The following is a 57,671-nucleotide window of genomic DNA, read 5'->3' on the forward strand; positions in this document are numbered from 1 at the left end:
AGTAAACGTCTTTGACATGGACGTTAAGGGTGTCATGAAGAGCCGTATGCCTTAATTGGGCACGTACGGATCTGTGAGGGGTAAGGGGCACAATCCCAAAGGAGAGGCCCCGCCTACTCGACTAAATGCAGAAAATCAGCCAAATTTGAGGCAAAAATGACAAATAGCGGAATGAGGATTCATCCCCATGCTTAAAATAAGGGTTTTCAAGGAAATAACGGAACGAGGATCCGCCGAACCAGGAAACTGGATTCTTTACCAACGGGGCTATATGCTAATCCTTAATTAAGTTAGCAATGATTACAAATGAATCCTAATTACTTAAGGATCTCATAAAATCTTCAACACGAATTAACATATCTTCTATCTTATGGTCTTCATTTAAATTGGCTTGGCCATTTATCGTTTCGACTTCTGCTGATTCACTGCCTTCTTTTTGGTACTGTAATTCAATGGAGAAATTATAAATTATCTCTTTTGAGTCTGATTTTTCATATTCAATGTTTTTTACCTCTAATTTGTAATCATTTCTTATCGGTACAATCCATAATACCGAACCGTAGCTTGAAATGTATTCTTGGTAGGATGTATCATCTGCAAAATATTCTTTATATAGTTTTCTTTCATATTGCCCTAAGGCTTCAAGTTCTCCTTCGCCTTCCAATATTTGTTCCAATTCATCATCTGGACCTGTGAGGTTATTCTTTAACACAGCTTCTATTGTCTGTATATTTTTATCCTGAGTATCACTAGGCGTTGGTTCCGAATTAAAAGGGAATCCACTTAATCCAAGTGCAACCAAGACCATTAAACACGCAAGCGTAGCTATATATGGAAGAACAGCCTTTCTCTTCTTACGTACAGGCTTAACCTGTGTCCACATTTCTTCTTTTAATCCTTTTGGCACTTTAATTGAATTCATTTCCTTTGTTAAGTGTTTCTTTAAACTTTCTTCTCCCTGATTATTCTCCAACACTATTTTCACCTCCTAGTTGATACTGTTCATATAATTTTTGTTTGGCACGGAATATTTTTGATTTAACGGTTCCTAATTTAATAGAAAGTCGTTTTGCAATTTCTTTCTCCGTTAAATCTTCCACATATTTTAAAATAAGTACTTGTTTTTGATCAGGTGGAATGTTATCTAAATGATTTTCTAACTCATCTTTCGTATAGTTGAATTCGTCTGAGTTTGAAGCATAGATTTCTTCTTTAAACTCATATGTTAGTTGCTTTTTGTTTTTATTATAAATATCAATGGCTGTACGTGTTGCAATAGTAGTTATCCAAGCATTAATTTTTGACTGCTGGTTAATTTTATTGAAATTTTTAAATGCTTTTATGAATGTATCGTGTGTAGCATCTTTTGCTAATTCCTCGTTTTTTAAAATGTAAAAAGTTGTTTTATATACCTTTTCAAAGTAGCCTTCATATATTTCCTTTTCATTTGGCCGACTGATTTCAAGCACCTCCCTTTATAAATACAGACCGAACAACATTCTAAAAAGTTCCTCTGTTTATAAAAAAAATAAAATTTACAATGTCATTATTAGATGATATTAGAATAAAACAAGCGATACCTTTTGAAGTATCGCTTTATATGGTGGTATGACATATTAATATTCATAATCGCATCAACTAACAGTTATAAACACCCATCATGGACATCACAAATGATGGGTGCTCATTTTACTAATTAGATCTATCTTTAACCGAATCAACTGGTTTATATTTTTCAAACAAAACAAGTAATCCTGGCATTAATATACCTCTTATCAAGAAAGTATCGAGTAGAATTCCTACGGCCACGATGAACCCGAACACGAATAATAATTGGATCGGCTGTGTCATCAGCACGGCAAAAGTGGCTGCTAAGATTAGCCCGGCAGATGAAATAACGCCACCTGTATTGGCAACAGCAATTTCCACCGCTTTTTTAACAGGATGGTGTTTTCTTTCTTCCATAAACCGCGACACGAGAATAATATTATAATCAATTCCCAATGCGACCAGGAATACAAAGGAATAGAGTGGAACCCTGTTACTGATGGTACCTATATCAAAGAATAAACTGCTTAGAAAGACGCCTAACCCTAACGCTGCAACAAACGACACTAAAATAGTTCCCATCATGTAAATAGGCATCTTAATTGATTTCGTTAAAAAGATTAACATGATAAAGATCAGAAGTGTCTCTAACAGAACAATCACGATCAGATCTCGATTGTTGATGGAACGATCATCTACAGACGAAGCAGTTTCACCTGCAAAATATAACTCGCCGCTAAGATTGCTTTCATCCAGGATTTGCTCGGAATCATTTCGGATTTCTTCTAATGCATCCATTGTTTCTACTGAATATGGATTTTTTTCAAAGGTCATGCTGTAGGAAATAACTGACTCATTATCAGCGGTACCATTGATTCGTACATTGTTCACGAGTGGCTGATCTGTCAGGTTTTCTGCTAATTCTCGCCTGCTGTCCTCGGAAATAGGGTTCTTTGTTTCAAATAAAACAGTTGTTGGTGCCAAGTCACCTGCCTGAAACTTTTCTTCGAGGATTTCATAACCTTCTCTGGAAGGCATATCCTCAGGGAAAGACTTTAATGTATTAAACTCATATTCTATATTAAAAATATTACTTGCTGAAACAAGCAGAATGATACTAATAGTTGCGACTGAAATAATTGGCTTTTTTGTAACAAACCGACCAACCTTGCTCCAAAGGGAACTTGATTTAACTTGTGAATCTCCTACTCGTGGAATTACTGGCCAGAAAGACTTTCTTCCAAAAATAGCAAATAGGGCTGGAACGAGTGTGACCGAAGCAAGCATGACAATAAAGATTGTTGTTCCAAAGGTTGGTGCAAAGTTTTTATAATCACCAAACTCAGCGAAGAAAAGGATTAGCATGGCTGCTAAAACGGTAGCCCCAGAGTAAAACACAGGTATACCAGTTCCTCGCATTGCTAGTTTCATTGCTTCCTGTTTATTCTCATGACTCTTTAGTTCCTCTCGGTATCGCGAGAAAACAAATAACGAATAATCGATAACCGCTGCAAATAAGAGAATTGTCATGATTGACAGGGACTGGGAAGTCATAATTAATCCTGCTTTACCCATTAGACCTAACGTTTGCATGACGACTTCATAGACAAAGGCTGTTGCTAATAATGGAATTAATGCAAGCAATGGTGAACGATAGATTACAACCAATAATACTAAAATAATTCCAACAGTTGATAAAATAAGAACAATATCTGCCCTGGAAAATAAGTCATTTGTATCTGTTGCAATTCCTGCCGGCCCTGTTACATATAAGTTCATCTCCGTATTCTGCTCTGTCAACGTATAGATCGTATCTAATGATGATTTAATTTCCGTAGTTTCCAAAGAGCCATCAAAAGTCAGCGGTATTAATGCAGTAGTTCCGTCATCAGAAAAAAAGCTTTCAGCTGCTTGAGGTGGTAATTCAGATAGAGGAACGATTTCCTTTACGCCTTTAATGTCTTCTTCTTTGATAGTTGATAAGAACTCTCCAAGCTCAGATTGTTCCACTTCACCTTCACTTGCCTGAAAAACCAGTAAGGCAGGGGTGCCATCACTGTTTTTAAAGTATTTATCAACTTTTTCCTGAGCAATAATAGACTGAGCATCATCGGGAAGGGTTTGAATACTAGATACTTCATAATCCTTTGCGCTAGGAGCAAACACTGCTAATAACATAGCTATAATGAGCCAAACTCCAGCAGTGATCCACATTCCCTTTTTAGTACTAACGCGGTCTGTAACATAGTGTATAAATGTTTTCATGCCTAATACTCCCTTTTAAAAAGAATAAAGTAACGCTTGTGTCACTTTTGGTTATAAAAAAAACGATAATTAAGTACTCTTATTATTAATCAACAAGACATGAACGTCAATTACTTGTCTGTGAACATTCCATGACTTATTAATTCTTTAACAGATCTAACCCATTCCGTTTGAGGAATTTCGGAATGATTGGGGATATCGACCGATTGAAAAATAAAACCTAAAATTAATTCATCTTTTATGGATGGATTTAATAATTGTTCTTTTCGACCTTGCTGGATAAAGCTCTGAAGAATGGAGTACATTTCCTGATGAAGTTTTTCTAAATGTACTTTCTTTACTCTTATGTTTTCACTGATGGTTGCAGTGATCTGGTATGAAAACCCAAGTACCTGATGTATTTTATTGTGTTTAAACATAAGTTTAATCAGAAAATCAAATTGTGAATCGAACTGATCATAATTGTTGATCTCTTTCAACTCAGCTAAAAATCGGTTCATTTCAAATATCATGTAATCCATTATTAGCTCTTCTTTATTTTCATAATACTTGTATAATGCACCTCTGGATACCTTTAACTCATCAGCTAACAGACTAAAGGTGAACCCTTCATAGCCATTATTCAAAAGTATATGTTTTGCGGCATTATATAATGTCTTGTCGGAAAATTTACGTTCGCGCGCCATATGATCACCTCAGGTTTAATTATACCTAAAAACGATAAAGGAATAAATTTATTATTTTAAAGAAAAATAGCATCTATAGGTATTACTAAGTTAAGGGAGGAGGAAAGGCGGATGGGAATTCCACGTGAAAAAGGCTTGGATAATAGCTTGGCCCTTTTTATGGAAGGGTATAACTATATTCCAAAAAGACGCACCTGTTTCCAATCGGATATTTTTGAGACACGTTTGATGGGCGGCCAAAAAGTAATTTGTATAGGTGGAAAAGAGGCTGCGGAGGTGTTCTATGATAATGAAAAATTCCGCAGGCAAGGAGCAGCACCAAAGCGTATCCAAAAAACATTATTGGGTGAAAATGGTGTGCAAACATTGGATGGAGTTGGACATAAACATCGGAAAAAATTATTTATGTCGTTAATGACTCCAGAGCGCATAGATGACCTTACCGAAATAACCAGTAGACAGTGGCAAACCGCTATTGAAAACTGGGAGCAAAAAAAAGAAGTTGTGCTGTTCGATGCAGCCAGGGAAATTATGTGTCGCATCGCTTGTGAATGGGCTGGCGTACCATTGTGGGCCAAAGAATTACAACAGCGGACGACTGATCTTTCAGCAATGATTGATGCATTTGGAGCCGTTGGACCCAGACATTGGAGGGGAAGACAAGCACGTAAAAGATCTGAACAGTGGATTCAGGGGATTATTCAACAGGTTCGGCAAGGTCAGTTAATGCCCCATGAGGATACAGCCTTATATGCAATGGCATGGCATAGCAATTTGGACGGAAAACTGATGAACATACAAATGGCAGCAGTAGAATTACTCAACATATTGAGGCCAATAGTGGCGATAGCTCGTTATGTCACTTTTGGTACATTAGCATTATATAATTATCCCGAGTCAAAAGCCAAATTGCAAACAGATAAAAAGGAATACAGTCAGATGTTTGTACAAGAGGTTCGCCGTTTTTATCCATTTGGTCCATTTTTAGGCGCGAGAGTACGCAGTGATTTTAATTGGAAAGGATATAACTTCACGAATGGAACCCTTGTGCTACTTGATATTTATGGAACGAATCATGACCCGGACTTATGGGAGGAACCTGAAGAATTCATGCCAGAACGATTCAGGGGCTGGCAAGGCAGTCCGTTTAGCTTTATTCCGCAAGGTGGAGGTGAATATGATATTGGACATCGCTGTGCCGGTGAGTGGGTGACGATAGAAGTTATGAAAGTAAGCTTAAATTTTTTAGCAAACCGAATTAATTATCAAGTTCCGAAGCAAAATTTAAACTATAGTTTGGTAAGAATGCCGCCAATACCTAAGAGCAGGTTTTTGATACGAAAGGTTAAACAAAAGTAATCACTATTTTAATCATGATTATTTTCTCTCCAGTTTGTTATTAGGACAATCATCCGATGAATACGATGGTATGTAGCAGCACAAACAAATAGGGGGAGAAAAATGCAGATTCATGTGGTTGAACGTGGTGATTCACTATGGCAGATAGCCCGCAGCTATGGTTCGAAAATAAATCAGATTGAATTACTTAATCAATTGGATGATCCTAATACACTTGTAGTGGGGCAGGCACTTGTTATTCCTGACCCGAACCGTGAGTATGTAATTAATGCCGGTGATAATTTATGGGCGATTGCAGATATGTTTGATGTGTCCGTTCAGGAATTGGCGGAGGTGAATAATATCACGAATCCTTCACTAATTTATGTTGGCCAGATGCTGGAGATTCCTTATTTCCCTCACATCGTAAAAGCTGGTGAATATATCTGGTCGATTGCCGAACGCTATGGCGTAACTGCTGAGCAAATCATTCAAACAAATAATATGGAAGATCCGGGGTTAATTTTTCCTGGTCAAACGTTACGTATTCCGGTCGCTGATAAGCCGGTAACTGAAGTGAATGCTTATACTACCCAGTTGAATGAGCGGGGTGGACAGGAAGTTCTAGCCTTAGGAAGATACTTCACCTATCTTTCACCATTCACCTATAGTATTACGGCTGATGGAACACTCACAGAATTACAGGATCAAATAGTTTTGGAGGCGGCAAGAGCGACTAATGTGGCTCCACTTTTAGTGCTGACAAACATAACAGGTGATGGATTTGATTCAGATGTGGTAGCTAATATCCTTCGTAATCCAGGTTTACAAGATACATTGATTACTAATCTGTTAGAAAAAATGAATGCCAAAGGTTATCGAGGAGTGAACTTTGATTTCGAATACGTTTATCCAGAAGACCGGGAGAATTATAATAACTTTTTACGGCGTGTAGTGGCCCGTTTACATTCAGAAGGGTACCTGGTCTCGACAGCCTTGGCTCCAAAGGATACATCTGATCAAGTGGGATTGCTTTATGAAGCTCATGATTATGCTGCCCATGGGGAAATTGTCGATTTTGTCATCGCAATGACCTATGAATGGGGATGGGCCGGCGGCAGACCGTTGGCAATTGCCCCAATTAATGAAGTGCGTGAGGTGCTGGATTATGCGGTAACGGTAATTCCTCGTGAAAAAATTCTAATGGGAGTTCCCTTATATGGTCGTGATTGGGAAATTCCGTGGGTGGAAGGAACGATTGCCACAACGGTAAGTCCAAAAGAAGCAGTTCAGTTAGCAGAAAAGTATGGTGCAGCCATTCAATATGATGAAATATATCAATCTCCTTTTTTTACCTATGTTGACGAGACTGGACAAAAACACGAAGTATGGTTTGAGGATGCACGTAGTGTTCAGGCTAAATACGATACGATTAAGGAATATGGCCTTAGAGGACCCAGTTATTGGGTGCTTGGAAGCGAATTCCCGCAAAATTGGGCAGTTCTGCAGGATAATTTTGCTGTTAGGAAGTTGTAGATATATAGTTTTAAGTAAAACCTTTGAATGGGAGCATCAGTTTTCAAAGGTTTATTTGCCAGTTAACAAGATTCCTAAATAATTTTATAGAAGGAATTTGCAAAAATTTGTTGAATAGATAATAGGAATATTAACTTATTTATTAGGAGGAATGTGAATGAGTGGGAGTTTAATAAGAGTCGGGACATCATATATTCCAGTACAGGATATTGAATTGTCAGCCGAATGGTATGTAAACATTGGTGCAGTACTTAATTATCAAGATAAGGAGAAGGCGATACTAGATTTTGCTAATCAAAGTATCTTCCTAGTTAAGTCTCACGAAAAACAAAGTGCTAACTTTTACGATATTGGTGGCAAGGAACATTTCTCGCTTACATTTGAGGTGAATGGAATGAATGCACTAACATCATTACATAGGGAATTTAAGGAAAAAGGAATAACAGTAGGCGAAATAGAAGATAGAGGTCATGCTGGGAAGAACTTTGTTTTTCAAGATTTGGACGGAAATATGTTTGATGTATGGAGTGAATTAAGTCCCATATTTAAAGAAAAGTATGGGATAAATTAGAAAACTTGGCATTCGTAAAGGGAGGAATTCCTATGAAAGCGTACTTTGCCTTTTGTAGAACCCGTTATACTCTGGAGATCAAGCCTTTAGGCGAATTGCCTTAGTTGCACTTATGCAGTAAGAAAGAATTTATAATTTCTTAACTGCCTAAAAAGGAGGAGCTTTAATGAAAAGTCCAATAAAAAACAAGATTAATCTAGTATTTATACCAGTGAGGGATATTGAAAAAGCGAAGGAATGGTATTCAAAAATGTTAGGAATTGAAGATGGTGATGTGATGTTTGAGCATCTATTCGTTGCCAAAATGGATGGAGCCGGGATGATTCTGGATACGATGCCAATGTGGCGGGATGAAAATGGTGAGATTGCTACTTTAAATGTCCCTGTTATTCAGTTTGGTACAGATGACATACATGCATCTTATCAATTTATGAAAGATAATGGTGTCGAGCTAGTCACGGAAATTGAACATGATCATTTCTTTGTGTTTAAGGACCCTGATGGAAATAAATTAATGGTATGTCAGGATTAAGCAGTTAATATCGGCCAGAATTAAATCGATTCTGGTCGAATATGCCTCTTCGCCTTTACCCCCTCCGTATGATAATTTACCAGTGGAACCGACAAATTTAGATATGAACGATAGGAATGGACAGAAATCTTATGCTAAACTGGAAAACAAGAAATAAATCAGATAACAATCAAGAAGGGACAAGCATAGTATGGATATTATGAAGAAAGAGGATTGGGAACAAGTTCGGGACATTTTTATAGAGGGTATTAACACGGGTAACGCGACATTTGAAACGAAGGCACCAACGTGGGAAGAATGGGATAGTGGCCATTTTTCAGTATCCAGACTTGTCGCCCGGGAAGGAAAAGATGTAATCGGGTGGGCTGCATTAAGTCCAATTTCTACAAGAGAAGCACATTCAGGTGTTGGTGAAGTTAGTATTTATATTAGTGAGCGCAGCATAGGCAAAGGGATTGGAACTAAGCTCATGGAAGAATTAATTGTCTCGAGTGAAGGGAACGGTTTTTGGACATTACAAACAAATATCTTTCCTGAAAATGAAACAAGCATTAAGTTACATAAAAAGTTTGGATTTATCGAAGTAGGAGTCCGAAAACGTCTTGGAAAATTAAATGGAGTATGGCGGGATGTAATGCTCCTTGAACGACGCAGCAGTGTGGTAGGGAACGACTGACATAACAGGTGACGACCAAAAATTTTTTGAAAAAAGTGCCGAAAATCGGGTGAGATTCAATCCACCCTATTTAAGCTTATTCCGGAGTAGCTGGCTGAATTTATTTTCGTCTTCGGTGGTGAATGCTTTTGGGCCTTTTGTTCGCTTACCACTTTTGCGGGCCATTGCACTTGCATAACGTGTTTGCAATAGCTGGTCGATATTGTCATTTGAATATTCAAATCCTTTGTGATGAAGGACAGTACATCCTTTTGCAAGGCCAAGCGATGCTAAGCCATAATCTTGTGTGATAATCATATCATTATTTTGTGCTAGCTTCATAATTCTGTAATCTGCAGCTTCTGCGCCAGTATCAACATAAATTGTTTTAACGCCTGGTTGTTCATCGTTATGTGAAAAATGAGCAAAGCTTTTCACAAGGATCACTTCTATATTATGATTTGCCGCAATTGATATAATCGTTTCTTTAACCGGACAAGCATCGGCATCAACGTATATTTTCATCAAATTCTCTCCTAAACGTTTTATGTTCGCAGTTACGAATAAGTACAACTATAAGACTTGGACTCAAGAGCATAAGGGGCTCTAAGAAATCATAAGAATCTTTTGACGATTGCCAAGTTTTTTTATGATTGATAGTGATGATAATAACAGCATAGCAGTTTGTCAAATTATTAACCACCTTGTGTGGGTAACGGGCTCCGTTTCTTATCAACTAAATCGAATGATGTGAATCATACTAACTAGTGGAGTGAATTGTGGTTCCGCTAAATGGAAAAAAGCCGTCCTATAAGATTGAATCGTTTCCTGGTTCCGTTATTTACTGTTAATTCTACAAAATGGATTACCAATAAATTGGAGGGTTGCATATGAAGAAGGTTAACCAAGAAACCCAAGATTTGTACATTAAATCCTTGGAATCAACTTTAAACAAACTTACAAATGCTTATAATAGTATGACAGAAAAAGGTTCAAATACAACCCTTGTTAACAAGAGACGAAGTTCCGTAAAAATTGGGTTGGAGAGCCTTAAAAACGCTTGGGGTAAGGGATATTTCTTCTATGATGAAGAAAAGATTTTGACTTGTAAAGATATATTACAAGGTATTATACCATCTATAGAAAAACAGATAGCAAAAGCAAGAGAAGGCAGTTCCCAAAAAACACTAAATGAGCGCCGTTTAAATGCAATTAAGCTGGCAATCAAATCCTTGGATAACCGACTAAAATAATTCAACGAAGTGAAGGTCCGAAAACGGTAGAATGATGCAAAAATCCTCTATAAATGAATAGAGGATTTTTTGGTGCAACAAGGAAGCAAAATATGCTTCGATAAAATTTATTTAACATATCCAAGTTTTCTTATATTGCTTTATTTTGAATAATGTAATATACTGCATTACACGACTAATGCACTAATTCACATAAGGGAGGCAAGCTTGATGATCAATACGGATGGTTCTAAACCAATATATATTCAGATTTCCGAGTGGATTGAGGCTGAAATATTAAACGGTAATTTTGAAAAGGACAAGAAAGTACATTCCCAATACAAGCTTGCTGAAATGTTCAATATAAACCCAGCTACTGCAGCAAAAGGATTAAATTTACTATTTGAGCAAGAAATCCTATATAACAAACGAGGATTAGGTAAATTTGTTTCAACGAATGCAAGAAAAATCATCCTGGACAAACGAAAAAATCAGACATTAAAAGGCCTCATACAAGAGGTTGTGCTTGAGTCTGAACGATTGGATGTAAGCGAAGAAGAAGTGATAGAGATGATCAAATCGGTTACGAAAGAACGTAAGGGGGATGCGAAGTGAAAATTGTTGAATGTATTGAATTGACTAAAAAGCACGGGCAGCGAAAAGCTTTAAACAATTTATCTGTGACAATTGAAGAAAACAGGATTACAGGCTTGATAGGCAGGAACGGTGCCGGAAAGACAACTCTTCTAAAAATTTTGGCAGGGTTCTGGGCTGAATCGTCAGGGCAAGTGAATGTTTTTTCAAACAGGCCTTTTAATAGTCTCTTCGTTTCAGCTAACACCGTTTTTGTTGATGACCAAATGAACTTTCCTACAGCATTAACGTTAAAAGAAGTTCTCGAGCAAGCTGGCGAGTTCTATGAAAAATGGGATATGGATCTGGCACTTCGGCTTTTTGATTACTTTGCATTTGATTCCAAGCAGATTCATAATAACTTGTCAAAAGGTAAACGGAGCACTTTCAATGTGATTATCGGATTAGCATCCAGATGTTCACTAACCATTTTTGATGAACCAACAACTGGAATGGATGCAGCGGTTCGAAAAGATTTTTATCGTGCATTATTGAAGGATTATCTGGCACACCCTCGTTCCATTATTATTTCAAGTCATTATCTTGATGAACTTGAAGTCGTTTTGGAGGATGTTTTACTTATGGAGGAGGGTTCGAATCTTCTTCATATGCCGATTGAGGAACTGAAGGAATATGCAATTGGATTAAGCGGTGGCTCTGAACAGGTTGATGGATGGATATCCGACAAAGATGTCCTTTATACAAATACGGTTGGGTTGGACAGTAAATTTTCAGTAGTGAAGAACGATTTTTCGAGCGATACTCTGGGGCAAATCAAACGGAGCGGTGTGGAAGTGTCATCCGTATCCCCTAGTGATTTGTGTGTATATCTGACCCAAAAAACGACAGGAGGAATAGATGATGTCTTTAACAGATCCTAGTATGGCAGCAGTAGTGGGAAAACAAATCCAGTTTAAAATGAAGTCCTGTATTGGGATGTTCAGTACATTGGTGATCCTTCAATTGTTAGCACTATTTTTCGCATTAGGTGGATCAGGAATGTTAGGTGGGTCCGGATCGATGCTGTCTTACCAAATAAACTACTATTCTATTGATATAATTGTGGTTTTCACAATTCTATGGGCATTCATCAATGCTATTCTAATCAAGACAAAAGCCTATCGGGAAGATGACTTTGCATTTGTAACAAATAGGTTGAGCAGCAATTTATCCAATATCGTATTTTTATTTATTGGAAGTATAGTTGGCGGGATTACCGCATCCTTATCTGGTTACTTATTAAGAATCGCTATATACTTTCTGTTTGATGATAACCAGCAAATGATTTATTCGAGTACTGGGTATAATTTAATGGACTTGCTTGTGGGAACGATTGCAATGATAGTGCTGATTTTCCTATTCAGCAGTTTTGGCTATATCATTGGTACTCTGGTTCATCTTCATAAGGCATTTGCATATATAGTTCCTGTTGCCATTTTGGGTTTTATATTTTTATTTGAAGTAAGTACAGAAATCCATGTCTTAATGGAAATCGGTAGTTTTTATTTTGGTGAAGATTCATTTTGGCTATTTGGCGGCAAGGCAATCATTACGTTGGTATTATTTTTGGCTGGTTCAATGCTGATTTCTAATCGATTGGAGGTTAGACAATGAGTATATTTGGGTTGACCCCTATCATATTACTCGTATTTATAGTAGGTATAGTTGTACTGGTTGTAGTTAGGACCAAACGGATTAGATTGAAAAGTAGTAAGTTCAGTTATGTTAAAAGAGTAAAATGGATGTTCACAGCTTATATGACTCTGTTACTTGTTTCTGCGGGTGCATTTTATGTCCTTCCAAATGATACCAGTTTAATGGCTGAAGAAACAGCTCCGGATATTTCTTTATATGAATTGGCAGACAAGGGAAAGATTGGTAGCGTTGATCGTTCATATATCAAAGAAACTTGGGAATATAACAGTGATGGAAGTGAGCTAAATCTTAAAACTTCCTCTCCAAACGAGATGCCTATATTTGTAGAGGTAAAAGATGTGTTGCAACAAACTGTTGAGGTGGCATACTATCAAACTCCAATTATTATTGAAGGTATTAATTTTTCAAACCGTGTGCACCTGCCGCATATAGATTTTTCAAATAATAACATGACAGTAACGGAACCGGAACCTGTTGAGGTGAATCTTGGAACGTATAAGGAATCATTTATTGCGAGCCAATTTAATGAGAAAGGTTGGATGGATGGGGCATTTTCATCAAGTGATGCCACTAGATCAAATCAACATTTACTATACATTCAAATTCCGGAAGACATTGATATAAACTATGATCAGAATGTTTTTGTTGAGTTTGTTGGTGAAGGAGATGGTTAATAAAAGGTAATTTATCATAACCTCAAAACCTTGAAATCATTTCCTGAATAAACAGAGTACACACTTTTTTATTTAAAGTTGTGTACTCTGTTTTGGTTTATCTTAGTGTTGTGTTTTTTCTGAGTAATAATCATACGTATCCATAGCTAAGGTTACACCTTGAGAAAAAGCAGCACCTCCGCCTAAGGCTGCGCTAATAGCGATTGTCTCCATTATTTCATCTTCGGAACATCCGTGTTGAACGGCACCTTTTGTATGGTACATAATACAATATTCATCCTGGGCATAGATACTAATTCCGAGTGCCATCAGCTGTTTTTCTTTTTTTGCCATCGCACCTTCCTCAAAACAAGATTCCGTGAAATCAAAGTATCCTTGTGTCATTTTTGGCAACTTCTTTTGAAGGCGACTACTGCCTTCTTTGTAGTCCAGAATTGATTGATCAAAATAATTAGCAAAGTCATCTTCTGAATGTATTTCCATGGTTTTTCACTCCATTACTGTATTTAGGTCCATTTAGTATTTTTTATAATGGCTGGGGAAACATACATGGTATTAGTTGGTACTAAATCTGTATGATTAAACAAGTAAATAGTTGACGGATTACCCAGGCAAAACTATAATACAAAACTATGTAAGAAAAAAATTTGAGCAAGCTGATGGTTGTAAGAAATAGTCTTTTATATACATGAATGAAATTTCCCATCCAACGGTCTGTAATGACTAAGTTTTCGAATGATGTTATAGACACTTGCTCCTAAATAAATTAGGAGGAAAAGCGTGCAAGAAAACAAGAAAGTTAAAACAGATTGGACAGTATTTGCAGTAAGTGGCGGATTCTTAATTTTATTTATTATTTTATCCTTTATTGATAGTGGGATGGTAGGTGGCTGGATTAACACTTTATTTGGTTACTCTGCTGATCTCTTTGGAGCGTACTGGCAGCTTTTATTATTCGGGAACTTTGTGATTGGCATATTCTTAGCTTTTTCAAGATATGGAAAGGTCCGATTAGGTAACCTGGATAAGCCGAAATATAGTTATTATCGCTGGGTTGCTATGATATTGGTTACACTGCTGGCAAGTGGTGGAATCTTTTGGGCAGCAGCCGAGCCGATGTATCACTATATGGCTGAACCTCCATTATTTGGCGGTGGTGAATTTTCTAATATTCCGGCTGCTTTTGCACAAGCATTTTTCCATTGGGGATTTGCAGCCTGGGCAATCTTAGGAACTTTGGCTACTATTGTGATGATGTATGTTCATTACACCAGAGGTTATCCAATGCGTCCAAGGTCACTGCTGTATCCTATATTCGGTGAAAAAATATTCCACAAGAGTATACTAGGGTCAACAGCTGATATTGTTTCGATTATAGCGACCGCAGCAGGAACTTTAGGCCCGCTTGGGTTCCTTGGTTTACAGATTTCATATGGGCTAAATCATCTATTTAACATTCCTAATACAGTTACAACGAGTATTATGGTTGTAATTGTTCTGGTTATAATTGCAGCAATTTCTGCAGCTACAGGGGTAGATAGAGGAATTCTTTTACTGAGCCGCTTAAATGTTGGCATGACAATTGTACTAGGAGCTATTGTTCTTATTATTGGGCCAACGTTGTTTATAATTGATGCGTTTGTTGGGGGAATGGGATTCCAATTACAGAACTTCTTTACAATGAGTTTCTATCGCGGTGATGATGCATGGCTTGGATTATGGACTATATTTTTCTGGGGCTGGTTTATCGGCTATGGTCCAATGCTTATTATATTTATCAGTCGCATTTCTCGCGGAAGAACAATACGGGACTTAGTTATTGCAGTGTCCATTGTTGCCCCGCTTGTTACGAATTTCTGGTTCTCGGTTGTTGGTGGAACAGGAGTGTTTTTTGAAATAGAAAATCCCGGATCAGTCTCCGGTGCTTTAAATGAAGCGGGTATGCCTGCTGCAGTAATGGCTATTATGGATCAACTACCAATGGGAACGGTTATGGCAATTCTATTTCTGATAATATCAGTCATATTTGTCGCAACTACAACAGATACGATGTCGTATACAATAGCTGTAACCTTAACAGGAAATGACCATCCTGAACGTTGGCTGCGAGTTTTCTGGGCATTAATTTTTGGTGGGACGACAATGGTGATTTTGACAATTGGCGAAGGAAGTATAACGGCTATTCAAAATTCAATTGTTATTACTGCTGTGCCAGTGTCGATTTTATTATTACCGCCACTGTGGACTGCACCAAGAATAGCCAGGAAAATGGCATTGAAACAGGGTCTAATTTGGGAACGGCCCAGAAGGAAATCAAAATTAAATGATTAGTAGGAAATGGAGTACTTATGTGGTACTTCATTTTTTGGTTGTTGGAAAAGTAAATTTATATAAATAACACTCGTTTTTTGTTATACTTGGATTATCAAGGGAGGCGTCACGGGTGAGTGAATCGAGGAAGTTACAAAAAGAAGCAATGCACATGCTAAAGCTAACGAGCAGAACTTTTTACATACCAATTAGTTTGCTCAAACCGAACCTGAAGAAAACTGTTGCTTCCGCATATTTATGTATGCGAGCGGTTGACGAAATAGAAGATCATGAAAAATTAGAATCTGAAACAAAGCAACGATTACTTCGGTCTACCAGTGAACTTTTAAAGGGCGATTTTGACCAACAAGCATACCGTGAATTGTTAAAATCCTATGAATCGCTTCTGCCTGAAGTGACGTTACGTTTAGGTGATTGGATATCTATTTGCCCACCTGATATTGTGGAAGAAGTAAAGAAATCTACAGGTATTATGGCAGATGGAATGGCAAAATGGGCAGAAAAGGATTGGCATATAAAGACTAAAGAGGATTTGGATGATTATACGTATTACGTAGCTGGGTTAGTTGGTGTCATGCTTTCAGATATATGGAGATGGTATGATGGTACCGAAACTGATCATGATTTGGCTATAGGGTATGGTCGTGGCTTGCAAGCAGTGAATATCTTACGAAACCAGGGTGAGGATAGTGAACGAGGTGTGAATTTTGTTCCGGATGGCTGGAATACAGACGACATGTTTCAATACACCGAAAATAATCTCGCCATGGCCGATGAATATATGAAAGATATTCATACACGGAATATCCAGCTCTTTTGCCAAATCCCATTAGCATTAGCGAAAAGAACTGTTAAAGCATTAAAAGAAGGACGGGAGAAAATATCCCGAAATGAAGTGGAAACGATTGTAGAAGATATTAGAAATGATTAAATGGAAGTCACTATTCTTAGGGATGGTGACTTTTTTCGTAGTTTACCAGTGATCTATTTGAAAAGCATATGAAAGTAAGAGACTATTTGGGAGAGAAAATGCTAATAACATTAGAAGATTAGTCCCTAATGTTGGAGAACCACATTTTTAACGGAATGAGGATCCGGTTGACTGATTTGGCGGATCCTCATTCCACTATTTGGTTGAAAACCCTCGTTTCAAGCAAGGGGATGAATCCTCATTCCGCTATTTGTCATTTTTGCCTCAATTTTGGCTGATTTTCTGCTTTTAGCGGAACGAGGATCCGTCTCACCCTTCCGCGAGCACTCTTTCTGCTTTTTAGTGGAATGAGGATTCACTCCGACCTGTTTGGTGGCGGATCCTCATCGTTACCATTCAAACGGCCACTTTTCATTTTTACTTATCGAGCAAGGCTTTGACTCCCAGATATAGAATGGCAAGTGAAAAAACAATTACCGCAATTCCTCCTATTATTTGAAAGAAAGTAGCTATACCAGCAGTGATTACTGATGATGTCGGTACGTTCGCAAGTGCAAAGCCAGCTAAAATACATGCCAAATATAGCAATACTGTTTGATGCATTAATAATCCGCCCTTCGCTTACTGTATTTGGGCAAGGGAAGGCTCATTCGACAATAAACGGTACAAACTACAGGCACTAATAGCACTGAAATGCTTGAATTCTGTCTAAATCAACGCCGTAGTAAACCCATCTGTTTCTGCTCCATCTGAATCCTGCGATTGAGTTTCTTCCGATAAAGACTGGGAAAAACCAAAAGGCATCCCGTCTTAGCCAGATATACGTGAACTGGAACAGGCAGCGTCGGATTGCTCCTGGATCAATTGCATAGACGCCGAACTGCTGGGATTGTAAGGTTTGCGGTTGCGAAGGTATAAATGATGGTGGCGGGCTACTAGGTGGACCAGCAGATGGCTGCCCACCCTGAAACCCAGGTGGCCCACCGCCGGTCTGTCCCGGAGGTCCCCCAAATGGTGGTCCTCCTCCTGGGGGACCAAATTGTTGTCCGCCACCAGGAAACCCGGAAAATAATCCGTCCAGCATCCCTTGAAAATTAAATTGCCTTTCATCTCCATATGGTGGTTGATTATGATTCATGTTTTAATGTCCTCCTCTAAAAAGTCCTTCCTTTTAATATATGGGGATACGTCCAATTTTGTATGGGCGACTTACAGTGTTTAATTATAGTGGCGATACAGTAAAATTTGCCCTTGTTAATAAAGCAGAGTAGTGGTAAGATTATCCTGTTATTTTCGAATAAATAAGTTGGAAAGTGGTTTTGCCTCTCTTCAATTCGGTAAATATCTCTGTACTACTTACGCAAGCTAAAAACTAATGCTTGTGTTTTATTTTTTTAAAAGGAGATTTTTTGTATGGATAAGGGTAATCAACCAACCAAATATGAGTATTTAGCTGAGGATCCTAATGTGAAAGTTATGCCTATTATGCTTTCTTTGATCATTGGAGCTTTCTTCGCCATTTTAAATGAGACATTACTTAACATTGCACTGTCAACATTAATGGACGAATTCGGTATTTCTGTAACTACTGTCCAATGGATGGCGACAGGTTTTTTATTAGTAATGGGAGTTGTCACCCCAGTATCGGCAGTATTATTGCAATGGTTTTCGACAAGGCAGTTATTTTTGGGGACGATGGTAATATTTTCGATTGGAACAGTGATTTGTGCTGCCGCTCCCACGTTTCCTGTTCTGCTGGCGGGCAGGTTAATTCAAGCGGTTGGAACTGGGCTGCTTATACCCATCATTTTTAATGTCTTCTTATTAATATTCCCACCATCACGTCGTGGGAAGGTAATGGGCTTTGTCGGCCTTGTTATAATGTTCGCTCCTGCAATTGGGCCAACACTATCAGGCGTAATTGTTGATCATTTGGGCTGGCGTTTTTTATTTATCACAGTAATACCATTTGCACTATTTTCTATAGCGTTTGCCTATCGATATTTGATTAATGTATCAGAAGTTACCAAACCAAAAATAGATATTTTATCACTTGTTTTTTCTACTGTTGGATTTGGTGGTATCGTGTTCGGTTTCAGTTCAGCAGGTGAAGGTGAAACAGGATTTTTAAACCCTGTTGTGTACATCCCAATTGTCTCGGGAGTCGTGGCGCTAATTTCCTTTACAATTAGGCAATTTAAACTAGAAGACCCGTTACTTAATCTGCGAGTATTTAGGTTCCCTATGTATTCTCATGCAATTATCCTATTTTTAATTATAATTATGGCGATGTTTTCTTCTGAGATTATCCTGCCGATGTTTATGCAAGGACCGTTGGGAGTCACACCAGCCACGGCTGGTTTAATCCTGCTGCCTGGTGCAATTCTGAATGGATTGATGTCTCCTGTTATGGGGCATCTATTTGATAAGTTTGGACCCAGATTATTGCTAATACCTGCTTCAGCTGTGTTATGCGGGACGATGTTTATGATGAGTAGGCTGGATATGAATACACCGATATGGATGATTATTGTTGGGTATATCTTACTAATGCTTTCTGTCTCTGCTATGATGATGCCGGCTGAGACAAATGGCTTAAATCAGCTCCCTAAACATTTGTACCCGCATGGTACTGCGGTTATGACGACATTACAGCCTGTTGCAGGTGCAATTGGAGTTTCTGTATTCATCAGTATTATGAGTGCAAGGCAAAACAGTTATCTAACAGATGCTGCTGATCCAGGAAATCCTGTTACAATAAGTGAGTCTATGGTTGCGGGTGTTGAACTTGTATATTTTATAGGATTTGTGTTAGCTGTTGTCGCCTTTATTATGGCGTTGTTTGTATATCGCGCGCAGCCGACGGAATTGGAAAATCTACCATCATCTAATAAGTAATCATAAGCCGCTGTTCATTCGAATGGCGGCTTTGTATGTTTAACAGTGACATAACATTATTGTGATTTCTTTCCATCCTTTATAAGGTGAGTTGTAATCCAAATTCTGTGGAAAAATACTTGAGTGCTATGTAACCGCTGCGGAAATACACTTCGCTTTCCGCGGGCAACGCTTCAGCTTCCTCGGAAGCAAAAATCACTTCTTGCGGGATCTTCAGCTGTTGCTTTTTCCGCAGGAGTCTTCGTGTATTTCCTTCGCTGAGTTTTGCTCACTTTACCAAAAAGGGGTTTAAAACTACTTAAACCAGCAATTGGAATATGCTAGACTCCTGTGGGACAGCGAATCCCAAGAGACCCCACGGAAAGCGAGTAAATTCCGGCTGCGAGGAAAGAGGTCATACTAAGTACTACGAATCGGTTTTCCTTATAAAAAACGAAAAGACTTTTAAATAAATGTTGACTCTAACGTTGCGTGATACTTTATAGTGATAATTGAAGGGAGGCTACAAAGATGAAAGTTAAGGAAGTTTCTGATTTGGTTGGAATTAGTGTGCGCACACTACACCACTATGATGCCATCGGATTGTTATCCCCAGAGGAAACGACCGAATCTGGCTATCGTATTTATTCATACAGTGATCTTGAAGTTTTACAGCAAATTCTATTTTTTAAAGAACTTGGCTTCCCTTTGAAAAAAATAAAAGATATTATCAACAGTCCGTCGTTTGATCGAGAAGAAGCACTTGAACTTCACCGTAAAATGCTCCTTGAGAAACGTAGCCGGATCGATGAAATGATTGCGACGATTGATAAAACCACGCAACACTCAAAAGGAGAAATTAATATGAGTAATAAAGAAAAATTTGCAGGCTTTGATTTCAGCCATAACCCATACGAACAAGAAGCACGTGATCGTTGGGGTGAAAAAGCTGTTGATGAATCCAATGCGAAAATAAATAAGATGTCAAAAGATGAACAAAAAGCAATGGGTGAAGAATTTGATAAAATCTATCAAGAGCTTGCAGCGCTCCGTCATGAATCACCTGAATCTGATGAAGCACAAGCAGGTATTAAGGTATGGTATGACTATTTGAACAAAATCGGAAACTATTCACTTGATGCATTCAAAGGACTTGGGCAAATGTATGTCGATGATGAACGTTTTACCAAGAACATCGATAAGTATGGTCAAGGTTTGTCAGTGTTCATGCGTGATACCATGGCTGTGTATGCTGATAAAAACAAAAAGTAGGTTCTACTACTTTAATCGAACCCCATCATCAAAAGGTGGCATGAAATTTTTATTTATTTTATGCCACCTTTCGAATGTGAAAAACGATAGTATATATGAAGGTAAGGTTTATAACCCTTGAACAGCAGTTTTTACATCATTTGCCTGGATCACAGCCGAAATAACCGCAACACCGTCAGCCCCAGCATTTATTACAGAAGCTGCATTTTGGGTGGTTATTCCACCGATTCCTACAATAGGGATGCTTGGAAATTGGTTTCTTAATGTTTTAATCCAATTCACACCGACTTCTGACTTTGCGTCAGGTTTTGTAGATGTATTAAAAATTGGACCAGCACCAAGATAATCAGCCAGTTGAATCGGACTATTAGAAACTTCGGTTGGATTCGATACAGAAAGGCCAATAATCTTATTAGGAAAGCGCGCACGTAGTTTTTCAACTGAAACATGATCCTGTCCAACATGAATTCCATCGGCTCCTAGAGGTTCAACAAGGTCGATATCATCATTGACGAAAAATGCTATATTATGATGCGCGCAAATATTTCTTAATTTATATCCTAACTCTAATTTATCATTTCCTTTTAATGACCCAACTCCTTTTTCTCGAAATTGGAATGCTGTAACACCGGATTTTATCGATAATTCTAAAATATCAGCTGGATCACGGTCACAATTTTGACTGCCCATTATCAAATATTTTCTTAGATTCATCAATTAACCTTCTCCAGTTTATCAACTTCAAATGATAATGCATCAATAAAATGAGGGAGGAAAGTCCCAGGTCCATTAACTTCTGAATAGTCAGCAGCATATTCCGCCGCCAGTCCGTAAAACTCAACTGCAGTTAACACCTTCTGCTCGATAGGTTCATTTGTGGTTAAACATGCAGTTAGAACGGAACCAAGCAGGCAGCCAGCACCAGTTATTTTCCCAAGAATCGGATGCCCGGAATTGTTCGAAAGATATTCTTTTCCGGAGCAGATAACATCCGTTTCTCCTGTGACAACGGCAGTAGTTTGATAGGTCTCAGCAGCTTTTAAAGCTATCTCCACAGAATTTCCATTACCTACCGATTCGACGCCTTTTGTTTCCCAAGGAATTTCTACGAGGTGTGCAATTTCGCCCGCATTCCCTTTGATGACTGTTGGCTGTACTGAATTTAGAATTTCTTTTACAACTGATGTCCGAAATGGCGTTGCCGCGACACCAACAGGATCAAGAACCACTGGTATTCCTTTTTCATTAGCTGTTTTTCCTGCTGTGATCATTGCTGGAAGTTCTTGCGCTGTTATGGTTCCGATGTTTAAAAGTACACCATCCGCAATGGACGCCATGTCGTTCGCTTCCTCTTCAGCTTTAGCCATGACTGGTGTTCCGCCAAAGGATAACAAGCCATTTGCGGTAAAATTCATCACAACTTGATTTGTCAGATGGTGAATCAACGGACTTTGATCTCTTACTTTTTGAATGATATCTTTATTCATTTACCTCACCCTTTCAATGGGCTTTGCCCAATGGTTTGTCGGTCCACTTCCATGACCAAGTGAAAACGAATGACGGATTGCAGCAGTTACGTAATCCTTTGCTTTTTTAACGGCCACTGGTAAAGAATCTCCTTGGCTTAAGTAGGCTGTAATGGCTGCTGAATAAGTACACCCGGTTCCGTGTGTATTTTTTGTCTCAATTCGTTTGGTTGCAAAAGTGTGTAACGAACTGCCGTCATATAAAAAATCGATTGCTTCACCTTGCAAATGGCCACCTTTAACCAATGACGCACCTGCTCCGAATTCATGAACTATTTGTTTCGCAGCCTTTTTCATGTCGTCTAGTGTTTCAATTTTTGCACCCGTAATATCTTCTGCCTCAGGGATATTTGGTGTTACTAACGATGTCATTGGTAATAGTTTCTTACGTAAGAAATCCCGGGCATTGCTTGCGATTAATGGATCGCCACTTGTTGCGACCATTACCGGATCCATAATGTACGGAATGTTTAAACCGTTAATCTTTTGAGCAATAGCCTGCATCATGTCAACGTTAGCGATCATTCCAGTCTTAAATGCTTGAAAGGGAATATCGGTCACAACGGAATCCAATTGTTGTTCAATCATTTCAACAGGGAGATGGTGCACATTCTGGACACCTGTTGTATTTTGCGCAACAACGGATGTAATGACAGACATTCCGTAAGTCTTCAGTTCCTGAAAGGTTTTTAAGTCTGCTTGTATTCCGGCTCCACCACTGGGATCAGTGCCAGCTATTGTAAGTGTGCATGGAATGCTTTTCATTTGCCAATCACCAACTCGTTTATTGGCCAATCTTCACAAGTATAGGCCATTTCCCAAAAGGCAAGCTCTAATTGGCAGCTTTTACGGAATGCTTCTTTTATCTTTGTCTGCTCATCCCATGAAGCATGTTCAGCAAATTTATCCAAGCGGTTTCGCATTTCCATCACTATCTTGCCAAATCGTTCATCGGCATAAAAGCTTATCCATGGATAAAATGGATGATCCTTTTCTGGATTATATTTGTTCATTAACGCATAGCCTATTTCCAAATATGTCCACGGGCAAGGGAGCAGTGCACCAATGGTTTCAGCTAAACTGCCCATTTGCGCGTGATACATCATATGCTTCATGTAATGATCAGCAGTTGGCGGAAGCGGATGACCTTGGAGCTCCTCGTAGCCAACCCCTATATAGTCGCAAAAGTTATGATGTGGATGGCTTTCACTATTTAAAACAAATTGGATTTGTTCCCCGAAGAAGCGGATGTCCTCGCGCTTATCAGATTTGGAAAGAGCAATTCCATAGATTCGCATAAATGCATTCAAATACTCAAAATCTGCCTTAATATAATGCGCAATTGATTCGTTTGGGACATATTTTTTTCCAATACCATCGACAAATGGATGATTAAATATTGCTTGAAATATATCTTGGTTCTCATCTCTTAATTGTTGTGTGAATGACATAATAAAGCCTCCAATGATTTAGGAAGCTACTAGGGGGAATAAAAGTAGAATACTAGAGGTACAGAATGCGGCCCTCAACTACTTCCCTGCGCAGGCATTATCCAGATCAGGTTCCAAGGGACAAGGAATATTTCCGTTTCTCAGCCAGTACAGCGCCCCTAGTAGTTTTTCCTATATTTTATGTTGAACTAGTCTATCCTGATTAACACGTGAAATAACAAACCAGCCTATCAATGCTCCAGTAACACTGCTAATAAGAAACGACGGTATAAAGAACAAAGCACCAGCTGAACTACCCATTAATAGCTTTGCAAAGGGAACAGCAAAAAGTGCTCCGATGATCCCGGTGCCAATTGCCTCTCCCACAGCAGCCATGGCTTTTCTATGGGTCTTCTGAAACAAGTATCCAGCAAGAAATGCTCCAATCATGCCGCCGGGAAACGCTAGCAATGTACCAAGTCCAAGCATGTTGCGTAGCAGTCCAATCATAAATGCAATACCGACTGCAGGACCGGGCCCAAGTGTCACAGCGGCCATAACATTGACGGCATGCTGGACGGGATAAGCCTTTGCGACGCCTGCTGGAAACCAAAGTAACTGTGCACCTAATGTACCTATTGCCACAAAGACTGCCATTGTCGTAAGTAATCGTGTTCGGTTCAATCAAATCCTCCTTTCCGTGAAAGGGGCGCATACGAAAAAAGCCAGATCCATTAATGGACCTGGCTTGAAATAGCTGATATAAGTAAGTATATCGTCAGTCTACTTCCCTCCGCTGGTATTAACCAGATCAGGTCCGTAAGAGTCAGAAAGCTAAAACGTGCTTTCCTCTCAGCCCTCGATTTTGGGCACCCCTAGTAGTAATTTTAAAAATATTATGTTTTCAATTTAAGGATAACAAAAGAAATCACTTTTGTCATGGTTTATTTCAAGTTCATGAATGTAATGAAAAAGTCATGTTTCTAGATCAATGGCTTCCTGTATTAATGCTGAGAATTTTTGGGGTTGAATCTCATCGAGTTGTTTAACTCTGATATGACGCATTTTTTTGCCAGTTCCTTCAAGCAGGTTATCCTTATCCTTAAGTGTGGCACCGAAGTAGAAACCCAGATTAACATGATTCTTGGCAGTCTGAAGATAGCATACAAGACCATTCTCAATATAGCATGGCTTTCCCCATTTTATTTCTTCAGTTATATTGGGGGACGTTTGGAAAATAACCTCCCGTATTTTTTCGGTAATTTCCTTTGTATGCCCATTTAAATTTTCAATAAATTGATCTACTTCTTTTGTTTGGATTGGTTCCATGCTTTTTGACTCTCCTTTTATATTATTGTTCATATATTACAGTAATAAGCGGACACAGGATACGCTATTTCTGCAAAAAAGTGCTTATTCTGTAATATGCGGCCACCAGATACCTTATTCCACATATATCTAAGGAAAAAGGGCTGTTTTTGTCAAATAAGGGCTTTGGTGTCCGCTAAAAAAATCTTAGACAGTACAACTCGTTATCATGATACTCTTCCTTTGTATATTTTTCACCAAAATGATACTAAATCCCTTTAATTCCAGAGTAATTATATTAAAATTATATCTATACTAAGAATCGGAGGTTGAATTTTTTGGAACAGAATAACGAACATTTGTCGAATCGGATTATTGAATGGGTAGTAGATAATGTTGATTCGAGTGCAGTGGTGGAATCGGTTAGTCGACTGAAAGGAAGTACCTCATCCACATTACATAGCATCACGCTAAAGGTGGATAAATCGGTGAAACGGTATGTTGTCAGGCAGTTTGATAATAAGGAATGGCTTGCAGAAGAACCGGATTTGGTATTGCATGAAAAAGAGAGTTTACTTATGGCTGCTAAAACAGGTATTACGACCCCTCAAGTAGTTGCCTACGATGAAACAGGCGAAAAATGTGGAATTCCTGTGATTCTCATGACGAAACTTGAAGGTGCTGTAGAATTAAAACCTGCCAATATGGATGAGTGGTTAACTGGATTGGCGAAGGGGCTTGTGAAAATTCATGCAGTTGAAGCGAGTGACTTTCCATATCAGCATTATAGCTACAATGACATATCTACGTTTGAAGTGCCAAGCTGGTCAAAGGAGCCGAAAACATGGGAAAGTGCTATTAATATCTTAAGAGGGCCTCGACCAAAAACGACAGATTGTTTCATTCACCGAGACTATCATCCAGCCAATGTATTATGGAATGAAGGTTTAGTTAGTGGAGTGGTAGATTGGGTGAATGGCTGCAGAGGCCCTCGCGGAGTCGATGTTGGGCATTGCAGAGTGAACCTGGCCATGCTATATGGAGTGGAAACAGCAGATGGTTTTCTAAAAGAATATCAGCAACAGGCAGGTTCGGATTTTACCTATAATCGGTATTGGGATTTGCTATCTTTAACTGATATATTGATTGGTTCTCCTGAAGTATATCCTGGATGGGAAGCATTTGGTGTATCAGGATTAACAAATGAAATGATGAAAGAAAGATTGGATAAATACGTTGTGAGTCTGTTAAAAAATCAAGGTAGTTGAGATATCTTGTAAAAAAGAGTCCATTTCATTCTTATTAATTGTCATACTACAATTTATGCATAAAACTGATTTTCTCAATTTACTGGAATTGTGGTGGGAAAATTATAGGGAATCTATTTTAGATTGATTTAAAAGTATGATAGATGGTATAAAGGAAAGTTTAAAAAGAAAAATAGTAGGTTAACTTCACATTTCGCTAGTTAACTGCCTTTTTCACCATTTTCTGTACAAATTCATTAATACCTCTCTTAGTAAATTACGTATTATATCGTGTCACGTAAATAGTAAGAGAGGATGAATTTATTATGCTAGGTTTTTCTATTATTCAAATGGTTCGACGAATGGGACATAAATTTGATAAAGACTTACGACGACAGCTAATTCAATTTTATCACCCTTTTCGGTCAGTTCCATGTTTCTTACATCGACCTTTAGAATATGTAAGGAAAAAGGCAAAAAGGTTACCTGTAATTATTGAGTTTGAGACAGAAACGTTTGAGGATGGCATTCATGATGTGAAAAGTGCTAAGTGTCCTCATCTTCATCAATTTCCTTCCATATCATGTTGCTCCACCAAAATATCAATTGAAAAAATAGTATATTTAACGGAAAATTGTAATCACATCAAAAAGCTTTATTATGATAAAAAAGTAACTACTTTACTAGATAAAGCCACACCTTCTATTAAATCTGATCAATTGAAGCAGTCTGGTTTTACTGGAAAAGGTGTCAACATTGCAGTTATCGATACGGGAATACACCCACACAATGATCTTGTTGGAAGAATTGTTGCTTTTAAAGATTTTGTTAATAATAATACAGACCCATACGATGATAATGGACATGGTACTCATTGTGCAGGAGATGCGGCAGGTAATGGAATTTTATCTAATGGAGATTATCAAGGACCAGCACCAGAGTCACACCTGATTGGTGTAAAAGTATTAAATAAGATGGGTTCTGGTTCATTGTCTACAGTAATAGCCGGGGTAGATTGGTGTATTCAAAATAAATCGCAATTTAGTATTGATGTACTTTCGTTATCCCTTGGGTCACCTGCAGAACAATCTGCAGAAGAGGATCCTGTTGTAAAAGCAGTTGAAGCGGCGTGGGATAATGGAATGGTTGTTTGTGTGGCTGCTGGAAACTCAGGGCCTTCTGCAGAAACAATCGGGACTCCTGGAACTAGCCCTAAAGTAATTACAGTAGGAGCTGCCAACGATAAAAATGCGGTAAATCGTTCTGACGATTTGGTAGCAGATTTCTCAAGTCGAGGTCCCACTATTGACGGTTTGATGAAGCCGGATTTAATAACGCCCGGTGTTAATATTATCTCTCTGCGATCACCCGGATCTTTTCTTGATAAAATTAACGCAGAATCACGAGTCGGTACTAACTATTTTTCTTTATCAGGTACCTCAATGGCTACACCAATCTGTGCAGGTTTAGTTGCACAATTACTCCAAAAAGAACCTAATCTGTCTCCTGACCAAGTTAAGGAAAAGCTTATTAATGCATGTGTAGATTTAGGACAATCCCCCAATGTTCAGGGTCATGGCTATCTTAACGCTGCTAATTTAATATAATAGGCGCTGAAACGTACAAGCCAACTTTTTATTGTTGGCTTATTTATTTAGTAGATAAGACTTAATAAGTGCAACTAAAGATTTCGCCATTAAGGCTTGGCGATATCTAGGTTTTCTAAATTTGATTTAGTTTATGGTGAGTTCTAGCAGAAAAATGTTATCATAAAATTTAGAATGTCTAATGTAATATGGTAAGGTAGTACATGAAACAGGTAATTTAGAATATTTCATTCAAATTATCGCATAGAATAAGTGAAGTTAAAAATGGGGAGGGTTTGTCATGAATCGGACAGGGGAAATTGTCCTAACGATCGTTGGTGCATTAATCTATATGCTGTTTGCTGGGTTAGGCATATTTACAGCATGGCTATTTAACAATGAGCAAATTTTGAATGAGGCTTCGGATGAAATGATGCAACAACCTGGAATGGGAACGGGTGATATGCAGGCTATGCTGGAAGTCCTTCAAGGTGGAGGTCTGGTGCTAGCGATTGTATCCATCATTGCGTTAGTATTAGGTATTATTTCAATCATATTGGTAAAAGGCGATAAGAAACCGAAAGCAGCAGGGATTATTTTGATTGTAACGTCTGTACTTGCAGCAATTATCACAGTGGGCGCAGGAATCTTTAGCGGGATATTTTACTTAATCGCTGGAATTATGTGTCTGGCACGAAAAGAACAAAAAACGATAACAATGGAATAAAAGTAAGAAAGAGTAGCCATTAAGGTTACTCTTTTTCAGTTCAAAAGATTAATTTTTTAGCCTTACTTGCTTATCCAATTCAACTTATCATTTCCTTTATCGTGTATAACTATTTTATAGGGTTCTTCTTTAAGCAGTGATAATTCTTCTCTTTTTATATCGATTATTTCATGTACGTACATTTTGATTTGCTTTGCCTTTATATTCGACGTCCATCCTTTTGATAAAGAGGTTTTAATTGTTATCTGTACGGGAGTGGTGTTGAACGAGTGAGCAACACCGGTAACTTTATCAAAATTTTTGTTTGTTTCTTCCCGTATTGATCCCAGAATAGGATACCATTTCTCTTCTGTTAGCTGTGCTTCAGTTCTTTTATCGACTTTTACATTATAATCCTTTTTTTTCTCTGAATAGATAGTATTATGGATAAGTTTTTCGATAGCTTTTTTGTTTTGGCTAAAGTTTTCCTTTGGTTCATCAATTGTTATCTCAATGGTAGGGTTGGGCGGCGTAGTCATAATGCTCATCCCACTGTGATTGTAACCTTTTTCTTGTAATATTTCGCTGGTAATTTCAAATATATCCTGCGATAGTTGTCTCTTTTCTTTGGCTTCTTCACTTATCTCTTCTTCTTTTATTCTCTGTACTTCTACTGTAACTTCTATCTTGCCCAATTTGTTGGATTTAGCAATATCTCTAATAATATCTTTCATTTCTTTGCTAGAATCACTTTTGTTCTTTACATGAAGCGTTAGTTGTTGTGGTTTAGAAGAAAAGAGGGAAATCCTTGGAAATGAAACATTACCTTCATATCCCTCTTCTCTAAACTTTTCATAAACCTGCATATGGAATTTCTGAATCGCTTCCTTTTGTTTTTCTGTTTCTTTCATACTTTTTTTAATGCTATCTCGCAAGCTTTCAGCAACCACTTTTTCATTATTGGTATTGTAATTGATTGCAAAGGTAAAAATGATGACTATTAATATTATGCCTGCTCCTATAATTCCCTTTCTTTTCATTTGTCGTCCCCCATTTAGTTTTTAACTGCCTTAAACTTAGTGTATTCAAATATGCACAGGTGAAAGGGAGGATGCGCGGAATGGGTGTTTTTAACTAATCACTGCTAAAATAATAAGAACTTACTATAAGATTACAAATACTTATTTGTATCCTTCCCATATTAAAAGTGTACCAGAGTCATAATTTTGCCACAATATCCTATTAATGGGGAGTACTAATGAAAAATTCTGCTAATATGCCAAATGAAACCATTAGTGTAAATACCTTTTCCATACTTTGAATGAACATAGCCATGTGCGGTAAGCACGGTTCTATGAGGAGTTGAGGAGCACACCCTCAAAATTTGGGGTGCGCTCCGCATACTCGATTAGGAGTTGGTCACAGGACGTGACCAACTTTAGCACGCATTAGTTCCAGCCATTGAAGATGAATCCCTTTGTCCCGTCGACTTTTATTATGATGTCCACTCTCCATGAACAATCGCGACTAGTTTTCTGCTGCCATCCACATCTTCAAATACGAGAGTTAAGCTCTCCCAAGCTAATTCTTCTTTTCCATTTTGGTAAAATTCAACCGTCTGTGCTTTTGGAAAAACTTCACGAATGTTATTTAACATAGTTCCGCGATTTTTTAGATTGTTTACATTAACTTCATCTGCATTAGAAAAGTAAGATGCGTTAACATATTCATCAAAGTATTCGCTCGGTGTCAGTTTAATTGGTTTTCCGCTACCGTCCTGGCTGCCCCATTCATAAACGTTGTTATCTTCAAGTAATTTAGTAATCTCATTCTGTGAAAATGTTACAGTACTTGATTTAACGTATACATAAGGAGAGAACAGTAATCCTTTTTCAGAATGGACCTGATTTGCTAGTGCCTCCATATTCTCATTCGTCAATAGAGTGAGAACTTTATTTGCCTGTTCTTTCAGACTTGGTTTCTTCTCGGTATTTGTTTTATATTTTTCAGTAAAGAATTGACTGGTAAATTGGTTCAATTGATTTTCATCGATTTTATATTGTTTACCGTCTATGGTGACAATATTTTCACCTGTAAAAGTCATGGTAGTTACTTTATCATTATCATTATTATAAAGCGTGATGGTTTTTTCAAAAACTGAGCTTTCTTGGGTTGTTTTCTTATAATCCATGGCCCCTATAGTCTCGTGGAAGTTATCGATTATTTTTTGGTCCGACGAGGAATACAGACTATCTTCAGTTGCGCCTTTAATGGCTGAAACCTCACCTTTGACGATGTCGTTATACGTATGGATTGCCGCTTGCTGATTATTGGTATTGATGAATGAGAATATCAGCAGGAAGAATAAACAACCAGCTGCAACTGCTCCAAATATAGCTGTGAATTTTTTGAATGGGAATGACTTATTTGAATTCATAATGGCATGGTGGATTTCAGTCCGTTTTTGCTTACTCACATCAGGTTTTGGCATATCCTTAAGAAGATCTTTTAATTCATTCTGATCTTGTTTCTTCATTGTCGTTACACCTCCTTAAAGCTTCATGAAGAGCTATTCTTGCACGGTGCTGTGTGGATCTGACTTTGCTTTTACTCCATTTAAGTACATCGGCTGTTTCTGCTATGGATAGTTCTTTAATTCCTCTGAGAATAATCACATCCTGGTAGTTTGACTTTAATTGTTTGATGGCCCGGTATATGGTCTGGTGCTCCTCTTCATGGTCAAGAATAGATTGTGGTGAAATAGTTGTTTCTGGTTCTTTCGAATTTTCTAAAGGAATGTGGCTCATCCACTTTCTAACCTTACGTTTCCTAATCTCATCGACAGCAACATTTCTGGCTATACTGAAGAGCCAGGTTTTTGGGTTTGATTTTTCCTGATAACTATTAAATCCTCTCAATGCTTTTATGAAGACCTCCTGAAGTAAGTCTTCAGCATCAACTGGACCTATACGATAAATTAAAAAATGATAGATATCATTGCCATATTTCTCAAACCAATCCGAGATAATCTCTTTGTTGTCCAAAACTCCTCACCTCCGCGACTCTATTTATTAGACGAAATATAATTTATTCCATCGCACTTTTTACAGGAGTTTTTTTAAAATCGAGTAATTTATAGGCTATTAGACATGTTGATTGAGTGGGTACTTTTAACTGTTTTTGGCTAATCACAGCTTAAATAGTAAGAATTTACTATAAATTTACAAAATCTTAATTGTATCCTCTTATTTAATATGCCATATTAAAAGTGTGCCACAGTCACAATTGTGTCACAATATCATATTAATGGAGGGTACCAATGAAAAAATCGACTGTGAAGAAGATGCTGAATTTGCTTCTTATTTTCACGCTAGTGTTCATGAATTATTCTACAATTCTAGTGAAGGCGGAAAGTAATGAAGTAGTAGCAGAGGACTTATTCATCTCAGAGTATATTGAAGGAAGTTCGTATAACAAGGCGATCGAGATTTATAATGGTACAGGTGATCCAGTAGATTTATCGAATTACGAATTGGAATTGTATAGTAATGGTGCTACCGAAGCAAGTCAGTCGGTACAACTATCAGGTACTTTGGAACATAATGATGTATTTGTTGTTGCCCATTCAAGCGCTGGTGCAGAAATTTTATCCCAGACGGACTTGGAAAGCTCTGCGGTAGCTAATTTTAATGGTGACGATGCATTTGTTTTAAAAAAGAATGATAGTGCAATGGATGTATTAGGTGATATTGGAACTGATAGTGATTATGCAAAAGACATCACATTAGTAAGAGATGCATCTGTTACACAGGCAAGCCCAACATACAATGAAGCAGAATGGTCAGATTATGCGAAAGATACATTTGCATATCTTGGGAGTCACACAATGGACGGTGCCGGTGGGGAAGACCCGCCTACAGACCCGGGTGATCCCGGTGAGGAATATTCTATTGCTGATGCTCGTGAGCTAAGTGATGGAACAGCGGTAACAGTAGAAGGAATAGTAACTGTTAATAATAATGCAATCAGTAATGGCGCACAATTTTCAACATACATACAAGACGAGACAGGCGGCATTAATCTTTTTGCATTCGAACAAGGTGAAATTCCTGATCTTGCTAAAGGGGATAGGGTTCAGGTTTCTGGTGAACTAGATTCATATAATGGCTTAAAAGAAGTTATCCCGACTTCAATTGAAGTAGTAGAGAGTGGACAGGAATTACCGGAGGCACAATCTGTTACATTAGCTGATCTTCAGGATTCTACTGTTGCCGAATCCTATGAAGGGGAATTAGTTCAGCTTACAGGATTTATTAATGATATCCCTGGTAGTCCTGCAGGTGGAGGCTATAATGTTTCGTTGATTGATTCGGACTTCAATGGAACAACGCTAAGGGTGATGGAGAATGCGCTGGATATTTCGTTAGTAGAGGAAGATATGTGGTATAACGTTACAGCGATTGTTAGCCAGTATAATGCTTATCAGTTAATTCCAACTGAACAAGCGGACATTCAATTGGCCGATGAACAACCGGAACCACCATCAGCAGCAGGGGTTTATGAATCTACTGTTGAAAGTGTTGTTGATGGCGATACGATTCATTTAGAAACACCAGTCCTTGGTGGGACGAAGGTACGTTTTCTAAATATGGACACAGCTGAGACATATACAGCACACAATGATGACCCTGCCAGAGACGAGATAAATGCAAATCAGAAAGCTTTTGGTGAAGAAGCGAAAGCATATATGAACGAGCTTATTCAGCCAGGTGATGAGGTTCTTGTGAAAATAGGTGAGGAACCAACTGATGATTATGGCAGATTGCTGGCAGAAGTTATTCGTCAGGAAGATGGTATGAATATAAATCTGGAAATGGTACGGGAAGGGTTAGCATCAACCTATTTTATCGCGCCATTTAATGAAGAGGTATATCCGACATATCAGGATGCGGTGAAAGAAGCGAAAGATGCTGGCCTTGGTATTTGGAATCCGGAAGATCCATTGCTGGAATTACCATTTGAATTCCGGGCAAATGATGATCAAAAAGGATTTTTAAGATATGTAGGTAATTCCGACACAATGGAGTACGTTATGCCTGATAATTGGGCTGATGTTCCAGTAGAAAAAAGAGTATTCTTTGCAAGTGAAGAAGAAGCAGAATCGTATGGCTACACATTTGTCGGTGACGATGATGGTTCAACTGAAAATTTATCGGTTCAGTTATTAAGCATGAATGATTTACATGGAAAAATTGATCAGGAATATGAGCTTGACCCAGATGGTGATGGAACATTCAGTACTTACGGTAAAATGGACTATACTGCTGCAGCTATTGGAGCACGGGAGCAAACAAATCCAAATACGCTGATTGTTCATGCCGGTGATATGATTGGTGGTAGTTCACCAGTATCAGGTTTGCTACAGGATGAACCAACCGTCGAGGTTATGGAAGAAATCGGATTTGATGTTGGTACAGTAGGAAACCATGAATTTGATGAAGGGACAGACGAACTATTACGCATGGTAAATGGCGGAGAACATCCAGAAGGCTTAGGTACCGATAACTATGACGGAATGAATTTCCCGTTACTATGTGCAAATTGTGTTTACAAGGATTCTGGTGACACTGTCTTGCCTCCACATTATGTTGAGGAAGTTGACGGTGAAAAAATTGGCTTTGTTGGTGTAATCACACAGGAAGCCGCTGGAATGGTAATGCCTGCTGGGATTCAGGATATCGAGTTCACAAATGCAACCGAAGCTGTGAACGAATCTGTCGCAGAGCTTAAAGCACAAGGTGTAAAATCAATTGTGCTGCTGTCACACATTCCAGGTGAGCAGAATGGTGATACGGTGACAGGTCAGGCTGCTGACTTAGCGAATGCGGTTGATGATGAAGTTGATGTTATTTATTCTGCGCATAACCATTTGGTTAATAATGGTGTCGTGGATAACAAACTAATCGTTCAAGCATCTGAATATGGAAAAGCATTCTCAGACGTTGACCTGGAGATTGACCGCACGACAGGTGACATTGTAAAAAAAGAAGCAGAAGTTGTTTTTGTAGATCAAAGCAAGGTAACCCCTGATCCAGCAGTAACTGGGATTCTGGACAAATATGAAAATCAGATTGCACCAATTATGAATGAAGTAATAGGCTACAATGCAACAGATTTAACAGGTGATTATTCCAATGATGGCGATCATGGTCTAGGGAATCTAATTGCTGATGGAATGAACGCTCAAATGGATAGTGACTTTGCCATGATGAATGGTGGCGGAATCCGAGATGACCTGCTAGCCGGTGAGGTTACCTGGGGAGATCTATATAATATCCAGCCATTTGGCAATACACTGATGATGTTCGAGATAAAGGGTGCAGATCTTTACCCGATTATTGAGGCACAACTTTCACCAGTATATGGTCCTGATTACAGTATAAGCGGCTTTCATTATACGTGGGATCCTGAAACAAGTTCGGTTGTTGACGTGACATTGCCTGATGGGTCACCAATCGATATGGATAAAACATATACCCTGACGGTAAATAATTATATGGGTACGTCAACAGGATCGAAATACGCACCAATTGGAGAATTAGGTGAAAATCCAGTGATGGGTCCATCTGACCTTGATGCTACAGTAGATTTTGTTGAGAGCCTGAACAGCTCTGAAGCAAATCCGTTTGAATATGGCCCTGAAGGACGTATTACAGAAGGGACTGCTGAAGAAAATCGACCTGAAGTTGTTGTTGCACCAAAGGATAACAATGGCACAGCAACCGTGCATACGGAGGATTTGGAAGCTCTTGATGCCGGTGTTCGAGTTGTCATTGACATTCAAAATGATAAAAAGCCAAGGAAATTGTTACTGAATAAAAAACAAGTGGATATTTTGAAAGAAAAAGAAGTAACATTAACTGTTACCAATGGTGAAAAGTATGCTGAGTTTATTATGCAGGAGTTCTCAGGAAAAGTGCTGAAGGTGAGCTTGCATGACAGTAACGGAAAAGGCTTTAAAAAACATTAGGAATAACACTTAATATCTCAAGCAAAAACGCATCAGAAAACACACGGATTTTCACAAGGGAAATCTCGTGTGTTTTCTTAATGCTATATCAAGATTTGAAAGAGTTTTGAAATTCACAGAATAATTCACAAGAGTGAAATATTTATTATAGTGTATGTGATTTTATTGTGATTTATGGTGTGAATTTAAATGCTAATTGTAATATTTAGTAAATTCATTTAAGGGAATATGGGTATTTATGTTAAAATAAATATAGAGATTGTGAAGTGTTACACTTAAACTAACGTAGCAGGATAATTTAAAAGTGCGGTCTGATTAGTTTTCAACAATCTGGGCCAGATTGTGGAATAACTCTTTATAAGTGAAATAGTAAAAGAGTGATCCCGTTCTGGCAACAGGAGGCGTATTCATTCCCTTTCAAACTCGAATACCAAAGCAGTTTTTAATTGAACATAAAAAATGTAAAGAATATGTAGTTCAAGTGTGGAATTAATCAGGAATGCAGCTAACATTTCCGCACGACAAATCCTTTCTTCCACGTAATAAATTTATTAATATAGCTAATGTATAGATGAATGTAAGTATCCCTAACATAATAATTCCTATAACGGCATGAAATCGAAAAATTATCAGTAAACTAGAAATCACTTCTATGGCAATGAATCCTAAACTAAAAGGAATTGAAAATTGATGGGGCAATATTTCATAACTAGTAAAGATTTTAAACCCATGCTTTACCTCCTCATTTTTTCTTTGTACATATCTGATTGATTATTATAAAGTTCTGTGTAATGACCATCTATTTTCAGTAATTCTGAATGATTACCTTGTTTAACAATTTTACCATCTTTTAATACAATAATATGATCCGCCAAATGACACGCATACATACGATGTGAAATATAAATTGATGTTTTTCCTTCTGTAATCGACTTAAAATTCATAAATAACTTCTTTTCTGCTATTGGGTCTAGTGAAGATGAAGGCTCATCTAGTATTATTAAATCAGAATCTTTAATAATTGATCTTGCTAAAGCAAGTTTTTGCCATTGACCCCCGGACAAATCCCTACTCCCTTCAAAAATCCTTCCAAGTTTAGTATCATATCCTTCAGATAAAGTGCTTATGTAATCATGTATATCAGCCTCAATAGCAGACTGAATCACTTTCGATTTTTCCTTTTTTGTGTCTCCAATTAGTATATTTTGAAAAGCGGTTAATTCATACATTCCAAAATCCTGATATATAACAGAGATTTTATCATAAATTTCTTCTTCTGATAGTTGTGTGATATCATTACCGAATAAATTTATTGTATCTTCAGGAACTTGGTATAAACCAATTAGACATTTTATCAACGTAGACTTCCCTGAACCGTTACTGCCTACAATCATTACGCTAGAACCTTTTCTAATTTTCAGACTTATGTCCATTATAGCATTGCTATTTTCAAAAGGATATTTAAAACTTAAATTCCTTACTTCTATCACATTATCAGGCGGTTTCTTATTATTAAAGCTTCCTTTTCTAACTGCTTTTTCAGGAATGTTAAGAATTAAAAATATGTCATTTATATAATGTGTCCCTTCTTTAAGGTTAGATGTCATATAAGATAAACTACTTATAGAGCTCAAAACTCTTTGTATGGCTTCCATAATAGAAACGAAATCACCTATACGTAATTTTGATTGAGATAATAAAGAAATGATAAGAAAAAAGGATGCAGCAAATGTTACTGAGCTTAGTAACTCTAGACTAAGTAACTTTTTGCTTTGACTAAGCTCTTGTTTTAGTACTTCTCCCCTATTTTTATTGAAAGAATAAGTCCATTTATTAAATAGGTAATTAAAAGATTGGTTTACCCTTATTTCTTTATTATACTTTCTATCTATAAACAAACTAAATATATAGTTTTGCTCTCTTGCAAAAGGTGTCATATACTTAGCTAGCCAATATCGATCACTTCCGAGCTTGTTTTGTATAAACAGTAACGGAATAGAAAATGTAACTAAAATGATAACAAATAAAATATGGAATTGTAATAAGAAAAAAAGAATTGAGATAATTGTAATTAAAGATCTCACTATTTCTAGCAAATTATTAATTGGCCCTAAAAACTGGGAACCTAAATCGCCATTTGTTCGTTGAATTAAATTATAAAACTCATGATCTTCAAGTCTTTCGTAATTAACAGAAGTCATTTTTCGTGAAATTTTGGTTTTGATATCTAATTCTATATTTAATTGAATAACCGCCCTTAGATACTCGTCAATTTTTGTTAATACATTGATAAAAATAGTTAGTCCTATTTGCATAAATAGTAAAAATATTATATTCATTAATTCAACTTGATCTTCAAAGTAAAATTGAACGGAATTTATTAGTCTTTGTAGGATTATTATTGATAATAAAGGTAATGCACCTTTTACTATTTTTAATACAGTAAGAAAACTGAAAATGATAGGATTAATTTTAAATATTTTATAAAAAATGCTTTTAACATAGTTTTCAAACGAAAAACTCCTATCTTTTTCAAAAATTATATCATGAAAATATAAATAAAAAAAGATAGAAAAGATTGATTATTCCATTATATTGCATTATTATTAAGATTGTAACTATTTTATATTTTAATTTTATAAATCTTTTCATTAAAACTTTTTTCACTACAATAAATCAGCTTAGATTCCTCTTCTATGGAAGTTACAGCCTCAAAGAATCCACTCATAATAAAATTTCTTTTACTCATACATGAAAAACAACTATATATTATATTCTTGGAGAAAGGAGAGGATTAAAAATGAAAGCACCTAAACTTGACCCAATTGGTAATTGTGAAGGGCGAGAATTCTGTGGTGATGATATTGCATGTGCTCTTGGTGAACGTCATTTATACGTTGAAATCGTAGACTGCAAAACTGGAGCGCGCATCGGCACTAAGATAAAAGATAGATGCGGTTGCCGCTATTAAGGTCAGATATTTCCCTATTTAAGAGAAATTCTTTGCAGTAAATAGAGCTGGGACATAATGAAAAAGTGTAACACAAAAGACGAACAATGCTAGCGTAGTGAGTATACATAACTCCTCCGGGAACAAAAGGCTAGGTGACTACAAAGCGGATTAGCATTTCACCAGCTTACCGTGGAAAGCGAAATATATTTCCAAAGTGGGTTATATGTACTTTTTTCGGCTGGTTCGGATTTTCTTTTGATAAAACACTTATGTCCCAGCTTCTTTTTCATAATTTCACTAAAAACACATAATAATTAAAGTGATTAATATTGTTTAAGTGTTTTGCAGAAAATGCCTTGCGGGGAAGCGAAGGACTTATGCAATCTGTTAAACAATAATAATTTTGTTGTTTTTTATAAATAGTATGATACTAAAAATCTACAAAGAATGTAAGGGGGGGGATTTTAGTTGAATAAACACATAAAAATATTAGGCATTTTCGTATTGGCATCAGGCTTAATAGTTGGCTGCTCAGAACAATCTGCAACAAAAAATGAACCTTCACATGACGTTGAAGGAAAAACGCAAGAAGAGAACCCGAATAAACAAGTAAATGAAGAATCTGAAGATGAGTCTAAAGATGAGTCTAAAGAAGAACCTAAAGAAGAACCTAAAGATGAACCTAAGAAAGTACTTATTAATGAGGTAAATACTTTACAAATGGGTGATACTGCAGACATCGGTGGTATAATGGTTACGGTTACCAGTATTGAACGTTATACTGGAGAGATGAGACAGTTTCGTGCATTGAAACAGGATCATGCAGTTAAGATTGGAGCTATAATTAAAAATACAAAGGACAGCGAGATACATCCTACCTCATATAGGTTTACTCTGTATGATGTTGAAGGTAATAAACTCAAATATGCCTGGCCAGCCTGGCCCGGTGGTAAAACTAGATTAAGAGAAGATCTTCCACCAGGAAAGAAAATACAGGGTGATATTTTCTTTGATGTACCTGCACAAGAAGGATCGTGGACACTTAAATATTCATCTGTAGTCAATTATGCAGAACCAGCGGCATTTTGGGAGATACCAGCAAAATAAAATTGGTAATCAACAAACAAATTTAATTATATAAAAAACTAGCAAAAGATTTGCTTTGAGCATTATCAATAACTTTAATGTTGCAAATATATCTTGGGGTGATGTAAATGTTAATATTTACATTAATTATTTCAATTTTTATTATAGTTAACCTTTTATTAATTTCAAAACAATTAAAAATTGGTTTCTATTTAAAAAATGCTTTTTTAAAGGAAAATACAAGGAAGCAATTTGTAAATGGAGATAGAGTTAAGAATATTATATTATATAATCATTTGCAGCAGGAAATAATTTTAGAATCACTGCTAGACAGATTAACAATTTTACTTGTGGTCGATACCGGCTGTGACGTTTGTGATTTGGATTTAAAGGAGTTTGCAAGCGAGTCTCTGCAATACGGATATGAATACAATTTTGTACCAATAATTTTCAATCCAAATACCCTCGATGACAAACTAGATTTTGGAAGGAATCATTTTAAGGAAATATTATTCGCAAATGATGATTTTATAAAAGATTTCAAGATTAGCTTATTTCCTACATTCCTAATAATAGATACTGATAGCAGATTTATTTCCTATGTTAACTTTGCAAGAGAATTTAAATATATAATTGATCCAAAACTCACATCAAATAATCAACCCATATATTAATTTTGTTAAAAATATAGATCAAAGATAATTTCTATTTGCTGATAAGATTTAAACTTTTAAAGTAAGAAGAGTACTTAATTTTTTCATAACATTTTTATAACAAATTTACTGTTTACCCAGATCAATTTATTTCAGATTTATTATAAGAATGGAGGGATATATTTGTGATATCTCTTTTAATCAAACAATGGATGCGAAATAAAGAACGATTTCTCCTATCTATAGTCGGGGTGTTATTAATAAGCGGAGTTCTTATTTATTTATTCAGCTTAACAGAATCGACAAAAGGAACGGTTACTGAGACATTACAAAAGGAATGGAAAAGTGCATATGATCTCGTTGTTACGCCATCAGATACTGAAATACTTAATCAAAATAACTTAATGAAACCAAACTACATAAAAGGGATAAATGGCAGGATTAGTTATGAAAAATATGAAACAATTAAAGAAATAACAGGTGTAGAGGTGGCAGCTCCCCTTTCTGTTATGGGGTATACACAACTTTCGCTGTCTGTAAGAGATGCTTTTAATGTAGCAGATCCAGGGCTATACAAATTAAATATTCAAAAGACACATCATAATAATTTATATAAATCAACATTATTAGATGTTACATATTATACGCTTGCAGGCTTGACCGGTTCACGTCCTGATCTAAACTTTGGTACACACCTTTCTAACCCCAGTTTTACTTTAAGAAACGATCAGTTAATTGTTGGAATAGATCCTGAGCAAGAGGCAAAATTGGTTGGACTTAATGACAGCATAATAAGTTCAAATAATAGTAGATATTTAAACGAAAATGATACAGGAAAACAAGAAAAAACTGATAATGTATTTCATTTACCTGTTATATTAAACCAAAACAGTTTCGCTAACAGTAATTATAAAGTAACGTTAGAAAAACTGGATATACCCTTTAAAACCGAAGCGCAACAAAAAGAAAGTGCCGAAAAAATTAGAGAAGGAAATGGTGAGGAATTTCTCAACCAAATAGATACGGAACCCGTTGATGAATATACTGTTACAGGAAAAGAACTGGAAGAAATATACTTTCAGACACTACAAAATCCTAGTAAAAATCGATCAATGGATATTGGAATTTCTCAATTAATTTATGCATCGAGTCCATTAAATTATCAAAAAATAAATAGTCCGTTTCCTAAAAGGTGGTCATCCAGTTTTCAAGTTCAAAATCAACAGGTTAACGGTGATGAGGGTTTGTTCCCAAAAGAATACTTACCACCATATGTGTTCAGACAACCTAAACCTGCACCTTACAAAGTCGAAAATGGAAGGCCCTCCTTTACAGTATTGAATTTTAATGTTATTGGTAAATATGATCCTAGTAAACTACAAGTCAGCATGGATCCCTTGACAAAATTACCGCTCCAAACCTACCGACCAGCGGAGGCAACGGTAGTACTAGACGAAAATGGGGAGCCACTAAATCCGGTGAAAAAGATAGAGGGGTCTGGTGCCCCCGCAGCTCTATTGCCAAATCCGCCTAACTTATTAACCACTGTAAAAGCGGCAGAAAAGCTGCTCGGTGGTAACAGTATTTCTTCTATCCGGATAAAGGCAAAAGGAATTGAGGAATTTGGAAATGATTCGCAATCAAAATTAGAGTCGATAAAACAAGAAATTATGGATAAAACAGGTTTACAAGTAACCATCACACGAGGTTCATCTCCACAACCAACTGTCACGAAAATCGTTAATAAAGGGAAAGCTGAGGGATGGATGGAACAGTCATGGATCAACATTGGCGCTGCAATTGCTATTTTCAGAGAAACATCCCTTGGTTATACAAGTGTACTACTTGCAGTTCTGCTAATCGGAATTATGTATGTATTGGCGACATCTTACGTGTCTTTTTTAACGAATCGTAAAGAGTATAGTATCTTGCTGGCACTTGGCTGGCGAACTAATAAGCTGCGACAAATGATTGTAACAGAAGCTGTGTCTTATGTTTTATTGATAACTATTTTGGCGATTGGTGTAGAGTATATTCTGGCACAGAATGGAACATCGTTTAGCTTAGCAAAAGTAGGATTAGTTGGTCTAACATCATTTTTCATTTATGGATTTGGCATTTTAATCCCACTGATTCAGGTCGGAAAATTAAAGCCGTATCAAGGGATAAAAACGGGAGAAATTCATTCAAAATCCAAACGAATCTTTAAAAACCAATCCATAACCGGCTTGGTGACAAATCAAATTATGCAGCGTCCCGGGCGTAATTTACTGTCTATATTAGCCATAGCTTTACCATCAACGTTACTATCATTCTATATTTTTGTTTCATTCCATTTGGATGGCGTACTATACACCTCCTATTTAGGAGAGTTTGTCGCTGTTGAAGTGAATGAGTCACATTATTTCATCATGGGGGCCGCATTACTTGTCGCCGTTTTAACAACCGGTGAAATGTTGTGGCAGAACATTGTAGAGCGAAGAAATGAATTAGCTTTGTTTAAATCAATCGGTTGGAAAAACAGGACCATCGGCTTTTCTATTATATTGGAAGGAGCACTAATCGGGTTTCTCTCTGGAGTCGTGGGATTAATTTTATCTATTGCTTACATCGGCATTATGTACGGAATTTTTCCATGGGATAACTTGACTATCCTGTTACTAACTATTTGCATTCCAACGGTTATGGGGATTATTGGCGCAATTATACCAACTGTAAAAGCACTGCGAACCAATCCATATGAAGTTCTTAAGGAAAGTGCGTGAGGATGTCTTCATAAAGTTATCTATATAGTAATACACCAGCAGTTAAGGAGATGTGTATATGAGTACTTCAATTAAATGTAAGGATTTAGAAAAGTCGTATAAAGGGGATGGGGTAGAAACCCATGCCCTGCAAGGTATTAACTTGTCATTTAACAAGGGAGAATTTACGGCAATTGTTGGACCTTCAGGATCGGGAAAATCAACCTTATTAAGTTTGATTGGAACACTTGATCAACCATCATCAGGGAATATCTCATACGATGGAAAAAAACTAGCGAGTATGAAGCAGAAACAGATTGCTGATTTTCGGTTTGAACATATCGGATTTGTTTTCCAGCAGTTTCACTTATTACCCACACTAACTTCCTTGGAAAATGTCATGGCACCATTGTTTTCCAGAAAAGTTCCGTACAACAAAAAGGAGCGCGCCCAGGAAGTATTAAAACAAGTAGGCTTGGAAGACAAGGAAAATTCATTGCCATCACAATTATCAGGTGGGCAGCAGCAACGTGTGGCAATTGCAAGGGCGCTTGTCCATGAGCCAGACTGGCTGCTGGCTGATGAGGCTACAGGAAATCTGGATACTGAATCAGGGGAAGTTATTTTTGACATCATTCAACGTCTTAACTCTGAAAAGAATTGCGGAGTTCTATTTGTGACACATGACCATGATTTAGCGAGCAGAGCTAATAGAGTTATTAAGATGAAAGATGGGTCTGTAGTTTCGAGTTTAGTGGAAAGGTAAAGATTAAGAGAAAAGAGAAGAGACTAAATCGTATAATATTTTTTTCAAATAATCTCGGTTACTGTAATACTCAATATTGTTGTGACAGACTTCCGATTAAGGTTAAGGTTGTAATAAATACTTGTTCCGCAAACGGGCGCGATTGTTTAATAAGCTTTTCTTCTTCACCTAAATGGTGCTTTAGTTGAACAAGGAGTTTTCGATTTGGTAGCTCCTATTACTTATTGAGGTAACGTAGCAGTTAGCTAAAAAGTTTTAACGCCCGTATATCAATAAACGGAAGTGTAATACTAACAGAAATATGATATACGAGGTGAATTACATGGTAAAGAAGATTGTTATGTTATTTCTTATTTCAATTGTTACGTTCTCTAGTAGCGCTGTGGTTAATGCAAAGGAGGATACTCCAGAAAGAAATTGATAAATATTATTCAACAGAAGGTATTCTACTGGCTTTAATTGAACCTAAGATACATCAGTTCGTAAAAAACCAATATGGAAAAGAAATGATTGTTAACCCATTAAAGGTTTATGATGTCTCCATGGTTCAAGAGGGTATCGCAGAAAAAGGAAAAAATATTGAGGGTTGGTTTCAGCTGGATATGTCCATTTTAGTTGGTGAACCAAGTGATAACCCTACAAGAGATAGAATAATCTTAAAAGTAGATGCACCGCACATAGGTGGAAGTGTACCCCCTAACTATTTAGATGGTGGAGAAATAGGAGATATAAAAGTTGAATTAGTAAAATATATAAAAGGCTAATTAAGGAAAGGTGGCTACTATTCAATAGTAGCACCTTTCTTAAGCAAGAATATTCATTAACGGGTAGCTTTAGTTTAACAACAGATATTGGAAAAAATGGATTGGATATTTTCCGAGCCATTTTTACTGTGAATTTAATGGTGAAAGTAATGTGATTATAGATAAGATTTAACTTGTGGATCGTTGTTTTGCACCTCACAAGTGAACCCGTTAATAATGGTCGATGTATTTTTGTTTGCCTAATAAGCTGTTTATTGGTGGAGTGAGTGCCTGGGGTTCTTTTCTGATTGCGCGATACGAGCACTCATTAGGGGTATGAGAACCCGGATTCTGTTAAGTAAAAAAAGAGACCAAATCTCTATGCGATTTGGTCAGTTATTTGTATATGTTACTCCACCAAAGCTAACTAGTCATAGTAGCTGAATCCAATTAGTTTATTTTCTTCTCATCTTTACTGTATACATTAATCTTATACGGGTCATCCTGCACATTTTCTTCAACTTCTTTTGACTCGATAAATTGGTGAACTTTACTTTCTATTCGTTTACCTAACTCCTTTGCATCAGAGTCTGAAGCGTCAATTGATGTTCTTATTGATAGCGTAAGTGGCGATGGATAGAAGGAATAACCGATTCCCTCAACTTTTAGCTCGTCAATACCAAGTAGCCCCGTGGAAATGGTAGTTATTACAGGTCTCCATCTTTGATCGGCCTTTTTCTTCTTCGGATCTGTTTTATATACCTTTATTTTAAAGTCGCCCATATCTTTTTCTTTTACTATATTTCTTACTATTTGCTTCATTTCGTCTACTCTTTTTTCTGAAACAGGTATTTCTAATGGAATAAACTTCTCAACATCATTGATTCTGACATCTGCAGAAAAGATCTCGTAATTCTGTTTTTCAAATGCTTCTAAAATAGTATTTTCCAGCTGATTACTTTGCTTTGCATATGCTTCATTTTTCTTCTTCTGTTCTTCGGGAATCTCTTCTGGTACGTATTCCTCTTTAACTTCCACATTATAGGCATCCAGCCCCTTGGCGTTTAAAACACTTTTTACTTCCTTTTCTACTTCCCCTTTGACTTCATTATAATAACTTTCATCTCCCCTGATAGATATCCCTATAGTCTTATCCCGGACTGTTAGAGAGGCGCCACCGATTTTGTAACCTTGTTCATCAAGGTTTTCGGCAATTGTCCCAACTAGAGAAGGGTACGATCCCGATTCTGTCTCTTTCTCAAATAATGTATTTAAAATGGGAACTTGAGCCAAGACATTAGCGACAGTTGGTGAAACAAATGCAGATCCAATTAATATTCCAATTAGTAGTACTGCAGCTGAACTAATGTACATTAATTTTTTTCCAATACCCATTTTCACCTTTTCATTTCTTATTTTATCAAAAACTGCATTCTTAATTCTATCCGTGGTTCCATCCTTATAATATTTGCTGAAGTAATAATCCTTTAGCTTCCTAAAAATTTTATCCACAAACAATCACTCTCCTTCAAGAGAAGTTATCTTTTGTTTAAGTTTGCTCCTGCCTCTAGCCAATCTGGTTCTCACCGTGTTGGAATTAATATTGAGAGATACCGCAATTTCATCGATTTTCTGCTCATGGAAATAATATAAAACTAAAATCTCCCGATATTTAATAGGCAGCCTGAAAATAACCTGTAACAGTTGATCTTTACGGTTTTGTTTCATGAAAATTTCTTCAGAACTCTCACTGTCTAACTTGTTTTCAAAAAATTGACGAGGGTATATTAAATTAGCTAATTTATTTTTTCGTAAAAAATCCTTCGAGGTATTGACGGTAATACGATATATCCAGGAAGTTACAGAAGCCTCGCCACGGTACTTATCCATGTGTCTGTAGCATTTGATGAAAACTTCCTGAGAGATATCTTCTGCCATTCCACGGTCTTTTACAAAAGAGTAGGCAAGCAGATATACTTTCTGTGAATGGGCTGTCATCAGTTCATTTAATATTTCTTCTTTATCTTTATCAGTTGTATACGTTTCGTCTTCACTTAATTGAATTGGGTCATCGCGATAACCACTCATGTTCCATCCCCCTTACCAATCACTTTTAAGACCTATGTAATTTGTTTTATGTTTCAATTATTTATAAATTATTTTGAGTCAACACTAAAATCTATGGTCGATAGTAGTGAATAAATATGATAATAATACTAGCTAGCGGAGGAAAAATACGGAGACTCCTGTGGGAAAGCGCAGTGGGAAGACCCCGCAAGAAAAAAGCGAACTCCTTTTTTTCCGAGGAGGCTGAGCTCAAGCCCACGGAAAGCGTAGTGTTTTTCCGCAGCGGGCACTATTATACCTAGTTTGTCAACCATATATTTTGGTGAAGAACCATTATTTTTAAAAGAAAATGATAGAATATAAGCGGACGATATTTTACGGAGGTAGTTATGCAAAAGTTCACGGCTGATGTTATAGACATTATATCAAACATACCAAGTGGAAAAGTAATGACATATGGGCAGATTGCTAGACTGGCTGACAGTCCTAGAGGAGCAAGGCAGGTATCCCGAATTCTGCATTCCATGAGCAGAAAATATAATCTTCCTTGGCACCGTGTCATAAATGCCCGCGGGGAGATTAGTATTAAAGACGAAGAGTTATACAATGTTCAGAAACTATCGCTTGAAAGTGAAGGTGTTTTATTCAATGGAATTGCAATTGATTTAGGTGCGTATCAGTATAAAATATAAAATATGTAATTTTCAAATATTTACAACAGCAGGTGCTTTCCGTTATATTATAAACAGTTAGCTCTAGATAAAAGGGAGCGTGGAAAATGAGAGATTATCAGGTACAAGACAATGATTATCGTTATAAGATTGCGAATCGCGAAGCATTAATAGGCGTTGGACTGGTTATTTTTAATTTTGTCTGGTGGTTCGCGTTTGCTTATGGATTAGGTGGAAAAGACCCGTCTGAGTATTCATATGTAATGGGGTTTCCTGCATGGTTCTTTTACAGTTGTGTGCTTGGATTTGTAGTAATGGCAGTACTAGTGACGGTAATTGTCAAAAAATGGTTCGTGGATATCCCCTTTGATGAAGAGGGGCAAGACGAATGAACTGGCAGGCGTTAATACCGTTAATTGGTCTGTTACTGATAATTTTTGGTGTGGGTATATGGGCAGGAAAGTATATGAAGTCATCAAGTACATTTCTCCAGGAGTATTTCCTTGGTGGACGGAACATGGGCGGCTTCGTATTAGCAATGACGATGACTGCCACATATGGAAGTGCAAGCAGCTTTATTGGTGGACCTGGTGTAGCATATAATGAAGGCCTTGGCTGGGTATTATTGGCAATGTCTCAGGTTGCAACCGGCTATTTTGTTTTAATGATACTAGGTAAAAAATTCGCGATTGTTACCCGTAAATATAATGCAGTAACGATGGTTGATTTTTTGAAAGAACGCTATAAATCGAAATGGGTTGTCTTACTTTCTGCATTCAGCATTATTATATTTCTATTTTCAGCAATGGCAGCCCAATGGATTGGCGGTGCTCGGTTAATTGAGTCGCTAGTTGGCATTTCGTACACGAGTGCATTGTTTATTTTCGCGGTGTCAGTATTGATATATGTGACCATCGGCGGATTCAGAGCAGTTGCATTAACGGATGCGATTCAAGGAACGATCATGTTTGTTGGGACGCTTATATTACTTATTGCTGTTGTTATTGCCGGGGGCGGAATTTCCGCTATTATGACAGATCTCAGTACAGAGAATCCAAATTTGATTACCCCGTTTGGAGCTGACGGTAGTCTCACGCCTACATATGTTTCATCTTTTTGGATTCTTGTCGGTGTTGGTGTTGTGGCCTTACCGCAAATTGCTGTCCGGGCAATGTCCTATAAGAGTGCCCGCTCCATGCATCGTGCGCTGATAATCGGGACAATTGTTGTCGGCATTATTATGCTGAACATGCATTTAATCGGTGTATTTGCCCGTCCGGTTTTACCCGGCATTGAAGTTGGTGATAAGGTAATGCCGCTGATTGCGCTGGAGGTATTACCAAATTGGCTTGCGGGTATTGTTTTGGCGGCACCAATGGCAGCAATTATGTCGACAGTAGATTCGCTTTTGCTGCTCGTAAGTTCATCTATAGTTAAGGATTTATACTTAAATTATGTCAGGCTTGATGCATCACATGTTAAGGTTAAACGGTTGAGTATTGGAATTACTGCAGTATTAGGAATAATTATTTTTATAATGGCATTAAACCCGCCAGATTTAATAATATGGTTAAATTTATTTGCGTTTGGTGGACTGGAAGCAGCATTTATTTGGCCAATTGTGATGGGTCTCTATTGGAAAAAAGGGAATAAATACGGTGCGCTCGCTTCAATGGTTGTCGGGGTAAGCTTATACATTTTATCGGAGTCATTTTTCCCTCAGCCACTGGGACTTCATTCGGTTGTGTTGCCGATTGCATTGTCGTTCGTTGCGTATGTTGTGGCTAGCTTGAGCACTCAAAAAAGACATATTTAATTGCTTTAGCGTTTTCGATGAATTCGGGGGCGCTTTCTGATTTAAGACTTAAGGTGGAGTACAAATCATTCTAGGGCGGTTTTCTTGAAAAAAATATCTTAGCTAAACTAGGGGTATTAATAGAAAAAATAGAGGTGGAAATGATGAAGGAAGGGAAGACAGTTGGTAAGGTCATCGATAACTTTATACATGGTGGCAGAAAAGCTGTTAACAAAGAAGTTATTACACAAAAGGATACGATTGATAATGTTGGTAAGTTAAAGGAGCTGAACATTTCAACGTCTGAAGCATCTGTTAACGTTAGTACCCATGAAGATAAGCGAGTAGATCTGTTCCTGGAAACATACGAGGATGGACCGGATCTAAAAACAGATTACTCGGGGGATAGTCTGAATATATCGGCAAAAGGGTCAAAAAATTACAAGTCCTTAAATACTCCTCCCTGCATGCTTCACATTGTGGTTCCGAGTGAAATGTCTGAGATTTGGAGTATCATAACATGTTCGGGAGACGTTTCTGCAGCAAATTTAATATCCAATTCATTCGATGTTAGAACAAGTTCTGGCGAATTAAATCTTGCTAATTTAGAAGCGCAAAAACTACATTTAAAGACATCATCCGGCAAAATAACCGCCAGTGATATCGATGTAAGTGAGATTTACTTTGAAACTTCATCTGGAGAGGCAGCATTGTATCGAATAAAGGGGGATCTTACAGGTTCAACGAGTTCAGGAGATGTTACTGTGATGAACGTTCAAGGAGATAATTTTAACGTTGTTACTTCTTCCGGAAAGATACAGCAAAGTAATAGCAATGTTAATGATATGAGTCTCAAAACTTCGTCTGGCAGTATACAAGCGGACAGTTTGAAGGGTGAAAAGGTAATACTTCACGCAAATTCTGGTGATATTAAATGTACTCGTTTTGCAGGAGATGCTAAAGGCTGCACGATATCGGGAGATGTATTTTTGTCACTTTTAGATGAAAGTTCGCTGGATATTGAGTCATCAAGTGGAGATATAACATTGCTTACTGGAAAGGTAAATTTGAATGCAACTGTCCAAGTTAATACAGGTTCAGGAGATATCTTCAATAAGCTATCGTTGATGAGTGTTAAAAAACACTCAGTTAATTATTTAAAGGGAGTAGTTGGAGAGGGTACAAATCCTATCTCGCTCAAGGCAGGATCAGGTGATGTAATAATTTCCTAGATGTAAGAGAAAACCGAGCTTGGTCAATCAAGCTCGGTTTGTTGCTCACTGTCTTTCTTTTGCAAAGGATATAAAATAATCCAATGAATCCTCATTACTTAATGACCCTTTATTTACTACTTTATCCACTGGCTTACCCATCAAAATTTTTTTGACTGGAATCTCTAGTTTTTTACCGTTTAATGTTGTCGGTAATTCAGGAACTTCGTATATTCCAGTTGGAACATGACGCGGTGAACAGTGCTTTTTAATTTCGTTTTTGATGGTTTTTTGAATAGACTCTGTTAACTCCTCGCCTTCTTTCATGGTGACAAATAACGGTGTGCTGGAGTCACCATCGTTGGCAGGAATATCTACTATTAAGCTATCAGCTACTTGTTTCACATGATCAACAGCACGATATATTTCGCTCGTACCGATCCTGATACCTCCGCGGTTTATTGTTGCATCCGATCGTCCATAAATAACACACGTATGCCGGTTGGTAATTTTCAAGTAATCCCCATGACGCCAGATTCCTGGGAATACATTAAAATAGCTGTCATGCAACCGGCTGCCATCCGCATCATTCCAAAAATAGATTGGCATTGATGGGAAAGGTTCCGTTAAAACCAGTTCGCCAACTTCCTCTATTTGGGACTCCCCTTCATCGCTAAAGCTTTCAATTTTGGCACCAAGTCCTCGACATTGCAGCTCACCAGCATACACTGGCTCAGTAGGAATTCCAAGGATAAATGCTGTACAAACATCTGTACCGCCGCTAGCAGATGCAATCCACAGGTCCTCTTTGACATTGTCATAGCACCATTGGAACCCTTCAGGTGGGAGAGGTGAACCTGTTGAGCTAATATTCTTCAAATGGCTCAAATCAAATTCTTCACTAGGAGTAAGCCCGTCATCCTTCATGCATGCCGTAATGTAGCTTGCACTGGTACCAAAGACAGTCATTCGTGTATCTTCAGCAAATTTCCACAGCATTTTCTTATCCGGATAGCCTGGATTTCCATCATACAGAATTATCGTACTGCCTGTAAGAAGCCCGCCAACAAGGTAGTTCCACATCATCCATCCTGTTGTAGTAAACCAGAAAAACCGGTCTCCATTTCCAAGGTCGGCATGGAATGTAAGTGCTTTTAAATGTTCGAGTAAAATCCCACCTTGACTCTGAACAATTGGTTTTGGTTTCCCAGTTGTTCCTGATGAAAATAATACCCATAATGGATCATTGAATGGCACATGCTCGTATGTGAGTGTATGCTGCTTACTGGTATGAACTGCGTCATTCCAAAGCGTTACATTTTTTAAGTGATTAAAACTTGAGTTTTCATTTAAATAAGGGATTCCAATTGTTGCTTCTAATGATGGAATCTCTGCTTGTATATTTTCTACAACTTCTGTTCGATCGAACTCTTTCCCGCTATAGCTGTACCCGTCAACGGTGATCATGACTTTTGGTTCGATTTGTTTAAAGCGGTCGATGACACTTTGTGTACCGAAGTCAGGTGAAGCACTCGACCAAACCGCCCCAAGACTAGCAGTTGCTAGAAATGCAACGACTGATTCATAGATATTGGCAACATAGGCAACAACACGATCTCCTTTTGTTACGCCAAGATCTTTAAGGGTTTGCTGCAGTGCAGCCGTTTCCTGATAAAGCTGGTTCCAGGTAATTTCTGCATTTTTTCTTGTTTCTGAGGAGTGGATGATTGCTGGTTTATTTTCGTCCATATTCCTGAAAATATGCTCGGTATAATTGATGGTCGCTTCTGGAAACCATTTAGCCCCGGGCATATCGTGGGAGGATAATACTGTTTGGTAAGGTTGTTCCGCTTGAAGGTCGAAATAGTCAAAGATCGATTCCCAAAATAACTCCAGCTCATGAACAGACCATTTCCAAAGTGAATGATAGTCGTTAAAATGTAAATTTTTATGTTGTTTTAACCATTTCATATAATCATAGATATTTGATTGCTGTTTACGTTTTTCATCTGGTTCCCATAAAAGGGTGCCCTCTTTAATTTCACTCATCGTACCCCTCCTTGATTGAACAGTCACTAATACTATTATATGAAACCGTTTACCAGGTGTAAAGGAAACGAAAGTAAGATCAGTTAACTTAAATAGTCATTAGAAAACTTGAATTTTGGCTAAGAAGTCTATGAACCATCAGGATTTTGGAGTAATAAGTTTAAAGAATGCAGTTGATCTTATCTGGTTGCATGAAAAACGCCATATTTATCAAATTCAGGAAATAAGAGAGAAATTAAACTTTAATTAAAACTTAAGGAGGAATACACCATGGAGGAGCAATTTACGAATCATTTGGCAGTTAAATATAAATCACAGTGGGACGAGCTTTCAGTTGATCAAAAGAAGGAAGCGGTAAAGGAAGCTGTAGCAATCTTTCAGAAGTATGAGGATACAGTTGGTCTAAGAGGGGCATACGTAACACAGAAATTTCAGGCGCATACGGATTTATTATTTTGGATGTATGCGGGTCGATTCCAAGCTATTCAGGACCTCCAATTGAATTTACGTCGTTCAACATGGGGGAAATATATTGATATTCCACATGCGTTTACAGGAATGACCAAGCCTTTTGAGTTTTCCGAGCACCCGACCGCTTTTCAAATGGGAGTTCCAGCAAGAGAATACTTGTGCTTCTATCCGTTTATCCGGACCCCTGAATACTATTTGTTACCGAAGTGGGAGCGAAAAGCACTAATTGGTGATCATGGGAATATCGGACATGAATTTATTCCTGGAATTTTAACTAATGGCGTGTATGGCTTTGGACTGGGTGATTATGAATGGCTATTATCATTTGAAACAAATGACTTGGGGTTACTGGTTGATTGTGTCCGTAAACTGCGAGAGTCAAAATCAAGGTTGTATATGCAGCATGAATGGCCATTTATCGTAGAACGGCACTTTGAGCTAGAAGATGCTTTATCACAATATATTTGATGGAATGTTGGAAGGTACTTGAGTGCTATGACAAACTTAGGGCGGCTGTAGAGCCTCAGTTTTGGTAGAGGGGTGCTGGTAATAATATCAGCCCCTGTTGCTGAAGAACCCATTTATTAACGGAATGAGAATCCGCTTTGACTGACTTGGCGGATCCTCATTCCGTTATTTGTTAAAAAAACCTCGTTTGAAGCTTGGGTTCGGATCCTCGTTCCGCTATTTGTCATTTTTGCCTCAGATTTGGCTGATTTTTGGCTATTTAACGGAACGAGGATCCGTCTCGCCCTTCCGAGAGCACCTTTTCTACTAAATAGCGGAACGAGGATTCACTCGACTGATTGTTGGATACTTATTCCGAACGTCAATACTGCATCCAGCAGTTTGAGGTGTACTGAATAGTGAGTTTTATATTGTTTTCTCCCCTATATTCACCATTAATGCTGCACTCTTAAAGAATAAGGAGTTCTAAGATCCCAACAAACCAGTTTTCTACTCTATTGCTCAGCTAACTTGTCAGCAAATGCTTTTACATAAGCTGGCAGGTCTGGCGGACGACGACTAGAAACGATATGTCCATCGACAATAACCGCATCATCAATCCATGTTGCGCCAGCATTTGACATATCATCCTTAATGCCTGGTGTGCTGGTAACTGTTCTCCCTTGTAAAATATTAGCAGAAATAAGCACCCAGCCTGCATGGCAGATTTGCCCGATTGGTTTTTTGGCATCGTTCATTGCTTGAATATATTCCAGAACTTCCGGATAGCGTCTCAATTTGTCTGGCGCCCATCCTCCAGGAACAAGGATGGCATCATAATCTTCACCATTAACATCGGAAAAGGCATAATCTGATATTGCGGGAACACCATATTTCCCAACATATTTCTTTTTGGCTTCTTTTCCGACCAAGTGAACCTCAGTTCCCTCTTCCTGGAGTCTTAAAACTGGATACCATAATTCAAGATCTTCAAAGTCATCTTCTACAAGCGCAATTACTTTTTTGTCTGATAATCGCATAATATCCCTCCGAGCAATTGTTATTTCAAGTGTACCAAAGGGATAACGAGATTTGCAGTTAAAAAGTATAAATCCTTCTTACTGAATAAGTGCAACTAAGGCTTTCACCATTAAGGCTTGGTGATAAGCCAGGCTTTCTAACGAATATAGTGTTACTGGCCACTGTACTTGGCGAATTTCACAAATGTATTTTCATCTTCAATAAGCCCGCAGGCCCCGCATTGAATTCTGTATTCGGGTCCTTTGTAGGCAATGTGGAATACGTCCATATTATCACTGGTGTATTCATTCGTTATTTCACCTGTCTGTGCATCCAGCTTCACTGGTTTTGCTACTTGTTCGATAATGTTAAAGCGTGAACGATTTGTTTTGCAATTTGGGCAAAGGTATTGTTGTGTCATCTAAACACCTCCAACCCTTATTATTCCTGAATTGCATTATATTATGAATTGGAGTTTAGTTATTATGTAAACCATCGTTTCACTCTAGAAAAAAACGATGCAGGTTTTTCAGGTTCATCCTTTTCCTCTGTGTTTTGCACAAAAATATCTTCTTTGTCGATAGCGTAATCATATGTTAATACAGCACCTATATCTGTATCGGCATCATTGTTGGTGATGACAGTGTATGCGATATTGTGTTTTTTGGCCAGAGCCTTCTCTTCCTTTAAAAATTTGGAAGAGACATGTCCATTAATAAGTAATTTAGCATCATTATTGATCTCCATTGCTTCGTCCAGCTTTTCCAGCCCTTTGTCGGTCATCACCTGACCTTTGGTAAGTGCGATAACAATTCTTTCTCTAATTGTTCCTAAAAATTGCTTGCGTTCAGCTCTTTTGGTTTGTTTAGAACCGTAAATTCCTTCCATCAGATAATCCTCAACATTCTTTTTTCCCATATCTGCACCTCATTTATTCGCTGATATACCAATTGTATAATATGGCAAATATCTCAGCCAATCAAAAAGATTATTCGACACACAGCCCCTCAACCCCCATGCCAAAAACGTGCCCCAACAAATGGGGCACGTTAAATGTTATTTCCGCTTGGCACGTTTGTCTGCTTGGCGGCTTCTTGCTTGTGCTTCTTTATCTTCATGATCTGCAAATTCTTCTGAAAACTCTACATCTCGGCCGTCTGTTTTTGCATATTTGGGTGTTTGTGCCAGAAAGTTTCTTCCACTGGCTTTGTTGTGTTCATCTCTGCCCATTGCATCCACCACCTCAATTTGTAGTAGTGTTTCATGGGTAGTATGTGCAAAATCAAATGACTTTATAAATGCTATTTTCTGTCTCCGCCCAACATATCAAATAAACCTCCAGCTACACTTCCTTCACCTTTTGATCCGCCTTTCTCTGGTGCTGCCGCAAATATTCTGCTTGCCAGACGGCTGAATGGAAGTGATTGAATCCAAACCTCACCAGGGCCTCTCAGTGTTGCGAAAAATAGCCCTTCACCACCGAACATCGCCGTTTTAATACCGCCTACAAATTCAACGTTGTAATCAACATCACCTGTCATTGCTACCAGACAACCGGTATCGACTTTTAATGACTCACCAGGTTCAAGTACTTTTTTGTGAATTGTCCCACCTGCGTGAACAAAAGCCATGCCATCGCCTTCAAGCTTTTGCATAATAAATCCTTCGCCACCGAAGAAACCTGCGCCAACTTTTTTCTGGAATTCAACACCAACAGAAACCCCTTTTGCCGCGGCAAGGAAGGCGTCTTTTTGACAAATTAGTTTTCCGTTAATTTCACTTAAATCCATTGGGATAATCTTACCAGGATATGGTGAGGCAAAGGATAAATGTTTTTTCCCTGATCCTTCATTTGTGAAAGTAGTCATAAATAGACTCTCACCAGTAATGACTCGTTTACCTGCGCCAAGAAGTTTTCCCATTATACCGCTACCTTGATTAGAAGAACCGTCACCAAATATGGTTTCCATACTTATTTGTTCATCCATCATCATTAAACTGCCTGCTTCCGCAATTACAGTTTCCTCTGGATCAAGTTCCACCTCTACAAATTGCATATCATCCCCATGTAATTCGTAATCGATTTCATGATTATTCAATTTTTACAGCCCCTTTACCTTGTTTTTAGATAATACGTGTTAACTCATCGAGAGATTCGTATATCTTACAAATAATTATAGGCTTTTTTTCATATACTACAAAAGTATACTAGAGTATAAAAAATTTATATGAAAAGCAAATAGGAGGAATTCTATGCCGTTGAATATTACACAGAAGCTTATTAAAGACCATCTCGTGGCTGGGAAAATGGAAGCAGGGGAAGAGATAGGTCTTAAAATTGATCAAACGTTAACCCAGGATGCTACTGGAACACTAGTTATGCTCGAACTGGAGGCTATGGAGCTGGAACGTGCAAAAACGGAAGCCTCAGCCCAGTATGTGGACCATAACTTAATTCAGGTTGATAGTAAGAATCCTGATGATCATTTATTTTTACAAAGTGCAACAAGACGGTTCGGGTTGTATTACAGTCGTCCCGGGAATGGTGTTAGTCATCCTGTTCACATGCAGCGACTAGCTAAGCCGGGCAAGACATTACTTGGATCAGACAGCCACACGTGTGCTAATGGTTGCATGGGCATGCTGGCAATGGGTGCAGGTGGGATTGATGTGGCACTTGCTATTGCGGGTGAACCTTTTTATGTCAAAATGCCTAAAGTGTGGGGTGTGAATTTAACAGGGAAGTTGCCTGATTGGGTCAGTGCTAAAGATGTTATTTTAGAATTGCTCCGTAGACACGATGTAAAAGGCGGTGTCGGGAAGGTCATTGAATACTTCGGTCCTGGACTCAAGGAATTAAGTGCAATGGATCGTCATGTCATTGCCAACATGGGTGCTGAACTTGGCGCTACAGGCACCGTATTTCCTTCTGACAAAGAAATTAAGCGATTTTTAAAGGAACAGGACCGCGAAGATGACTGGATTGAATTGTCTGCTGATAAGGACGCAACATATGACATATATGAAGAAATTGATCTGTCTGAACTTGAGCCCTTGGTTGCTAAACCATCAAGTCCAGGTAACGTGGTGTCAATCTCGGAATTAGTCGGCACCCCGATTTATCAATCATACATCGGTTCATCAGCAAATCCAGGCTTTCGTGACTTTGCTGTAGCAGCAAAAATTGTACATGATAAGCAAATTGCAGATGACGTTTCGCTTGATATTAATCCTACGTCAAGGCAAATGCTGACTGATTTAGTTAAGGAGAGTCACATAGCGAGTTTACTGCAGTCTGGCGCGAGGATGCACCAGGCAGGCTGTAATGGATGTATTGGCATGGGGCAAGCTCCAGCTACAGGCAGAAATAGTCTGCGTACCACCCCAAGAAACTTTCCCGGAAGATCTGGTACAAAGGAAGATAG

General features: G+C 37.8%; 57 protein-coding genes and 2 riboswitches (1 of these 59 running past the window's edge). Of the genes, 30 read left to right on the forward strand and 27 right to left on the reverse strand.

The window, feature by feature from the left end; translation table 11 throughout:
* Positions 1 to 313: 313 nt before the first annotated feature.
* The 4 genes from ACE1TG_RS07990 to ACE1TG_RS08005 all read right to left on the reverse strand — a co-directional run bounded on the left by ACE1TG_RS07990 (position 314) and on the right by ACE1TG_RS08005 (position 4,499).
* Complete coding sequence (locus tag ACE1TG_RS07990; protein WP_375051852.1) at positions 314 to 976, reverse strand: hypothetical protein; 663 nt, start codon at positions 974 to 976, stop codon at positions 314 to 316.
* The gene (locus tag ACE1TG_RS07995) at positions 963 to 1,469 is read right to left on the reverse strand and encodes an RNA polymerase sigma factor (protein WP_375051853.1); all 507 of its coding nucleotides are present in this window, start codon (positions 1,467 to 1,469) and stop codon (positions 963 to 965) included. Before ACE1TG_RS07995 ends, ACE1TG_RS07990 begins: the two co-directional genes overlap by 14 nt.
* Positions 1,470 to 1,692: 223 nt before the next feature.
* Positions 1,693 to 3,813, reverse strand: coding sequence for an MMPL family transporter (locus tag ACE1TG_RS08000; protein ID WP_375051854.1), 2,121 nt, complete (start codon positions 3,811 to 3,813; stop codon positions 1,693 to 1,695).
* A 110-nt stretch (positions 3,814 to 3,923) separates the two neighbouring features.
* On the reverse strand, positions 3,924 to 4,499 hold the full coding sequence (locus ACE1TG_RS08005) for a TetR/AcrR family transcriptional regulator (protein WP_375051855.1): 576 nt from the start codon (positions 4,497 to 4,499) through the stop codon (positions 3,924 to 3,926).
* Between the two features lie 111 nt (positions 4,500 to 4,610).
* Between ACE1TG_RS08005 and cypC the strand changes: the two genes are divergently transcribed.
* From cypC to ACE1TG_RS08030, 5 genes are all read left to right on the forward strand, one after another.
* Entirely contained in the window at positions 4,611 to 5,858 is a 1,248-nt protein-coding gene (gene cypC / locus ACE1TG_RS08010; RefSeq protein ID WP_375051856.1) for a CYP152 family fatty-acid peroxygenase CypC, read from the forward strand.
* Between the two features lie 102 nt (positions 5,859 to 5,960).
* Complete coding sequence (locus tag ACE1TG_RS08015) at positions 5,961 to 7,373, forward strand: LysM peptidoglycan-binding domain-containing protein (RefSeq protein ID WP_375051857.1); 1,413 nt, start codon at positions 5,961 to 5,963, stop codon at positions 7,371 to 7,373.
* A 157-nt stretch (positions 7,374 to 7,530) separates the two neighbouring features.
* Positions 7,531 to 7,944 carry a VOC family protein gene (locus ACE1TG_RS08020; RefSeq protein WP_375051858.1) on the forward strand — a complete coding sequence of 138 codons (414 nt, stop codon included), beginning with the start codon at positions 7,531 to 7,533 and terminating at the stop codon, positions 7,942 to 7,944.
* Between the two features lie 166 nt (positions 7,945 to 8,110).
* Entirely contained in the window at positions 8,111 to 8,476 is a 366-nt protein-coding gene (locus tag ACE1TG_RS08025) for a VOC family protein (protein WP_375051859.1), read from the forward strand.
* 190 nt (positions 8,477 to 8,666) lie between these two features.
* Positions 8,667 to 9,152 (forward strand): GNAT family N-acetyltransferase, encoded by a 486-nt coding sequence (locus ACE1TG_RS08030; protein WP_375051860.1) that lies wholly within the window; start codon positions 8,667 to 8,669, stop codon positions 9,150 to 9,152.
* 66 nt (positions 9,153 to 9,218) lie between these two features.
* On the opposite strand, the gene ACE1TG_RS08035 is transcribed toward ACE1TG_RS08030, so the two are convergent.
* Positions 9,219 to 9,656, reverse strand: coding sequence for a YaiI/YqxD family protein (locus ACE1TG_RS08035; protein ID WP_375051861.1), 438 nt, complete (start codon positions 9,654 to 9,656; stop codon positions 9,219 to 9,221).
* A gap of 365 nt (positions 9,657 to 10,021) precedes the next feature.
* Between ACE1TG_RS08035 and ACE1TG_RS08040 the strand changes: the two genes are divergently transcribed.
* The 5 genes from ACE1TG_RS08040 to ACE1TG_RS08060 all read left to right on the forward strand — a co-directional run bounded on the left by ACE1TG_RS08040 (position 10,022) and on the right by ACE1TG_RS08060 (position 13,326).
* Positions 10,022 to 10,384 carry a hypothetical protein gene (locus ACE1TG_RS08040; protein WP_375051862.1) on the forward strand — a complete coding sequence of 121 codons (363 nt, stop codon included), beginning with the start codon at positions 10,022 to 10,024 and terminating at the stop codon, positions 10,382 to 10,384.
* A 207-nt stretch (positions 10,385 to 10,591) separates the two neighbouring features.
* Entirely contained in the window at positions 10,592 to 10,978 is a 387-nt protein-coding gene (locus ACE1TG_RS08045) for a GntR family transcriptional regulator (protein ID WP_375051863.1), read from the forward strand.
* Positions 10,975 to 11,877, forward strand: coding sequence for an ATP-binding cassette domain-containing protein (locus ACE1TG_RS08050; protein ID WP_375051864.1), 903 nt, complete (start codon positions 10,975 to 10,977; stop codon positions 11,875 to 11,877). The genes ACE1TG_RS08045 and ACE1TG_RS08050 overlap by 4 nt, the downstream gene beginning before the upstream one ends.
* Positions 11,858 to 12,610 (forward strand): hypothetical protein, encoded by a 753-nt coding sequence (locus ACE1TG_RS08055; protein WP_375051865.1) that lies wholly within the window; start codon positions 11,858 to 11,860, stop codon positions 12,608 to 12,610. The genes ACE1TG_RS08050 and ACE1TG_RS08055 overlap by 20 nt, the downstream gene beginning before the upstream one ends.
* Positions 12,607 to 13,326: a hypothetical protein gene (locus ACE1TG_RS08060; RefSeq protein ID WP_375051866.1), complete on the forward strand. Its 720-nt coding sequence runs from the start codon at positions 12,607 to 12,609 to the stop codon at positions 13,324 to 13,326. Before ACE1TG_RS08055 ends, ACE1TG_RS08060 begins: the two co-directional genes overlap by 4 nt.
* 102 nt (positions 13,327 to 13,428) lie before the next feature.
* Here ACE1TG_RS08060 and ACE1TG_RS08065 read toward each other — a convergent pair whose 3' ends face one another.
* A complete protein-coding gene (locus ACE1TG_RS08065) occupies positions 13,429 to 13,809 on the reverse strand; it encodes a carboxymuconolactone decarboxylase family protein (protein ID WP_375051867.1) in 381 nt (126 codons plus the stop codon).
* A 297-nt stretch (positions 13,810 to 14,106) separates the two neighbouring features.
* Here ACE1TG_RS08065 and ACE1TG_RS08070 point away from each other — a divergent pair, with 297 nt between their 5' ends.
* Together ACE1TG_RS08070 and ACE1TG_RS08075 are read left to right on the forward strand one after the other, a co-directional pair.
* On the forward strand, positions 14,107 to 15,657 hold the full coding sequence (locus tag ACE1TG_RS08070; protein ID WP_375051868.1) for a BCCT family transporter: 1,551 nt from the start codon (positions 14,107 to 14,109) through the stop codon (positions 15,655 to 15,657).
* A 112-nt stretch (positions 15,658 to 15,769) separates the two neighbouring features.
* Positions 15,770 to 16,588 (forward strand): squalene/phytoene synthase family protein, encoded by an 819-nt coding sequence (locus ACE1TG_RS08075; protein WP_375051869.1) that lies wholly within the window; start codon positions 15,770 to 15,772, stop codon positions 16,586 to 16,588.
* A 417-nt stretch (positions 16,589 to 17,005) separates the two neighbouring features.
* Here ACE1TG_RS08075 and ACE1TG_RS08080 read toward each other — a convergent pair whose 3' ends face one another.
* Together ACE1TG_RS08080 and ACE1TG_RS08085 are read right to left on the reverse strand one after the other, a co-directional pair.
* Positions 17,006 to 17,191, reverse strand: coding sequence for a hypothetical protein (locus ACE1TG_RS08080; RefSeq protein WP_375051870.1), 186 nt, complete (start codon positions 17,189 to 17,191; stop codon positions 17,006 to 17,008).
* A 76-nt stretch (positions 17,192 to 17,267) separates the two neighbouring features.
* Positions 17,268 to 17,726, reverse strand: coding sequence for a hypothetical protein (locus ACE1TG_RS08085; protein WP_375051871.1), 459 nt, complete (start codon positions 17,724 to 17,726; stop codon positions 17,268 to 17,270).
* Between the two features lie 275 nt (positions 17,727 to 18,001).
* Between ACE1TG_RS08085 and ACE1TG_RS08090 the strand changes: the two genes are divergently transcribed.
* Both ACE1TG_RS08090 and ACE1TG_RS08095 read left to right on the forward strand, forming a co-directional pair.
* Entirely contained in the window at positions 18,002 to 19,486 is a 1,485-nt protein-coding gene (locus tag ACE1TG_RS08090) for an MDR family MFS transporter (RefSeq protein WP_375051872.1), read from the forward strand.
* A gap of 510 nt (positions 19,487 to 19,996) precedes the next feature.
* Entirely contained in the window at positions 19,997 to 20,737 is a 741-nt protein-coding gene (locus ACE1TG_RS08095) for a MerR family transcriptional regulator (RefSeq protein ID WP_375051873.1), read from the forward strand.
* A 108-nt stretch (positions 20,738 to 20,845) separates the two neighbouring features.
* Here the strand turns inward: ACE1TG_RS08095 and thiE are convergent, their stop codons facing one another.
* The 6 genes from thiE to ACE1TG_RS08125 form a co-directional block, all read right to left on the reverse strand.
* Positions 20,846 to 21,451 carry a thiamine phosphate synthase gene (gene thiE / locus ACE1TG_RS08100; RefSeq protein WP_375051874.1) on the reverse strand — a complete coding sequence of 202 codons (606 nt, stop codon included), beginning with the start codon at positions 21,449 to 21,451 and terminating at the stop codon, positions 20,846 to 20,848.
* Positions 21,451 to 22,224: a hydroxyethylthiazole kinase gene (gene thiM / locus ACE1TG_RS08105; protein ID WP_375051875.1), complete on the reverse strand. Its 774-nt coding sequence runs from the start codon at positions 22,222 to 22,224 to the stop codon at positions 21,451 to 21,453. The genes thiE and thiM overlap by 1 nt, the downstream gene beginning before the upstream one ends.
* The gene (gene thiD, locus ACE1TG_RS08110) at positions 22,225 to 23,028 is read right to left on the reverse strand and encodes a bifunctional hydroxymethylpyrimidine kinase/phosphomethylpyrimidine kinase (protein WP_375052070.1); all 804 of its coding nucleotides are present in this window, start codon (positions 23,026 to 23,028) and stop codon (positions 22,225 to 22,227) included.
* Positions 23,025 to 23,714, reverse strand: coding sequence for a thiaminase II (gene tenA, locus ACE1TG_RS08115; protein ID WP_375051876.1), 690 nt, complete (start codon positions 23,712 to 23,714; stop codon positions 23,025 to 23,027). The genes thiD and tenA overlap by 4 nt, the downstream gene beginning before the upstream one ends.
* Before the next feature lie 66 nt (positions 23,715 to 23,780).
* Positions 23,781 to 23,884: riboswitch (TPP riboswitch) on the reverse strand.
* 1 nt (position 23,885) lies between these two features.
* Entirely contained in the window at positions 23,886 to 24,377 is a 492-nt protein-coding gene (gene thiW, locus ACE1TG_RS08120) for an energy coupling factor transporter S component ThiW (RefSeq protein ID WP_375051877.1), read from the reverse strand.
* 87 nt (positions 24,378 to 24,464) lie between these two features.
* Positions 24,465 to 24,580, reverse strand: a riboswitch (TPP riboswitch).
* A gap of 88 nt (positions 24,581 to 24,668) precedes the next feature.
* Positions 24,669 to 25,022, reverse strand: a complete 354-nt coding sequence (locus ACE1TG_RS08125) for a DUF1801 domain-containing protein (protein WP_375051878.1) — start codon at positions 25,020 to 25,022, stop codon at positions 24,669 to 24,671.
* Positions 25,023 to 25,339: 317 nt separating this feature from the next.
* Here ACE1TG_RS08125 and ACE1TG_RS08130 point away from each other — a divergent pair, with 317 nt between their 5' ends.
* The 3 genes from ACE1TG_RS08130 to ACE1TG_RS08140 all read left to right on the forward strand — a co-directional run bounded on the left by ACE1TG_RS08130 (position 25,340) and on the right by ACE1TG_RS08140 (position 28,561).
* A complete protein-coding gene (locus tag ACE1TG_RS08130) occupies positions 25,340 to 26,269 on the forward strand; it encodes an aminoglycoside phosphotransferase family protein (RefSeq protein ID WP_375051879.1) in 930 nt (309 codons plus the stop codon).
* Positions 26,270 to 26,574: 305 nt separating this feature from the next.
* Positions 26,575 to 27,855, forward strand: coding sequence for a S8 family peptidase (locus ACE1TG_RS08135; RefSeq protein WP_375051880.1), 1,281 nt, complete (start codon positions 26,575 to 26,577; stop codon positions 27,853 to 27,855).
* A 280-nt stretch (positions 27,856 to 28,135) separates the two neighbouring features.
* The gene (locus ACE1TG_RS08140; protein ID WP_375051881.1) at positions 28,136 to 28,561 is read left to right on the forward strand and encodes a DUF4064 domain-containing protein; all 426 of its coding nucleotides are present in this window, start codon (positions 28,136 to 28,138) and stop codon (positions 28,559 to 28,561) included.
* A gap of 62 nt (positions 28,562 to 28,623) precedes the next feature.
* On the opposite strand, the gene ACE1TG_RS08145 is transcribed toward ACE1TG_RS08140, so the two are convergent.
* From ACE1TG_RS08145 to ACE1TG_RS08155, 3 genes are all read right to left on the reverse strand, one after another.
* Positions 28,624 to 29,580 carry a hypothetical protein gene (locus tag ACE1TG_RS08145; RefSeq protein ID WP_375051882.1) on the reverse strand — a complete coding sequence of 319 codons (957 nt, stop codon included), beginning with the start codon at positions 29,578 to 29,580 and terminating at the stop codon, positions 28,624 to 28,626.
* A gap of 455 nt (positions 29,581 to 30,035) precedes the next feature.
* A complete protein-coding gene (locus tag ACE1TG_RS08150; protein ID WP_375051883.1) occupies positions 30,036 to 31,076 on the reverse strand; it encodes a hypothetical protein in 1,041 nt (346 codons plus the stop codon).
* Entirely contained in the window at positions 31,054 to 31,584 is a 531-nt protein-coding gene (locus ACE1TG_RS08155) for an RNA polymerase sigma factor (RefSeq protein WP_375051884.1), read from the reverse strand. Before ACE1TG_RS08155 ends, ACE1TG_RS08150 begins: the two co-directional genes overlap by 23 nt.
* A 275-nt stretch (positions 31,585 to 31,859) precedes the next feature.
* On the opposite strand from ACE1TG_RS08155, the gene ACE1TG_RS08160 reads away from it, so the two are divergent.
* Entirely contained in the window at positions 31,860 to 35,570 is a 3,711-nt protein-coding gene (locus ACE1TG_RS08160; protein WP_375051885.1) for a 5'-nucleotidase C-terminal domain-containing protein, read from the forward strand.
* 489 nt (positions 35,571 to 36,059) lie between these two features.
* On the opposite strand, the gene ACE1TG_RS08165 is transcribed toward ACE1TG_RS08160, so the two are convergent.
* Complete coding sequence (locus ACE1TG_RS08165) at positions 36,060 to 36,338, reverse strand: MauE/DoxX family redox-associated membrane protein (protein ID WP_375052071.1); 279 nt, start codon at positions 36,336 to 36,338, stop codon at positions 36,060 to 36,062.
* A complete protein-coding gene (locus tag ACE1TG_RS08170) occupies positions 36,305 to 37,909 on the reverse strand; it encodes an ABC transporter ATP-binding protein (RefSeq protein WP_375051886.1) in 1,605 nt (534 codons plus the stop codon). The genes ACE1TG_RS08165 and ACE1TG_RS08170 overlap by 34 nt, the downstream gene beginning before the upstream one ends.
* A 461-nt stretch (positions 37,910 to 38,370) precedes the next feature.
* Here ACE1TG_RS08170 and ACE1TG_RS08175 point away from each other — a divergent pair, with 461 nt between their 5' ends.
* The 6 genes from ACE1TG_RS08175 (at position 38,371) to ACE1TG_RS08200 (ending at position 44,536) form a co-directional block, all read left to right on the forward strand.
* A complete protein-coding gene (locus ACE1TG_RS08175) occupies positions 38,371 to 38,541 on the forward strand; it encodes a hypothetical protein (RefSeq protein WP_164669830.1) in 171 nt (56 codons plus the stop codon).
* Positions 38,542 to 38,991: 450 nt separating this feature from the next.
* Positions 38,992 to 39,630 carry a DUF4352 domain-containing protein gene (locus tag ACE1TG_RS08180; RefSeq protein WP_375051887.1) on the forward strand — a complete coding sequence of 213 codons (639 nt, stop codon included), beginning with the start codon at positions 38,992 to 38,994 and terminating at the stop codon, positions 39,628 to 39,630.
* Between the two features lie 107 nt (positions 39,631 to 39,737).
* Positions 39,738 to 40,283: a hypothetical protein gene (locus ACE1TG_RS08185; RefSeq protein WP_375051888.1), complete on the forward strand. Its 546-nt coding sequence runs from the start codon at positions 39,738 to 39,740 to the stop codon at positions 40,281 to 40,283.
* 164 nt (positions 40,284 to 40,447) lie between these two features.
* Entirely contained in the window at positions 40,448 to 43,027 is a 2,580-nt protein-coding gene (locus ACE1TG_RS08190; RefSeq protein ID WP_375051889.1) for an ABC transporter permease, read from the forward strand.
* 58 nt (positions 43,028 to 43,085) lie between these two features.
* Complete coding sequence (locus tag ACE1TG_RS08195; protein WP_092494073.1) at positions 43,086 to 43,772, forward strand: ABC transporter ATP-binding protein; 687 nt, start codon at positions 43,086 to 43,088, stop codon at positions 43,770 to 43,772.
* A 359-nt stretch (positions 43,773 to 44,131) separates the two neighbouring features.
* Entirely contained in the window at positions 44,132 to 44,536 is a 405-nt protein-coding gene (locus ACE1TG_RS08200) for a hypothetical protein (RefSeq protein ID WP_375051890.1), read from the forward strand.
* Positions 44,537 to 44,965: 429 nt separating this feature from the next.
* Here ACE1TG_RS08200 and ACE1TG_RS08205 read toward each other — a convergent pair whose 3' ends face one another.
* Positions 44,966 to 46,027: a DUF4030 domain-containing protein gene (locus ACE1TG_RS08205; RefSeq protein ID WP_375051891.1), complete on the reverse strand. Its 1,062-nt coding sequence runs from the start codon at positions 46,025 to 46,027 to the stop codon at positions 44,966 to 44,968.
* Positions 46,028 to 46,033: 6 nt separating this feature from the next.
* Positions 46,034 to 46,603 carry a sigma-70 family RNA polymerase sigma factor gene (locus ACE1TG_RS08210; RefSeq protein WP_375051892.1) on the reverse strand — a complete coding sequence of 190 codons (570 nt, stop codon included), beginning with the start codon at positions 46,601 to 46,603 and terminating at the stop codon, positions 46,034 to 46,036.
* A 368-nt stretch (positions 46,604 to 46,971) separates the two neighbouring features.
* Between ACE1TG_RS08210 and ACE1TG_RS08215 the strand changes: the two genes are divergently transcribed.
* From ACE1TG_RS08215 to ACE1TG_RS08230, 4 genes are all read left to right on the forward strand, one after another.
* A complete protein-coding gene (locus ACE1TG_RS08215) occupies positions 46,972 to 47,274 on the forward strand; it encodes an MGMT family protein (RefSeq protein ID WP_375051893.1) in 303 nt (100 codons plus the stop codon).
* Between the two features lie 86 nt (positions 47,275 to 47,360).
* Positions 47,361 to 47,645 (forward strand): YhdT family protein, encoded by a 285-nt coding sequence (locus ACE1TG_RS08220; protein WP_375051894.1) that lies wholly within the window; start codon positions 47,361 to 47,363, stop codon positions 47,643 to 47,645.
* Positions 47,642 to 49,069 carry a sodium/pantothenate symporter gene (gene panF, locus ACE1TG_RS08225; RefSeq protein ID WP_375051895.1) on the forward strand — a complete coding sequence of 476 codons (1,428 nt, stop codon included), beginning with the start codon at positions 47,642 to 47,644 and terminating at the stop codon, positions 49,067 to 49,069. Before ACE1TG_RS08220 ends, panF begins: the two co-directional genes overlap by 4 nt.
* A gap of 140 nt (positions 49,070 to 49,209) precedes the next feature.
* Entirely contained in the window at positions 49,210 to 50,280 is a 1,071-nt protein-coding gene (locus ACE1TG_RS08230) for a DUF4097 family beta strand repeat-containing protein (RefSeq protein WP_375051896.1), read from the forward strand.
* A 45-nt stretch (positions 50,281 to 50,325) separates the two neighbouring features.
* On the opposite strand, the gene ACE1TG_RS08235 is transcribed toward ACE1TG_RS08230, so the two are convergent.
* Complete coding sequence (locus tag ACE1TG_RS08235) at positions 50,326 to 52,308, reverse strand: acetoacetate--CoA ligase (protein ID WP_375051897.1); 1,983 nt, start codon at positions 52,306 to 52,308, stop codon at positions 50,326 to 50,328.
* Between the two features lie 270 nt (positions 52,309 to 52,578).
* On the opposite strand from ACE1TG_RS08235, the gene ACE1TG_RS08240 reads away from it, so the two are divergent.
* Positions 52,579 to 53,247: a chlorite dismutase family protein gene (locus ACE1TG_RS08240; RefSeq protein WP_375051898.1), complete on the forward strand. Its 669-nt coding sequence runs from the start codon at positions 52,579 to 52,581 to the stop codon at positions 53,245 to 53,247.
* Between the two features lie 494 nt (positions 53,248 to 53,741).
* Here ACE1TG_RS08240 and ACE1TG_RS08245 read toward each other — a convergent pair whose 3' ends face one another.
* From ACE1TG_RS08245 to ACE1TG_RS08265, 5 genes are all read right to left on the reverse strand, one after another.
* A complete protein-coding gene (locus ACE1TG_RS08245) occupies positions 53,742 to 54,266 on the reverse strand; it encodes a type 1 glutamine amidotransferase domain-containing protein (RefSeq protein WP_375051899.1) in 525 nt (174 codons plus the stop codon).
* A 152-nt stretch (positions 54,267 to 54,418) separates the two neighbouring features.
* Positions 54,419 to 54,667, reverse strand: coding sequence for a DNA alkylation repair protein (locus ACE1TG_RS08250; protein ID WP_209480142.1), 249 nt, complete (start codon positions 54,665 to 54,667; stop codon positions 54,419 to 54,421).
* Between the two features lie 62 nt (positions 54,668 to 54,729).
* The gene (locus ACE1TG_RS08255) at positions 54,730 to 55,164 is read right to left on the reverse strand and encodes a YueI family protein (RefSeq protein ID WP_375051900.1); all 435 of its coding nucleotides are present in this window, start codon (positions 55,162 to 55,164) and stop codon (positions 54,730 to 54,732) included.
* A 138-nt stretch (positions 55,165 to 55,302) separates the two neighbouring features.
* A complete protein-coding gene (locus ACE1TG_RS08260) occupies positions 55,303 to 55,476 on the reverse strand; it encodes a YfhD family protein (protein WP_375051901.1) in 174 nt (57 codons plus the stop codon).
* Positions 55,477 to 55,547: 71 nt separating this feature from the next.
* Positions 55,548 to 56,345 (reverse strand): TIGR00266 family protein, encoded by a 798-nt coding sequence (locus ACE1TG_RS08265; RefSeq protein WP_375051902.1) that lies wholly within the window; start codon positions 56,343 to 56,345, stop codon positions 55,548 to 55,550.
* A 154-nt stretch (positions 56,346 to 56,499) separates the two neighbouring features.
* Here ACE1TG_RS08265 and ACE1TG_RS08270 point away from each other — a divergent pair, with 154 nt between their 5' ends.
* On the forward strand, positions 56,500 to 57,671 hold the 5' portion of the coding sequence (locus ACE1TG_RS08270; RefSeq protein WP_375051903.1) for an aconitate hydratase. 772 nt of this gene lie beyond the right edge of the window; 1,172 of the gene's 1,944 nt are visible here — the first part of the coding sequence; it begins with the start codon at positions 56,500 to 56,502; the stop codon falls past the right edge of the window.

Source organism: Virgibacillus sp. JSM 102003, from assembly GCF_041949995.1.
Lineage (GTDB): Bacteria > Bacillota > Bacilli > Bacillales > Amphibacillaceae > Lentibacillus.

Excerpts from the sequence above, each read along its gene's own strand:
- ACE1TG_RS08000 (WP_375051854.1), bottom strand. The coding sequence starts at position 3,813 with ATGAAAACATTTATACACTATGTTACAGACCGCGTTAGTACTAAAAAG.
- ACE1TG_RS08005 (WP_375051855.1), bottom strand. The coding sequence starts at position 4,499 with ATGGCGCGCGAACGTAAATTTTCCGACAAGACATTATATAATGCCGCA.
- cypC (WP_375051856.1), top strand. The coding sequence starts at position 4,611 with ATGGGAATTCCACGTGAAAAAGGCTTGGATAATAGCTTGGCCCTTTTT.
- ACE1TG_RS08015 (WP_375051857.1), top strand. The coding sequence starts at position 5,961 with ATGCAGATTCATGTGGTTGAACGTGGTGATTCACTATGGCAGATAGCC.
- ACE1TG_RS08020 (WP_375051858.1), top strand. The coding sequence starts at position 7,531 with ATGAGTGGGAGTTTAATAAGAGTCGGGACATCATATATTCCAGTACAG.
- ACE1TG_RS08025 (WP_375051859.1), top strand. The coding sequence starts at position 8,111 with ATGAAAAGTCCAATAAAAAACAAGATTAATCTAGTATTTATACCAGTG.
- ACE1TG_RS08030 (WP_375051860.1), top strand. The coding sequence starts at position 8,667 with ATGGATATTATGAAGAAAGAGGATTGGGAACAAGTTCGGGACATTTTT.
- ACE1TG_RS08035 (WP_375051861.1), bottom strand. The coding sequence starts at position 9,656 with ATGAAAATATACGTTGATGCCGATGCTTGTCCGGTTAAAGAAACGATT.
- ACE1TG_RS08040 (WP_375051862.1), top strand. The coding sequence starts at position 10,022 with ATGAAGAAGGTTAACCAAGAAACCCAAGATTTGTACATTAAATCCTTG.
- ACE1TG_RS08055 (WP_375051865.1), top strand. The coding sequence starts at position 11,858 with ATGTCTTTAACAGATCCTAGTATGGCAGCAGTAGTGGGAAAACAAATC.
- ACE1TG_RS08060 (WP_375051866.1), top strand. The coding sequence starts at position 12,607 with ATGAGTATATTTGGGTTGACCCCTATCATATTACTCGTATTTATAGTA.
- ACE1TG_RS08065 (WP_375051867.1), bottom strand. The coding sequence starts at position 13,809 with ATGGAAATACATTCAGAAGATGACTTTGCTAATTATTTTGATCAATCA.
- ACE1TG_RS08080 (WP_375051870.1), bottom strand. The coding sequence starts at position 17,191 with ATGCATCAAACAGTATTGCTATATTTGGCATGTATTTTAGCTGGCTTT.
- ACE1TG_RS08085 (WP_375051871.1), bottom strand. The coding sequence starts at position 17,726 with ATGAATCATAATCAACCACCATATGGAGATGAAAGGCAATTTAATTTT.
- ACE1TG_RS08090 (WP_375051872.1), top strand. The coding sequence starts at position 18,002 with ATGGATAAGGGTAATCAACCAACCAAATATGAGTATTTAGCTGAGGAT.
- ACE1TG_RS08095 (WP_375051873.1), top strand. The coding sequence starts at position 19,997 with ATGAAAGTTAAGGAAGTTTCTGATTTGGTTGGAATTAGTGTGCGCACA.
- thiE (WP_375051874.1), bottom strand. The coding sequence starts at position 21,451 with ATGAATCTAAGAAAATATTTGATAATGGGCAGTCAAAATTGTGACCGT.
- thiM (WP_375051875.1), bottom strand. The coding sequence starts at position 22,224 with ATGAATAAAGATATCATTCAAAAAGTAAGAGATCAAAGTCCGTTGATT.
- thiD (WP_375052070.1), bottom strand. The coding sequence starts at position 23,028 with ATGAAAAGCATTCCATGCACACTTACAATAGCTGGCACTGATCCCAGT.
- tenA (WP_375051876.1), bottom strand. The coding sequence starts at position 23,714 with ATGTCATTCACACAACAATTAAGAGATGAGAACCAAGATATATTTCAA.
- ACE1TG_RS08125 (WP_375051878.1), bottom strand. The coding sequence starts at position 25,022 with ATGGAACCAATCCAAACAAAAGAAGTAGATCAATTTATTGAAAATTTA.
- ACE1TG_RS08135 (WP_375051880.1), top strand. The coding sequence starts at position 26,575 with ATGCTAGGTTTTTCTATTATTCAAATGGTTCGACGAATGGGACATAAA.
- ACE1TG_RS08140 (WP_375051881.1), top strand. The coding sequence starts at position 28,136 with ATGAATCGGACAGGGGAAATTGTCCTAACGATCGTTGGTGCATTAATC.
- ACE1TG_RS08145 (WP_375051882.1), bottom strand. The coding sequence starts at position 29,580 with ATGAAAAGAAAGGGAATTATAGGAGCAGGCATAATATTAATAGTCATC.
- ACE1TG_RS08150 (WP_375051883.1), bottom strand. The coding sequence starts at position 31,076 with ATGAAGAAACAAGATCAGAATGAATTAAAAGATCTTCTTAAGGATATG.
- ACE1TG_RS08160 (WP_375051885.1), top strand. The coding sequence starts at position 31,860 with ATGAAAAAATCGACTGTGAAGAAGATGCTGAATTTGCTTCTTATTTTC.
- ACE1TG_RS08170 (WP_375051886.1), bottom strand. The coding sequence starts at position 37,909 with ATGAATATAATATTTTTACTATTTATGCAAATAGGACTAACTATTTTT.
- ACE1TG_RS08175 (WP_164669830.1), top strand. The coding sequence starts at position 38,371 with ATGAAAGCACCTAAACTTGACCCAATTGGTAATTGTGAAGGGCGAGAA.
- ACE1TG_RS08185 (WP_375051888.1), top strand. The coding sequence starts at position 39,738 with ATGTTAATATTTACATTAATTATTTCAATTTTTATTATAGTTAACCTT.
- ACE1TG_RS08195 (WP_092494073.1), top strand. The coding sequence starts at position 43,086 with ATGAGTACTTCAATTAAATGTAAGGATTTAGAAAAGTCGTATAAAGGG.
- ACE1TG_RS08210 (WP_375051892.1), bottom strand. The coding sequence starts at position 46,603 with ATGAGTGGTTATCGCGATGACCCAATTCAATTAAGTGAAGACGAAACG.
- ACE1TG_RS08215 (WP_375051893.1), top strand. The coding sequence starts at position 46,972 with ATGCAAAAGTTCACGGCTGATGTTATAGACATTATATCAAACATACCA.
- ACE1TG_RS08220 (WP_375051894.1), top strand. The coding sequence starts at position 47,361 with ATGAGAGATTATCAGGTACAAGACAATGATTATCGTTATAAGATTGCG.
- panF (WP_375051895.1), top strand. The coding sequence starts at position 47,642 with ATGAACTGGCAGGCGTTAATACCGTTAATTGGTCTGTTACTGATAATT.
- ACE1TG_RS08230 (WP_375051896.1), top strand. The coding sequence starts at position 49,210 with ATGATGAAGGAAGGGAAGACAGTTGGTAAGGTCATCGATAACTTTATA.
- ACE1TG_RS08235 (WP_375051897.1), bottom strand. The coding sequence starts at position 52,308 with ATGAGTGAAATTAAAGAGGGCACCCTTTTATGGGAACCAGATGAAAAA.
- ACE1TG_RS08240 (WP_375051898.1), top strand. The coding sequence starts at position 52,579 with ATGGAGGAGCAATTTACGAATCATTTGGCAGTTAAATATAAATCACAG.
- ACE1TG_RS08245 (WP_375051899.1), bottom strand. The coding sequence starts at position 54,266 with ATGCGATTATCAGACAAAAAAGTAATTGCGCTTGTAGAAGATGACTTT.
- ACE1TG_RS08250 (WP_209480142.1), bottom strand. The coding sequence starts at position 54,667 with ATGACACAACAATACCTTTGCCCAAATTGCAAAACAAATCGTTCACGC.
- ACE1TG_RS08255 (WP_375051900.1), bottom strand. The coding sequence starts at position 55,164 with ATGGGAAAAAAGAATGTTGAGGATTATCTGATGGAAGGAATTTACGGT.
- ACE1TG_RS08260 (WP_375051901.1), bottom strand. The coding sequence starts at position 55,476 with ATGGGCAGAGATGAACACAACAAAGCCAGTGGAAGAAACTTTCTGGCA.